Raw genomic sequence first — 57,671 nt, 5'->3', positions numbered from 1 at the left:
CCTTTTCGAAACACTTTGTCGGGACGTGGTTTCTGCGGGTGAAGAGGCCGCCGATCTCCAAGGGGCACTCGGCCGCGCCCTTCGGCGGGCCATGCGCTGGCACCATCTTTTGCGGGGCGGCAAGCAGGGAATGCCGCTGGAAGTGCAACGTGGCCTAGTCGGCGAACTTGCATTTCTGCGCGAGCTCGTCGCTATCATCGGTCCGAGCAAGGCCGTGGAAGCTTGGAAAGGGCCGGACGACAGCGCGAAGGACTTCGAGCTTCCCGGCATGTTCTTCGAAGTCAAGGCGCGGAGGAGCGCGGCCCATCCGAAGATCCGGATTTCGTCCGAGGCCCAACTGATGGACATCGTCGGAGCCCAGCTGTTCCTTCGCGTCCAGGATGTGGACACCGCACTGGATGCCGAGGGTGACAACCTGAAGGATCATGTGAACAGAACGGCGAAGCTGTTCGAAGATGATGTTGCAGTGCTGGACGTGTGGGAGCAGCGCATCGCCGAAAGCCCCTATGCGGAAGACGCCGTCGAACCGGAACGTCGCTGGCACCTTGGAGCGGCACGGCTGTTTCAGGTCGTCGAGGGCTTCCCGAGGATTGTCCCGCCCCTGCCAGCAGGGACCGAAGAACTGGCCTATTCGATACGCCTCGACGCCTGCACCGGCTTCGAGACCACAACAGATTTGAAGACATTGCTATTGGGGGAGACACGGGATGTCCGAGCTTGAGGAATTCCATCAGAGTCTGATCGCGGATATCCAGGGCAACGCCGATGCGATGGGCGCCTATGTCCAGGAAGCTTTCTTTGAAAAGGTTGGAGAGATCCTCAACGAAGCCGGCGAGATCGAGGAAGCCGACTACTGCCACTTCGCTGGCAAGCGGGGGAGGATCACATTGCAGGTCAGCGGATACAGCGGCGATCCACGTGACACCAACGGTGAGCTTGCACTGATCCTGACAGACTTCCAGATCACGCCGGAGGTGCGCAAAACTGATGGCAAGCACCTGCAAACGCAGTTTGCGAAGTTGGTGGAGTTCCTGAGAAATTCGCGGACGGAGCAATTCCTCGACGACCTGGAAGAAACCAGCAATGCCGCGCAACTTGTCGAGCTTATCCAGACCCGTTGGCCGGTTATCGAAAAGATCAAACTGATCTATGTCACCAATTCGGACAACCGGGCGAAGGCGGATGCCAAACCCGCAGGTGAAATTGGCGGAAAGACCGTCACCTACAGCTCGTGGGACCTGAAACGCCTTCAGGCATACCTCGAACAGGGCAGAGCCCGCGAAGATCTGACGATTGATTTCGCCGGAGAATTCGGTGGTGCAGTGCCGGTTCTCCGGGCGTCCGGGGCGGATACGGCACTCGAAAGCTATCTCGCGGTCATTCCGGGTGCGCAGCTTGCCCAGATTTACGATCGATGGGGTGCCCGTCTGCTGGAAGCCAACGTGAGGAGCTTCCTTCAGGCGCGCGGCAAGGTGAACAGAGGCATCAGGGACACCATCAAGGATGATCCCCAGATGTTTTTTGCCTATAATAACGGGCTTTCCGCCACAGCCGAAAACGTCATCTGTGAGAAGACCGAAGACGGTCTGGTGATTACCCGCGCCGAAAACCTTCAGATCGTAAATGGAGGTCAGACTACAGCCTCAATCCATGCTGCCCGCAAGCTGGCTGGCGAAGGTCTTAAAGACATCTATGTCCAGATGAAACTGAATGTCGTTCCTCCGACACTGGCACCGACGGTGGTCCCGCAGATCTCGGAATTCGCCAACAGCCAGAACAAGGTCAACGCCGCGGACTTCTTTGCCAACCATCCGTTCCACATTCGCATTGAAGAACTATCTCGGAAGATCCTCGCACCGGCCGGAGCAGATGGATACCGGGAGACCAAATGGTTCTACGAACGGGCGCGCGGTCAGTTCGCAGACGAACGCGCCAAGAAGACAACTGCTCAGAGGAACAAATGGGATGCCGAATTCCCGAAGTCGCAGTTCTTCACCAAGACCGACCTGGCCAAGTTCGAGAATTCATGGAGCGGGCGTCCTGAAGAGGTCTCGAAGGGGGCTCAGAAGAACTTCGCGGAATTCGCCAGGGTGATCCAGAAAGTCTGGGGCAAGAGTGGCGCCCGGGTGGACGAAGTCTGGTATCGTCAATTGATTGCGAAGGCCATCATCTTCCGCAGATTGGAAAAACTGGTTTCGGCCCAGGAATGGTATGAAGGCGGCTACCGGGCGAACATCGTCACCTATGCCATCGCCAAGGTCGCGCACGACGCCGAAGCCGAAGAGAAGCAAGTCGATCTCCAACGGGTCTGGCGCATGCAGACCGTCCCATCCCCCTTGGAAGAGGCGCTTCTGGTCGCCGCCGCCGAAGCGCAAAGCCTGATCACCAGCCCGCCGGAAGGCATCCGGAACATGAGCGAATGGGCCAAGAAGCAGGCCTGTTGGGAGCGTTTCAGGAAAACGAAGCTGGATTACCCGGAAGACTTCAAGGGAATGCTGATAGCTCCCGAGGAAGCGCGCAGTGAGGACGACGCGATCAAGGATGACGTCGAATTGACCAAGAGCGTCGAGGATCAAACTCGGGTGTTCGAACTCGGGCCGAAGTTCTGGGACGAAGCGCGAGAATGGGGTCGGAGCCACAAGCTTTTGTCTCCCATGGAATACCAGGTCTTGGGAATCTGCGCGAAAATTCCTGACCGTATTCCCACCGAGAACCAGACCGCAGTTGCAATCAAGGCGCTCGCCAAGCTGGAGAGCAACGGCTTCGGTATCACTGAAAAGGCGACGGCGGGCGAGTGATCGGCCTTCGTCGCATCGTTTTCACGACAGCAACCGCATGACGGCCGTTGCGATTTGATGTGCAAGGTAGGGTGGAACCGCGTTGCCGACCTGATGATACTGCTTCGTGCGTGGGCCGCAGAACCAGTAGTTGTCCGGGAACGTCTGCAAACGTGCTGCCTCGCGCACAGTCAGCGCGCGGCATTGCTTCGGATCCGGATGGATGAAGTAGTGTCCGTCCTTCGAGATGTGGCTGGTCACGGTCGTTGACGGCTTGCCTGCTGCCTGCGTTCGGAAACGGTCGGCGAAGTCTCCGGAGCTGCGATTTTTGTGTTTCGGCTGCAGAAACTCAGGGAACTCGATCAGCTTCGGGGCTTTCTTGAATACATGAGTGTAGGCGGCCGAATACATGTACCGCCCGAGGTCTTCCGGAATGTGGCCGCGGGTCTCGTGCTGGAGTGTTGTGCGCAACCGGTCGTCAGAGAACCAAGCTTGGAGATGATCCGGCATTTTTGACTTCTCACCCTTCCAACCACTGCTGCGATGGTGAGGCAGATCGTTGGCCGAGGCGATCGCGCGCGCGATTGCTTGTACATCGTCGGGGATTTCACTGGCATTCGCGATGGCGAGGGCCTGCTCACGGACAGCGTGGTGCCAACTGTAAACGCTGTCCTGTCGGCTCAAACCGCTTCTCAATTGCCACATGCCGGTGATGGCCTCACCGACCGTGACCGGCGGCTGGGGTTCCCCCAGGATCGGGCCATCCAAATCCAGACCTGCCGCGATGTCCTTGCGTATCCCGAGGATGATGACACGGTGGCGAGCCTGAGGAACACCATGGTCTTCGGCCCGGATAAGGAAGCTGCGCGCCTCAGCCCGGCTGCCATCTTCGGGTGTCGGTTGAGCCAGGGGGAGCAGTCGATACCCGTCCCCCGAAGCCTCGAGATCATCCAGAACCCTGCTGAAGATGCCCCCGCCATCGACCTTGCTCGATAGCATGCCTTTGACATTCTCCATGACAAAGGCCGCCGGATTCAGGCGATCCAGAATTCGCACGTATTCTCGATACAGGTAGTGCCGCTCATCCTGCTCCGGCACGTAATCAGCCTTGCCCTTGTTCCTTGAACGACCCGCGAGGGAATAGGCTTGGCAGGGCGGCCCCCCGATCAGGATCGTGTTTCCTCCGTGCGCTTCGCGGGTATGGTCGAGTTCGACAGCCAGCTCTTCGAACACGCCGTCCCCACCCAGAACCCGCTGCCTGGCCTCCTGTTCCGCCAACTTCCAGTTCGATGGATAGAGTTCCGACCAGTCAGGAAAAGGTGCGCCCTTGTTCAGCGCATTGTAGTATTCCTGAGGAAACTCGTCGAAGGACCGCAGGAAAGCGCGCAATCGCAGCGTCTGGATGGCGTGGTCATCCATTTCGACGGACAGATGGATCTTCATCCCTGCATCGGATGCACGACCAGCCCGCGAGAAGCCCTCACCGAGGCCACCGGGTCCCGCAAATAGATCAATGATGGCAAATTTCCGGGTCATGGCGATCCTTCCTGGACGCGCATCTCTACCAGGTTTTGCTATCAATGCCAGGTGGAAAATGGGGGCCAAATGGCTACATTTCCCTCATGACGGATGTGGTGGACAAGAAAACGCGATCACGAATGATGGCGGGGATCAGGGCAACGAACACGAAGCCGGAGATGCTTGTCCGCCGGGCATTGCATGCGCGAGGCTTCCGATTTCGCATTCATGACAAACGACTTCCTGGGCGACCAGATATCGTGTTGCCGAAATGGAAGGTTGCGATACAGGTTCATGGCTGTTTCTGGCATCGTCACTCCGGTTGTTCCAAGGCCACCAATCCGTCCACTAATGCCTCCTTTTGGGCGGAGAAGTTTCGGGCCAATGTTGAAAGAGACGCTGCTGCGGTCGAGAGGCTCTTGGAGGAGAGGTGGCGCATCCTCGTGGTCTGGGAGTGCTGTCTCGACAAGGCCGGACTGGCAAAGGCAATTGATATGATAGAGGATTTCATCAAGCTTGGCCCCAATCATCCTGTCCACTTCGCTGAAGTGGGCAAGCCAGATGTTGCAGTCGTCGAGGCGTAAAGTCGCTGCCGACCGTGGCCGCGCACTGGGAACACGGCGATGCAATGGGATGACCGTGCGCCAAGGTATTTCGATACGATAAATCCTTGCCCGTAAACCTTTTCCGTGGGATTGGTGATCGACGCTGCAAAAAGCACGTGACGAGCATTCTCGGTGTTCAGTCCCGGCATTTAGTGGATCGGGTTCAAGATGAAACTGTCTGGTTCTGAAGTCCAGATATTGCAGATGTATTCGTAGGGTGTAAGCCCGTTGAGGGTCTTGAGCCTGCGCGCGAAGTTGTGAGCTGCCATGAAGTCTGCGAGGTGCGTCCGCAGCTGACACGGGTGTCATAGGGCTCTGTTGCGCAAATCGCCTGATGGCCGAGGTTCCCGGCGCTTGAGCGCTTCATTGTAGGCTGGCCAGCTCCTGGTCCTGTAGGTCGGGGATGTGGGTCTGCTCATGCACCCGAGCTACCATGCTGGTTTCACGAGATGAATCCCTCACGGAATTTGCGCAACAAAGCCGATCGAAGCCACAAACAGGAAAGAGGACATTGGTGCAAACTCGGCGACGGCCCCCACCGCCGACTTCGGCCTACCCAGCCATGCCGCATGATATCCTGAATGACTGTTGAGTGGTAGCCGCACCGCAGCGTTGACCCTTCCGGTGCAGGTCCGGATTGGGCCGTTCACGTCGGTAGCATGCCTATCAGGCCCCGCATGGCACATGTTTCCATCTGCGCTTGCAGCGAATGGCGACTTCGCTTCCGATCCCGAAACGGCTATGGAGCGGCGTATCGCAACACGTGAGGCGTTTGATCACACAGGAGGTGTACTTGCTGCGGAAACTCGCCCTTGCAGTGGAGCCCGTTGACCGCGAGACGCTCCCGTCGCTGTTTTCGCGCATGGCAATCCTGAATGGAACCGACGCTGCCAACTTCGCCCTCGATCTCGGTACCACCTTTCGGCGTATCCTGGAGCAGGACGAAGAGGCTGTCGCGATTTTTGCAGAACGCGCAGGGCTGTCGGCCACGCAGCTCGCCGAAATGCTCTCCTGGACAGGTGAACGCATCGGAGACGTCCGGATGCGATTTCGGAAGGAAGTCTTTGTCTCGCGGGCCCTACGAAACCCGGTCATTCGGGGCTGTCCACACTGCGTGCGTGAGCAGGCAGCTGATCAGCCCCATCCATTGCGGCACATTGCCTTGCGAGGCGACTGGCTTTGCAGAGGTGTTGATATCTGCCACCAGCACCACCATCCGCTGGTTCCCTTGTGGTCCAGCGCGCGCCCCATCGAACGGGATGATATTGGAGCGAGATTGGCGGAAATCCTGCCAGGCCTGCGAGCAGGATCATTCGACTGCGCGCGCAGTGATCCTACCGACTATGACCTTTGGCTTGACAAGCGTTTATCGCAGGGTATCGCTGAGGACGACACATGGCTGGCCTCACAGCCGGTGTTTCCGGCGATCACGCTCTGCGAGTTCATCGGTGCAGCCTTGCTGCGCAAACAGGGCGAGGCCCCGGAAGATCGGCGCGCCAAGGCCATGGGCTTTGCCTATGTCTCGCAAGGCCCTGATGGGGCCCGAGCGGCTCTGGACATCCTCATGCGGTCACCGGACGGCGGCCACATCGTGACGCAGGGCGAATTGGGTCCGCTCTTCAAACATCTCAAGGGCATCTATCTTGATGACGATGCCTTTGCGGGGTTTCGAGGGATCCTTCGTGACTATCTTCTGGAGATCTGGCCCTTGGCGCCAGGTGATGACCTTCTCGGGCAGGCCGTGACAGAGCGGCGCCTCCACTCCCTCACGTCTGCATCCAAGGAAACCGGCATCGGCCCGGCTGTCCTGGATGATTTCTTGACAGAAGCAGGCGCGTTTGCGCCCGGTGACGCGCGTGCCGATGCACGCAAGACCTTTGATGCGAAGGCCTGGCAGCACGTCCTTGATGAAATCCCGACGCTGGTTGGTCCCATTGCGCTGCGACGGGCAATCGGCGCAACCTTGGCCGAATTGAACGGGTTGAAGGCAGACGGTGTCCTCGTCCAGAGGACCAAAGTTGCAACGATCAAATCGCCTTGGCGGATTGCGGATGGCCAAGCTCTTCTTGAGGAGTTGGAGGCCTACGCGCAGCCGGTGGCTCCAGAGGAGCCAGGGTGGGAGACGATCCAACTCGTTCACAAGCGTCTGGACCTCCCTGTTGGCGAGATCATTGCGGCCATCCGGACGGGGTCTCTGCGCCTTGGTCAGCGTCCTGATGTTTTCGGTTACCACGGGCTTGTGGTGGAAATCACTGAAGTTGCTGCGTTCAAGGCGAAGGTCGGGCCGAAGCGCAAGCCATCGACCAACCAGGGAGAGATGACCGGAGCGGCCTTCGCTCGGTCGGCGGGCATTCGGGGGAAAGGTCAATTCCTGGCTCTGATCGAAGGTGGTCACACGCCTGCGATGTTGGTTTTGAATCCCACGACCAGGCGTCGGGAAAGGCGCATGGGCCGCGACGACATCGCTGCGTTTGAGGCCAGCTACACGACACCATCGATGCTGTCGGCCGAAACCGGTGCGCATTTGAACACGATTCGGGCCGTTCTGCAGCGCGAGCGGGTCCAGCCGTTCCGACCGAATGGCCTGGATGTCGGACCGGTCTATCTTCGCAACGCTGTTGAGGCGGTTGTGGCACTCCTGAAATCTCAGGAAGGAAAGTGACCGCTAACCATGGGTTATGCTGAAATACCGTTCTATCCCAGTGTTCTAGAAGAAACCTTCGACACGGCACCCCCAGTCTCTTGACAGGGGGTGCGCATGAAAAACGCCAAATCGTGCAAGCTTATGGTGCATTTGCACCTGTGTCTGCGTGGCGACCCCGGAAGGACTCGAACCCTCAACCTGCCGATTAGAAGTCGGCTGCTCTATCCAGTTGAGCTACGGGGCCGCATGTGCCGCTTTTCAGCGATACGCCCCGGTTTGGCAAGTGCGTCCTTTCCGTCAGATGGCCTTGATCACTGCGATTACGAGGAAAATGAGTACGAGTGAAAACACAGAGATCCAAAGGGAGGGTTTTTGAAATTTTCCTTTGCGAGCGTAGCATTTTCCGCAGAAGTCCCCCAGAAAACGCATTTTGTGCCCGCAATCACTGCAGGTAAATATTCTAAGTGTCATACCCAGCTAAAGTCCCCTAGATGAGCGGCTAATTTTAGTCCTGTCGACTCGCTTCTTCGGCGGGTTCCACCCGCGTTCACTAGCGGGTAAGTGTTCGGTCGCGCAATATAAGACTTTTATGAACTCGAAACGTGAGCGGTTATGCCTCTGTTATCTGCGCGGATGAAACACATGATCAATTATGCGTCGTTTGCCGCCTGAAATCATCGTAAAATGCATGAAAATTTGGGAAGCCGCGTGGTTTTCATGCTGCCGCGACAGGAACAGATTGCAATCTGCACATTATTTACATGGGCAAACCCGCCAAGCGGGCGATTGGCGAAATGTCCTTTCCATTGTCGGTTGTAGGCGCAGCCAATTGTTCTCGATATATCTGGAATCTGCAATGTTTGGCAGGCCGCTGTTGGCGGATTTTTTCGCATTCGGGGCAGAAGGCCGAAAAAAGGTCGCTAAGCAGGCTACCAAAGAAGCCCTCTAAAACCATGCGGCCGGGTGGTTGCAACGTGCAGGTGCCGCCGGTCATCCGGCGTTGTTGCCCGCCGCGCCGCAAGGTGAAAAATTTCACCGTTCACTTACCGCCTAGATACCGTCAGGATACCGACGTACGAATTATGGGATTTCAATGGGTTGCGCGGGTCGTGACGGGAAATACCGACGCACCGCACCCGCGGCCCGACCTCCGCCCCGACCTTTGACCCGACCCGGTGCGAAATTCCGGTCTGTCCTGTGCGGCGAACGGCAGATGACGCCGCTGCGGTTTTCGCAGGGCGCCATCCTTTGGTCTTGTCGGGGGGGGCGGGTTTATTCGACCTCGGCCTTGATGGCCGACACTTCGGCGGCGCTCATCTGGCCAACGGTCTCGACCTCGCCGTCGTTGATTTCCCACAGGCGGAACGGCCCGGTGATATCGCCGTACTGGTCAAAGGTGACCGGGCCGATGACGCCTTCGTACTTGATGGGCTTGCCCGCCTTGATCAGGTCCAGCGCCTTCTTGAACTCGTCCGGCCCGGCATAGATCGGCTCACCGCCCTCGGCCACGACCGCATGGATCGCGTCGCGGATTGCCTCTGGCTCCTGCGATCCGGCCTCGGCCGCCGCAAGCGCCACGATGGCCCCCGCGTCGTAGGAACGGTCTGCCGCAGGCGCGTCCGGCGCGATCCCGCCCGAGAACTCTTTGAAACCGCTATAGAAATATTCGGTCGAGGCTGTTTCCGTGGTGCCCGAAGACGTGCCATAGGCGTCCTCAAGGTACTGCGGGCCGACCGCCTGGATGAATTCCTGCGCGTTCATCCCGTCGTTCAGCAGGAACTTCTGCGGCCCGCCGCTGGAAATCCACGCCCGCGCGATCGTCGCGCCGTCCACCGGATAGCTGATCAGGTACAGCGCGTCCGGGTCACCCTTCAGCGCCACTGTCGCCTCCGAGGCATAGCTCGACTGCTTTTCGTTGTACGGAGTTGTCGAGGTGATTTCGCCGCCGAGGGCCTCGTAGGACTTGGTGAACTCGCGCATCATGTTCAGGCCAAAGTCGTTGTTGACGTTGATGATGGCCAGCTTGGTCAGGCCCTGATCCATGGCGTATTTCGCCGCAGCCGTGCCTTGCAGCGCGTCCGAGGTGATGGTGCGGAAGAAATATCCGCCGGTCTTGCCGTCCTCGCCAAGCGCAGTCAGCGTCGGAGAGGACGAGGCGGGCGACACCTGTACCACCTTCGCCGGGGCCGTCACCGACGTCAGCATCGGGATCGAAACGGAGGAGATGATACCCCCGATCACCACCGGCACCTTGGCGATATTGACCAGCTGCGTCGCCTGATCCACGGCCACCGTGCCCTGGCTCTGGCTGTCGCGGATGTCGGCCTTGATGTCACAGCCGTCGATGCCCCCGGCGGTGTTGATGTCGTTGAACGCCATCTCGATCGCCTTCGCCCCGGCCTGGCCATAGGCCCCCGCAGGGCCCGTCAGCTCCAGCACCAGGCCGATGGTCACGTCGCAATCCTGCGCTGCCGCCAGTCCTGTCGTGGCGGCCAGCAGCGCTGTACTCAAAAGCAGTTTCTTCATCGTGTCTCTCCTGTTGATCTGCCTGTTCCGGCAGTGTTTTTTGGTCGTTCTTGTGGCCCCTGGGGCAGGGGGGGAGGAAAGGGCCTCAGGCCTCTTCCTTGTTCAGATTGTATTTCATGATGGCGCCGTGCCGCCCGGTTCGGTCGCGTTCCAGGGTATAGACGTCACCCTCCAGCGTGTGCCCCTGTGCCAGCACGGCGTCGATTTGCGCCAGGTCCCGGTCACTCAGCCGCAGCGCGCTGATCGCAAGGTTCGACGCCAGGTGTGCGCGGTTGCGCGCCCCCACGATCACCCCGGCCACCTGCGGGCGGCTCAACATCGCGGCACTGGCGACCGTGGCGATATCGCTGCCGTGGGCATCGGCAATCCCGCGCAACGTGCCCAGCAGCGCCTGGAACAGATCCCAGCCGCCCAGATCGTCGATGATCAGCTTGTACTTGATCAGCGACCGGTTCTCCATCTCGGCGCCCGGATCCGCGACGCCCAGCCAGCGGTCCGACAGGAACCCCCCCGCGACGGTGCCATAGCAGAGAAAGTTGACACCTGCCTCGGCGGCCAGATCGGCCATCCGTTTTTCCGGGCGACGATCCAGCAGGGAATATTGCACCTGCATCGTGCGGATCGGCACGCCTGCCGCCAGCATGGCCGCGACATGATCGGTGTCGAAATTGGTGCCGCTGACGAACTGGATGCGCCCCTCGATGCGGAATTCCTCCAACCAGCGGGCGGCCTGCAACCAGTCGCCGGCGCTGTAATCCCACCAGTGGAACTGCACCAGGTCCAGGCGTTCGACCCCCAGCCGCGCGCGGGAACGGTCGATGGTTTCCTGTAGCTGGTCACGCGTCAGCGTCGCCAGCTTGGCCAGGTCGGGCACGCATTTGGTATGCACACGCACCTCGGCCAGCGCCTCGGCCCCGCGCCGGTTCAGGTACTGGGCGCGGAACTGGCCGATCAGCTCCTCGACGCCGGTATAGATGTCGGCACAGTCAAATGTCGTGATCCCGGCATCGGCAAAGGCGATCATGTCCTCGACCGCCTCGGCCCGGTCCACTGCGCCATGGCCCCCGGCAAGCTGCCAGTTGCCGCGCAGCACACGGGAAATCTCATATCCCGGTGCCAGGGAAAATCGGTCGGGTCTGGGTAGGTCTGTCATGAAAGGGGTACTGCCGTTGTCTGAGAGTGCAGGAAAGTGCGTTTGCCCGTGCGCGTGATGCGGAACCGGGTCGTGCAATGCGGATCGGGGCAGGCGACCTCGGCGTCGGTGCTCATCCAGTCGTTCGGGTGGGTCGGGCGTTGCTTGGCGGGCAGCAGCGGCAGCAGCGCCGCCAGCGAATAGATCGAAAATCCCTGCCCGGGCGGCAGGTGCAGCATCTCGCCGCGCAGCTCGAAATAGTCGCCCACCTCTGCACCGCAATGGATCGCACCACCGTCGGGCGCGACCACCTCGATGCGCAGATCGAACAGGTCGAACGCTTCGTCCCGATCAGCCATGGCTTGCCACTCCCTTTGGTTCTGCCGCCTGCAACAGGTCCGCCCGGATCAGATTGAAGGATTGCGTAATGTCCTGGTGCAGCGCGTCAACCGCCGCCGCCGCATCGCGCCGATCCAGCGCCTCGACCAGGGACCAGTGATGATGCACCGCCGTCAGCCCGGGCGAGCGGCCATAGATCGTCGCCGCGGCACGCACGTAGGGCCCCGATTGCAACCAAAGGCTATGCGCCACCGGCAGCAGAACGGCTGAGCGCGCAGCGCCGTAGATGGCATAGTGGAAATCGTGGTTCAGCATCGAGGTCTGCACCGCCTGGTCCGGCCCAAGGGTGGCGAAGGCCGCCTCGCATCGCTCGGTCAGGTCGCGCAGCCCCGTGATGTCGGTTTGCGAAAGATGGGGCACTGCCATCCGCACCAGCTCGCCCTCGATCAGGCAGCGGGCGTGGGCAAGGTCGTCCAGCCGTTCCTGCGTGATCAGCGGCACCCGCACGGAGCGCGACGGCAACACCTCAAGCGCCTGTTCCGACACCAGCCGCGCCAGCGCCTCCCGGACTGGCATCAACGAGACATCCAGCGTATCGGCCAGCGATTGCATCCGCATCACCTGGCCTGCCTCAAAGACGCCATGGAACAGCGACCGGCGCAGCTCCTGATAGACGCGCTCTTGCAGGGATTCGCGGGCGACCTTTGTCAGGCCGGCCACCGCTGCCGGTTTGATGGCAGGGGGGTCTGTCGGGATCTGCCGGTCGGCCATTCAGCCCTCCGTTGGTGCTGGTCCTCAAATAGTGGTTGAATTTATTTTTTCTGTCAATAATCTTTGATCAAAGATATAAATCGGAACGGGGACGAAAACCGCCCGGATACCGTCAAGATACCGACGTTGCACAGCAGGGAAAAAACGTGATCGAAACTGAGCCTGAATCCCGGCCCGATCCGGTTCTTGAGGCCCGCGCGCTGCAAATGCAGTTCCAGGGGCTCAAGGCTGTTGATGGCATTTCCCTGGCTCTCGCGCCCGGTGAAATGCTGGGCCTGATCGGTCCGAACGGGGCTGGCAAGACCACGATGTTCAACATGTTGGCGGGGTCACTCTTGCCGACATCTGGTCATATTATCCTGAACGGCCAAGATGTTACACGGGACCGTCCAGAACAGCGCCTGGGGCGCGGGCTGGGCCGCACCTTTCAGATCCCGCGCCCGTTTGCGGAAATGACGGTGCTGGAAAATGTGCTGACCGGCGCGCGCGACCAAGCGGGAGAGCAGGTGTTCCACACGTGGTTCTCGCCCGGCCGCGTCGCCCGTGAGGAACGTCAAAGCGTTGAAAAGGCTCGGTATTTGCTTGATTTCCTTCTGCTGTCTCGGCTCGAGGGTGAACCCGCCCGCGTCCTGTCCGGCGGCCAGCGCAAGCTGCTCGAACTGGCCCGCCTGCTGATGGCTGACCCGTCTGTCTTGCTGCTGGATGAACCCGCCGCCGGGGTGAACCCCTCTCTGTTGGAAGTGATAATGGAGCGAATCCAAGCGCTTAATGGCCAAGGAAAGGCGATCCTGCTCATCGAGCACAACATGGATATGGTGGCACGCATGTGTTCGCGCGTTTTCGTGATGGCCGCGGGACGCGAACTGGCGCAGGGCGCGCCCTCGGACGTGATCCGCGATGCCCGCGTGATCCAGGCCTACCTGGGGGATGCCACGTGAGCAGTGCCGTCCTGAGTACCCAAGCGCTTATTTCCGGCTATGAGCCTGATATGCCTATCATAAATGGCGTTGATCTGACGGTTTCCGACGGGGAATTCGTTGTGCTTCTCGGCCCGAATGGCGCCGGGAAATCGACACTGGTCAAGACCATCGCCGGGTTGGTTCCCGTGCACTCGGGCCGGGTCACGCTGAAGGGCAATGACATCACCGAGGTGCCGCCCCATCGCAAGCTTGCGCATGGCCTGGCCTTTGTTCCGCAGACGGAAAACATCTTTGCAACCATGACGATACGCGAAAACCTGCAACTGGCCGCGCAGGTGTTGGACCGTCCCCGACGGGCGGCCCGGATCGACGCGCTGCTCGACATGTTCCCTGATCTTGGCAGCCGTCCGGGCGCGCGGGCAGGGGCCTTGTCAGGCGGCCAACGCCAGATGCTCGCCGTCGCCCGTGCGCTGATCATCGAACCCTCGGTCCTGATCCTCGATGAACCCTCCGCCGGCCTGTCCCCCAAGGTCGTGACAGAGGTTTTCGCGCAACTTCGACGGATCAACGCGGCAGGTGTAACCACTGTTCTCGTTGAACAAAACGTCAAGGCCGGCCTGCAAATCGCCACCCGGGGCGTCATCCTTGTCGAGGGGCGTATCGCCCATGACGCCCCCGCCGAGCAACTCCTCGGCGATCCTGTTGTCAGCCAGCTGTACCTCGGCGGCACACCGAAGGAGCTGGCATGACCCCCCAAGCCCTCATGGATGGTCTCATCGCCGGGTCGATGATCGGCCTCGGAGCGATCGGGATCACCCTGACCTATGCTATTTTGCGCTTTGCCAATTTCGCCCATGGTGAGCTGCTGAGTTGGGGTGCCTACCTTGCCATGACGGCCTCTGGCGTGATCGGGTTCGCCGTGCCGCAGTTGACCGTTCCCGTCGGTCCGTTCTCATTCGGTTGGTCGCTGCCGCTCGCGGGAATCCTCGCCATGGCCCTGACCGCGCTGCTGGCGCTCGTGGTCGACCGGGCATTGTTCGGGCGCCTGCGGGCACGCGGTTCGGCTGTCATCATCCTTGTCATGGCAAGCTTTGGTGCCGCCCTCGCCCTGCGAAATCTTCTTGAGTTTCTATATACTTCGCAGCCAGGATATTACACGCGCGCGCTTCAGATCTCCAAGCCGATCATAGACGGAATGCGCGCAACGCCGGATCAACTCCTGGTGCTGGCACTGGCCGCTGTCGCCGTCGTCGCCGTGCACCTGATGTTGACGCGCAGTGCCGCAGGCCGGTCCATGCGCGCAGTGGCCGAGAACCCGCACCTGTCCGCGATTACCGGCGTCGACGTGCGCGCGGTGATCCGTACCGTGTGGATTCTGGGGGCCGTTCTGGCCTGTCTTGCCGGGATCATGTCCGGCCTGCTGGTACAGATCCGTCCGCAGATGGGCCATGATCTGCTGCTGCCACTGTTCGCGGCCGCGATCCTCGGCGGAATAGGCTCGGTTCCGGGGGCGATGCTGGCCGGTCTGATCGTTGGCCTGGCCGAAGCGATGACCGTGCAGGTCATCGGGGCCGAGTGGCGCGCGGCGGTGTCCTTTGTCATCCTTGTGGCGGTCTTGCTGTTGCGCCCGCAAGGGCTGTTCGGGAGGGTCCGTTGATGCTCGATCTCGTTGCCTACGGGGCTTTTTTCCTCACCATCGCATTGACTTACGCGGTCATCTGCCTTGGGCTGAACGTCCAGTGGGGCCAAACCGGGTTGTTCAACGTCGGCGTGGCCGGGTTCGTCGCCGTGGGGGCTTATACCTCGGCCATCCTGACGACGCCGGCAACGGCCGACCGGTTCGGTGGCTTCGATCTGCCGATTGTGGTCGGCTGGCTGGGCGGTGGTCTGGCGTCTGCATTCGTGACATTCCTTCTCGGCGCGCTGACGTTGCGGCTCCGCTCGGATTACCTTGCCATTGCGACGTTTGGCGCGGCGGTGGTGATCCAGCTGTGCATGCTGAACCTCGTGCCGCTGACCGGCGGCCCGTTTGGTATCGGCTTTATCCCGCGCCCCTTTGGAGGTCTCGCCGGCGATGCGCTGGCTTTCGGCCTCGCGAACTTTGCCGTGCTAGCGGTGCTTGTGCTGGTGGTCTACATCGTGCTCGAACGTCTCGTCCGCTCACCCTGGGGTCGCGTCCTGCGCGCGATCCGCGAGGATGAGACGGCGGCGCGGGGCCTCGGCAAGAACCCCGTGCGCTACCGGTTGGAGGCTTTTGCCATCGGCGGCTTCGTCATGGGCCTGGGTGGCGCAGCACAGGCGCATTTCATCGGCTTCATCGCTCCCGACAACTATTTGCCCATCCTGACATTTCAGGTCTGGGCCATGCTGATCGTCGGCGGCTCGGGCAACATGCGCGGCGCGATTCTGGGCGCGGTACTGGTCTGGGGTATCTGGGCGATATCGGGCAGCGTGGTGTCGGCCGTATTTCCCGCTGACCAGCAGGCCCGCGCAGCCGCGCTGCAAATTGTTCTGATCGGTGTCGCGCTCTGCGTCGTGTTGCTGGTCCGCCCGCGTGGCATTCTGGGAGAGGTGCGCGTCGTCTCGCGCCACCTCCTGCGGGATGCCCGCCCCTCTGTTTCCGCGAAAGAAAGATCTGATAATGCCTGACGTTCCCGACCGCATCGACCTCACCGAAGGTCTGAACATCAGCCGCCTGGTCTGTGGCCTCTGGCAGGTCGCGGACCTGGAGCGGGGCGGCAAGACGCTCGACCCCGTGGATGCCGCGAACAGATTGCAAGCCTATGTCGACGCTGGTTTCGACACCTTCGACATGGCCGACCACTATGGCAGTGCCGAAGTGATAACAGGCGAGTTGACCAGCCGGGCAGGCGCCCACAGCCCGATCCGCGCCTTTACCAAGTGGTGCCCCGAACCCGGCCCGATGACGCCAGAGGTCGTGCGCGCCGGCATTCAGGATCGCCTGACCCGGCTTCGTACCGACCGTATCGACCTGCTGCAATTTCACTGGTGGAGCTTTGAGGACCCGCGATGGCTGGACGCGCTGACCGAGATCGAGAAACTGCGTCAGGAAGGGTTGATCGGCGCGATCGGCGTCACGAACTTCGACGCGGCGCACCTCGATCTGGCGCTATCCGAGGGGGTTCGCATCGTGTCGAACCAGGTCAGCTTTTCTCTGGTGGATCGCCGCGCCGCGGGCCTGCTGAGCGAAGTTTGCGCGCGCCGGGGGGTCAAGCTGCTGGCCTATGGCACGCTGTGTGGGGGCTTCCTGTCATCACGCTGGCTGGGCCAGCCGGAACCCGAAGAGATCGCGGACTGGAGCCGCTCAAAATACAAGCGGTTCATCGACACGATCGGCGGGTGGGAGGTGTTTCAGGGAATCCTGCGGGCTGCGGACGCAATCGCGAAACGCCACGGCGTGTCGTTGTCGAACGTCGCTAGCCGCTGGGTGCTGGAACATGACGCGGTTGCCGCAACGATTATCGGCGCACGCATTACCGAGAGCGAGCATCGGGGTGACAATCTCAACGTTTTCAACTTTGGTCTGACCGATCAGGATCATGCTGATCTGAATGCCGCCTTTGCCGGGACACAGCCGATTCCCGGCGATTGCGGAGACGAGTACCGAAAGCCGCCTTTCCTGACCGCGACGGGGGATCTGTCGGATCACCTGGACCGGATCCCACCCGTGCATGAGCCGCAGCCAATGCCCGAACGGCCTGACCGCCTGCGCGTATCCTCTGGCAGCAAGTGGGAACCCCTTGCCGGGTACAGCCGTGCCGTGCGCAAGGGCAAGCGCATCCTTGTCAGCGGGACAACGGCGACACATGGCCAGGACCACATCGTTGCCCGTGGCGATGCTGCCGGGCAGACGACCTACGTGCTGGACAAGATCCTGGCCGCCATCACGGCCCTTGGCGGGCGGGCCGAGGATGTCATCCGCACACGGATCTACCTTGCAGATATCGACGACACGATGGCGGTGTCCGCCATCCATGGGCGCTATTTTGGTGAGATCCGACCGGCCAACACTCTGCTGGAAATCTCGCGCCTGGCGGGCGACTACCTGGTCGAGATCGAGGCGGAAGCCGAGCTCGACTGACGTTTTGCGGCCGCCGCGCGGTAGATCCCGCGCGGCGGCCAGGGACGGGTCAGACGGCCTCGGGCAGGTTGCGCAGGTGCTCCTCCACGGCGAGGTTCGCCATCGCCAGCGCCGCGTCACGACTTTTGGCAGCAGCGATGAAACAGCCGTTGTGGCAGAAAGTTGCCCCCTCGACTCCAGACACGCGCTCCAGATCCTCGCCGGTCAGGCCGGCCCAGGCACGCGGCAGATCGGCGCGCAGCTCAAACCCTTCGTCGTTCAGGCGGATGCCGCCAAGCGTCCAGTCCTTGCCACGCGGCGTGACGACGAACAGCAGGTGATCCGCGCCCGCCTTTATCACGGCAGGACGGAAGGGCATGCCCATCGGTAGCTCAAGGATGCGTCCTTCTCCTGCGGCCGCGATGGCCTGTTGCGCCAGTCCTTCGGCGCGCAGTTTCGCGGCGCTGCGTGCAATCCGCGCCTCAACAAAGCTGCGCGCAATGGCCAGCGCGCCGTGAAAGGCGCGGTCCTCCGCCCCGGGGTCGGTGTCGTCAAAGACGGGCTTCAGCGTTTCGAGCAGGCCGGGCAGGGTCATTCCGGAAAGGGGCCCGGCGACCGAGGGGCTGAGTGCTCCGTTGTCGACAAGGTCGATGGGCAGCACGAAACCGCGATCAAAAGAGGCATGTACGGTTTCGACGTGCGCGTCCGGAACGCCCGACGCGCGAAGGTAGTCATGGCCAAAGTGTTTCCATATCAGACCGAATGAACTGAAAGGTTGGTCATCGTCCCGTTTCGGCGCGTTTCGCTGGTGGTGATCGAAAATCCGCGCGTCGGCATCGTAGTGGCCGCCGACGTCGTAGATCACGCGATCCGGCCCTGCGGTGATCCATTCCGGCGCCCGGCTGCGCACAATCTTCGCGTCGGGAAACAGCCGCGTTAGCACGACGCTGGACAACAGTTCATCCGCGTGGAAGCCGCCGTTGTGGGTAACAAGAAATTCAGTGCTCATGCGCTTATGCCTTCGGTTTCGGGCGGACGTCTCGCCGGTTCGGTCGCAGATAGAGGGCTTCGCCCCCAAAGATCAACCGCAGCGCGCCGGTTTAGCTGAACGTGACGCACCCAAGGCGGGCGGTGATGCAATCGGACGAGGGGCAGCAAATTTCCAATTCGGACGCAACCGTGCGACACTGTCGTGGAAAGGAGACCATCAAATGTTCGACTTCGAGATTTCCGACAAGCTGCTCATGCGCGACGCCTCCTACGTGAACGGCGCCTGGGTGACTGGCGATGCCGGCGACAGCCTTGCCGTGACCGACCCGGCAACAGGGGCGTCCATCGGCCAGATTGCCTGTCTGTCCGCCAGTCAATCCGCCGAGGCCGTGGGGCACGCCGATACCGCTTTTGCCAGTTGGTCGCGCACCCTGCCACAAGACCGCAGCGCGATCCTGCGTCGCTGGTTCGACCTGATCATGGAAGCAAAGGAAGATCTGGCCCGGATCATGGTGCTGGAGCAGGGCAAGCCACTGTCCGAGGCACGCGGTGAAATCGACTATGCCGCGTCCTTTGTCGAATTCTACGCCGAGGAGGCCAAGCGCCCGAATGTCGAAGGGGTCACCTCGCATCTGCCGGATGCCGAGGTTGAGTTGTGGTTGGAACCGGTCGGTGTCGTCGCGCTGATCACGCCATGGAATTTTCCCGCCGCGATGTTGACGCGCAAGGCCGCAGCGGCGATCGCAGCGGGATGTACGGTGGTGGCGCATCCCTCTGCCGAAACGCCTTATTCCGCGCTCGCCCTGGCCGAACTGGGCGAACGCGCTGGCCTGCCCGCCGGTGTTTTCAACGTGGTGACCGGCATCGCGCCCACGATTGTCGAACCCTGGACGACGGATGCCCGCGTGCGCGCCTTGTCCTTTACCGGATCGACCGAAGTTGGACGGTTGCTGTACCGTCAGTCCGCTGACACGGTGAAACGGCTGGTGCTTGAGCTGGGGGGACACGCGCCGGTGATCGTCTTCAAGGATGCTGATCTGGATCACGCGGTTCAGGAAACCATGAAGGCCAAGTTCGCCACGTCCGGTCAGGATTGCCTCGGTGCCAACAGGATTTACGTCGAGCGCGAGATCTATGATGCTTTCTGCGAACGCTTTACCCAAATGACCAAGGCGCTTAGCGTTGGCCGTGGTCTTGATGACCCCGACATCGGCCCACTGATGAACGAACGCGCCGTCGCCAAACAGGAAGAGCACGTCAGTGACGCGCTGGACAAGGGCGCAAAACTTGCCTGCGGTGGCACACGCCTGCCCGACGGACCGCTGTTCTATGCGCCGACTGTGCTGACGGATGTCCCCGATGACGCGATGATCATGCAGGAAGAGACCTTCGGCCCGGTGGCGGCCCTGACGCCCTTCGAAACCGAAGATGAGGTCGTGGCGCGCGCGAATGCCTCGGAATACGGGCTTGTCGCCTACGTCCACAGCTTGAATCCCCGCCGGATCTACCGGGTCTCCCGCTCGTTGAGCTTTGGGATGGTCGCGGTCAACCGTACGAAGGTCACGGGCGCGCCGATTCCATTTGGCGGGATGAAACAGTCCGGACTAGGGCGCGAAGGTGCGCGTCGCGGGATGGAGGAGTTCATGGAAATGAAATACCTTTGCCGCGACTGGCACTAGGCCGTCACGTTGGTCGCCTTCGGGCGGCCATACTTCATCATCATTTTTGGGGTGGGGAGAGAAACATCAACCACTTCGGTGGTTGGAAGTCCCTTTCAGCCTGAGCTGAAAGGGAAGATGCGAGGCGAACCGCAGTCCGCCTCGCATCCGAAACTTATGCGAGTGCCAGGTTGATGGCGGACTCACGGCCGTCACGGCCAGCTTCGACGTCGAACGTCACTTTCTGGTCGTCGGCCAGGCCGCTCAGGCCCGAACGCTCAACGGCGGAGATGTGGACGAAAACGTCCTTGCCGCCGGTCTCGGGTGCGATAAAGCCGAAGCCTTTAGTAGTGTTGAACCATTTCACGGTGCCAGTAGCCATATCCGTGGTCTCCTATTATCAAATTCTGCCCGCGGTGTGCGGCAGTTCGGCGTTATCAGTCTGGATCGATCAACTGAGAGCCGTATGAGCGGAGCAGAGGTTCGAAATAGAAAAAGGCAGCACGCACTGAATACAGGTCGTTCCGCTTCAATACAAGGAAAGTTTCGGAGCCAGAGCACAAACAGTATCGAGGCATCTGCTCTTTGGCGTACCGAAACAGAATAATCCACTGATATAAAATGAAAAATCCTTGACGCCTGCGTGTTGTGACGGGGCGTCTCGCTGCAACGGCGGCCCGTGTGTTCTGACACTTTGGGCCTGAAAGCCACGCCCGCGCCGCGCGCGTATGGTGCTGAATTCGCCCGAGTCGCGCGGAGTATGCGCCGCTGGCCGCGCCGCGTCGTAGCTTGTCGTGCACTGCCGTCGGGGCCCGCGCATGTGGGGCAACACGAAGCCGAAACGAATGGACTTTTTTGCGCACAAGAGAGGTGTTAACAGCGATGCACTAACTGCATTGAATGAGGAGGTTACTCAATGGATCGTCGTTCCTTCATACGTACAAGTGCCGTCGGCGCTGGTGCTGCCATGCTTGCAGCGCCCGCTGTGGCGCAGGGCAACATTACCTGGCGTATGGTTACTACCTGGCCGAAGAATTTCCCGGGGCTGGGCGTCGGTGCGCAGCGCCTTGCGGATCGTATCACGGCTGCCAGCGGCGGTCGGTTGACCGTTCAGGTCTATTCGGCTGGCGAACTGGTTCCGCCGCTGCAAAGCTTGGACGCCGTGATCGACGGTACCGCCGAGATGAGCCACGGTGCCGCCTATTACTGGCAGAACAAGTCTCCGGCGCTGTCGTTCTTCACTGGCGTGCCCTATGGCATGACCTCGCGCGAGCTGACGGCCTGGATGCGCTACATGGGCGGTCAGGAAATCTGGGACGAGATCTATGATCAGTTCGGCGTTCAGGGCTTTTTGTCCGGCGACACCGGCACGCAGGCTGGCGGCTGGTTCAAGAACGAACTGACCGGCGTCGACTCGGTCAAGGGTCTGCGCTTCCGTACACCCGGCCTGGGTGGTCGCGTTTGGGAAAAACTGGGCGCAACGGTCACCAACATGGCCGCTGGCGAAATTTTCCAGGCGTTGCAATCAGGGACCTTGGATGCGGCCGAATTCGTGGGCCCGTACAACGACCTCGCGCTTGGATTTTACCAGGTCTGCAAGAACTACTATTTCCCCAGCTTCGTCGAGCCGGGCCTGGCGACCGAGCTTGTCGTAGACAAGAAGAAATACCAGGCGCTGCCAGACGACCTTCAGGCAATCATCCGCGATGTCAGCCAGGCGGAATATGACCAGGTCGCGTCGGATTTCTATGCCAACGATCCGCGCGCCTTGCAAACTCTTGTCAACGATCACGGCGTCAACATCCGCCAGTTCCCCGAAGAGATCCTGAAGACCGGCGCAACCGCAGCTGCCGAAATCATGACCTCGCTGCGTGAATCCGACGATCCGCTGGTCAAGAAAACCGCCGAGAGCTTTATCGATGCGTTCCGCATCGTGCGGACGCGTTCCAAGACGACCGATGGTGCCTACGTTACCGCGCGCGAAACATACTTCGAGATCTGATTTTCCAGACCCCTCACATGCAAAAGCCCGGACATCACGTCCGGGCTTTTCTTGTTTCAGGGGGTGTTCGCCGCCGGTCAGCCGGCGATCAACCTGGGCAACCAGGTCACGATGCCCGGAAACGCGAACAGGATGGCAATGGCCACGATCTGCAACAGGACGAAGGGCAGGATGCCCTTGTAGATGGCCGATGTCGGCAGATCCGCCGGGGCGACGCCGCGCAGATAGAACAGGGCAAACCCGAACGGCGGCGTCAGGAAGGATGTTTGCAGGTTCACCCCGACCAGCACGCCCAGCCAGACCGGATCGACATCGAGGGCCAGCAACACCGGGGCGGTGATGGGAATGACGATGAAGATGATCTCGAACGTGTCGAGGATAAAGCCGAGCAGGAACATGATGGCCATGACGACAGCGACGGCCCCGATCCGGCCCCCCGGCAGGTTCGACAGGAATTCATGCACCAGGTTGTCACCCCCCATCAGGCGGAAAACGACCGAAAACACTGAGGCGCCCAGCAGGATGACAAAGACCATCGACGTGATTGTCGCCGTGCTGACAACCGTCTGGTGCAGGATCGAAAAGGACAGTCGCCAGCGTAGTGCAGCCAGTATCATCGCCCCGACGGCCCCGACCGAGGCCGCTTCGGTTGGCGTTGCGATGCCCCCGAGAATCGACCCGAGCACAGCAAGGATCAGCAGCAGGGGCGGCACCAGCGCGACCATGAATTCGCGCAGCAGGTATTTCTTTTCCTCGGGGGGCACCGGGGTTGCAGGGCAGGATTCCGGGTCTGTAATGGCCTTGAAAACGACATACGCCAGGTAGACCCCGACGAGCAGCAGGCCAGGCAGCAGCGCCCCGGCGAACAGGTCTCCGACAGAGACGGGCACGGGGGCAAAGTTGCCCTTGGCCATTTGCACCTGAGAATTGATGCCCGACAGCATGTCGCCCATGAAGATCAGCACGGTCGACGGCGGGATGATCTGACCCAGGGTGCCGGATGCACAGATGACGCCTGTCGCAAGCTTGGGGTCATACCCGGCCCGCAGCATCGCAGGCAGAGAGATAAGGCCCATCGTGACAACCGTCGCGCCGACGACCCCGGTCGAGGCCGCCAGCATCGCCCCGACCAGGATCACCGAAATACCCAGGCCGCCGCGCAGGTTGCCGAACAGCTTGCCCATCGTCAGCAGCAATTGCTCGGCGATCTGCGATCGCTCCAGCATCACGCCCATGAAGATGAACAGAGGTACGGCGACCAGCACCTCGTTCGTCATGAAGCCGATATAGCGGTTGGGGAGGGAGCCGAAGTTCGACGGGTCGAAGACACCAAAGAACATGCCGACCGCGCCGAAACCAAGGCTGACACCCGCCAGCGTGAAAGCGACCGGAAAGCCCAGCAGCAGAAATCCGATGATGCCAAAGAACATCAGCCCGGCGAGAAGCTCGCCAATCAATACCGGCTCCATCAGTGGACCCCTTCAATGGCTTCGGCCGCGGCGTCCGCGGGTTTGACAGGATAAGCCATCGACGGCGGTACGAGGTCGACGCGCCCGCCCAGAACCAGGATCGAACGGCACAACATCGCGATGCCCTGTAGCGCCAGCAAGACGGCAAAGGCGATGATGAACGACTTGAGAATGTAGAGACCGGCCATGCCGCCCACGTTGGCTGACCCCTCAAAGTAGGACCACGACCGCAGCACGAACGGCAGCGAATAGGCGTAGACGATCCAGGTGAAGGGCAGCAAGAAGAACACGACGCCGACCAGGTCGACCAGAGCGCGCGTCCGTATGCGTGCGGGGCGGTAAAATATGTCGACCCTGACGTGATCATCCTTGAGCAGGGCAAATCCGGCCACGGCCGTGAACATTGCGCCGTTCAGCCAGATGTAGAGGTCCTGTAGCCAGACAAAGCTGGTTGCAAACAGGTACCGCAGCACCACGACCACAAAGCAGACCAATACGATCCCGAGGGACAGCCAGGAAAATATCTGGCCGATCAACCAGTTCATTCGGCTGATCAGTGCCGCCGTCCCGCTCAGAAATCTCATCATAGGTATCGTCCCCCTCGTGGTTCCCCGAGCTACGATGAAACACAGGGGCGTTTCAATAGGCGCGGGCGGTGCCACAGGACAATTTGCAGGGGGTTTTGGCCGTTTTGCCGACCATGCAGGGGCGTCAGGCGGGCAAAACCGCGCTGCGGGGCGGTCTCTGATGTCAGAGGCGGGAAGTGGGGCTACATCTCGTGCAGCAGTTCCGGCCCGATCATGTCCAGACTGGAACAGCCGCACAGCGCCATCGCGATCTCCAGCTCGTCACGCAACAGGCGTAGAATATGCGCGACCCCCTGTGCGCCGCGTACTGAAAGAGCTTCGACGATGGGGCGACCGATCAGCACTGCGGTGGCGCCCAGAGCGCGGGCCTTGATGATATCGGTCCCTCTGGTGATGCCGCCATCCATCAGAACGGGTACCGCACCCTGCACCGCGTCGACGACCGCAGGCAACTGAACCAGCGTAGGCACCGAAGTGTCCAGCACCCGCCCGCCGTGGTTCGACACGATCAGCGCGTCTGCGCCGGCAGAAACCGCGCGACGGGCATCATCCGGGTGCAGCACGCCCTTCAGGATCAGGTGCAGACCTGTTTGCCGTCTCAGCCATTCGATATCCGCCCAGCCGGGGGCGTTGGCCATGAAATGGTCAAACACGGCGTTGCCGCCCTCTGGCAGGGGTGGCGGGGGCGGCAGCCCCTGCAGGTTCACGGGGGCGATACCATCCGGCAGTTCGTAGCCGACCCGCATTTCCCTGTTGCGCACACCGCTGATCGGCGCATCCACGGTCACCACGATCGCCTCGTAACCGGCGGCCTCTGCCCGTCGCACCAGCGTCAGGGTCGCGTCACGGGTCGGCTGCATGTAGATCTGAAACCATCGGCAGGTGGTACCGGCGCGCGCCACATCTTCCATCGGTTCCGACGCCTGACAGCTAAGCACCATCAGGGCCTCCAATGCGGCGGCGGCCGTGGCCGTACCGCTTTCGCCATGGGGGTGGGCCATGCGCTGATAGGCGACAGGGGCCAGCAGAATAGGGTGCGTCAATTCGCGACCCAGCAAGCTGAGCCGGGTCGACCCACCCGTCATCCCCGTCAGGATGCGCGGCACCAGCGCGTATCGGTCATAGGCAGCCCGGTTTTGGGCCAGGGTAACCTCATCACCCGCACCCCCCATGAAATAAGCCGCAGCCACCGGCGTCATCGCCTGTCTGGCCGCCGCCGCGTAATCCCCCAGAGAGGACAGTATCGGGTCAGAATTCTCCACGCTGTGCCGCGTTCCTGTCTGGCTGAAGTCATTGATGTCGTTGATGTGATGCCCTTTTCCGGTGGGAATCTCAAGTATCATGCACGGGCACTGGCGCCGCTCGACGAAAATCGGCGAATGACACCTTCTCTTGCATCGAGGGGCTTGATTGGCGTACCTCAGATCTGCTGATGCCGACACAACGAACGTATGAAGGTGCAATGTCCAAACCAACGACACGGGATCTGGCTGCCGCTGCGGGGGTCAGCCTGGCAACGGTCGACCGGGTTCTGAACGGACGCGATGGCGTGCGCCAAAAGACCGTCGACAAGGTCAACGACGCGATCCGCGACATCGGCTTTGTGCGCGATCAGACGGCGGCGACGCTGGCGCGGAAACGGTTCTACGATTTTGTCTTCGTGCTGCCGGACCGTCAGGACGAATTCCTGTCGCTGATCGTGGAAGCGGTGGACGAGGCCAGCAGCGCGCTGAGGCATGAGCGGGTGAGCGCGCGTACCGTGCGCGTTGCGGCAAATGATCCGCTCAGTGTTGTGCAGACACTTGAGGGACTTGCCCGGGACAAGGTGGATGGTGTCGCCGTCATGGCGCCCGAAACGCCGCAAACCCGTGACGCCATCCAGCGGGTGAAGGACCGGGGGATTTCGGTCGTGACTTTTGTCGCGGACCAGCCCAATGCAGCGCGCGACCGCTATATCGGGATCAACGATGCGGATGCGGGCCGTACGGCGGCGACGTTGATAGGCAGGTTCTGTCGGGCATCGCCGGGTGCGGTGCTGGTCGTGGCCGAGACGATCCAGTCGCGCGACAGCTTGGACAGGCGGCATGGCTTTGACGAGGTGCTGCAAGCGGATTTCCCGCATCTCCACGCTTCTCCGACGATCGAAACCTATGCCGATCCTCTCAGAACCGAACGTGTTCTTGGCAATGCACTTGCCGCCACGCCGGATTTGCGGGCCATCTACCTGATGAGTTCGGCCTCTGCCGCCGCTCTCGGTTGTCTGAAATCGCATGGTATAGACCGTGAATGCGTGGTCATCGCGCACGAACTGACGGCGCTGACACGGCAAGGCCTGATCACCGGACAGCTTGGCGCGGTCATCACACAGGACATCGGCCACCTGGTTCGCAGCGCTCTGCGTGTCCTGCGGGCCAAGGCGGAAAACGCCCCCATGGTCGAGTCGCAAGAGAGGATCCGTATCGAGATCCTTCTGCAGGCGAATCTGCCGCGCATCGATACGGCACCGGAGACAAATTAAGTTTCTCTCAAATTCAGTGATTTGGCCTTGCCAGCATGGGGGCGCGACAAATTTTTCTTTACGTGAGGTACGCACCTCAAATAGCGTGAAGGGAGGGAGCGGTCGGTGAGTGGCCGGGGAGATCTGGGAGGATCCAATGAAAACGTCACACTATCTGTTGGCCACGGCTGTGACAGCCTTGGCCGGCCTTGGCGCAACCAGCGCCGCGGCCGAAGACCTTACACTCTGCTGGGCGGCGTGGGATCCGGCAAATGCGCTGGTGCAACTCAGCAAGGATTACGAGGCGCAGTCGGGCAACACGATGAACTTCGAATTCGTGCCCTGGCCCAATTTTGCCGACCGGATGCTGAACGAACTGAACTCGGGCGGTCAATTGTGCGACCTGATGATCGGCGACAGCCAGTGGATCGGTGGGGCCGCCGAAAACGGCCATTACCTGAAGATGAATGATTTCTTCGACGCCAATGGCATCAAGATGTCCGACTTCATCGACGCGACGGTCACCGGCTATTCCGAATGGCCCAAGAACACGCCGAACTACTGGGCGTTGCCGGCTTTTGGCGATGTTGTCGGCTGGACCTACCGCAAGGACTGGTTCGAGAAGCCAGAGATTCAGGCCGAATTCAAGGAGAAATACGGCCGTGACCTTGCTGTGCCTGAAACGTTCGACGCGTTGAAGGACATCGCCGAGTTCTTCCAAGGGCGCGAGATTGACGGCAATACGGTCTACGGCGCTTCGATCTATACCGAGCGCGGGTCCGAAGGCATCACCATGGGCGCGATGGATGTGCTCTACAGCTATGGGTTTCTGTATGAAAACCCCGACCAGCCCTATGAGATGGAAGGGTTCGTCAATTCAGCCGGCGCTGTTGCAGGTCTGGAATACTACAAGGCGCTTTACGATTGCTGCACGCCTCCGGGGTCGTCCAACGGCTACATGAGCGAGGGGATCGATGCCTTCAAATCGGGGCAGGTGGCGATGCAGATGAACTTTGCCTTCACCTGGCCGGGGTTCGAGAGTGACGCGAATGTCGGCGGGGGCAAGACGGGCTATTTCGTCAATCCGAAAGGCCCGGATGGTCAGCAATTCGCGCAGCTGGGCGGGCAGGGAATTTCGGTCGTGTCCTATTCCAGCAAACAGGATGCCGCGCTCGACTATATCAAATGGTTCGCCCAGCCCGAGGTGCAGGCGAAATGGTGGTCGATGGGCGGCTATTCCTGCCTGAAGGCGGTAACGCTGGACCCGAATTTCCCCGAGAGCCAGCCCTACGCCCAGACTTTCCTGGACTCGATGGCGGTGGTGAAGGATTTCTGGGCCGAACCCAGCTATGCCACGCTATTGCAGGACACGCAGCGCCGCTTTCACGACTATGTCGTCGCAGGCAACGGCACGGCGCAAGACGCGTTGGATGGCCTGGTCAGGGACTGGACCGAAACCTTCGAGGATGACGGCAAGCTGTAACGCAGTTTTCAGATCCGGGCGGGGCATACTCCGCCTTGCCCGGATTGCGGAACGCCCGTCACATCACGAACGAAAGCACCATCATGACAGATGAAACGACCAGCCGTGTCCCTGCGTCGGCTCCGGTCAGGCTTGGCCGAAAGATCAAAGGTTTGTCGGATCGCTCCGTCGCCTGGTTGTTTATCGCCCCGACGATCTTCCTGTTGCTGGCGATCAACATCTTTCCACTGATCTGGACCATCCGCCTGAGCCTGACAAATTTTCGCGCCAACCGTACCAGCGCCGACATCGAATGGGTGGGCCTGCGCAACTACCGCCGCATCCTGACCGATCCCGACATCTGGAATTCGATGCAGGCGACGGCGCATTTCCTGATCTGGACGCTGGTTCTCCAGGTCCTGATCGGTTTCACGCTGGCCTATCTGATCAACAAGAAATTCCGCGGCAATGACATGTGGACGACCATTATCGTTCTGCCGATGATGCTGTCGCCCGCCGTGGTCGGCAATTTCTGGACCTTCCTCTATCAACCTCAGATCGGCCTGTTCAACTATGTCGTCGGCTTTCTGACCGGCGCCGACCCGTCGTCGTTTTCCATGATCGGGGATGTCGCTCTTGCCCCCTGGGCCATCGTGATCGTCGACACATGGATGTGGACGCCCTTCGTGATGTTGATCTGCCTTGCCGGCCTGCGCTCCATCCCCGAGTCGATCTACGAGGCTGCGGAATGCGACCGTGCCAGCAAATGGCGGCAATTCTGGACCATCACAATTCCCATGGCGCTGCCCTTCCTGATGCTGGCGGTGCTGTTCCGCGGCATCGAGAATTTCAAGATGTTCGACCTGGTGGTGCAACTGACCGGCGGCGGTCCCGGCAGCATCACCGAACTCACCTCGATCAACCTCAAGCGCGAGGCGTTCGAGAAATGGCGCACGGGCTATGCCAGCGCCTATGCGGTGATCCTCTTCGTCACCGTCTTCGGCCTCGCCTCGATCTACGTCAAGGCGCTGAACAAGGTTAAGGAAAGATGAGCTATTCCGTCACCGACCCGTCGCCCCGCCAGAAATGGACCGCCGGAACGCTGGTCATCCTTTACGCGGTGATCACCCTGCTGCCGCTGCTGTGGATCATCGCGACCGGCTTCAAATCGCCCTCGGATGCGATCGCCTATCCGCCGAAGGTGATCTTTGACCCGACGCTGGAAGGCTACGTCAACCTATTCACCACACGCACCCGCATGTCGCCCGATGCGCTGAGCGCACTTGGCGAACCGGCCACCTGGTACGACCGCATCGTGCGCCAGTACGACATGGTGATTTCCGGCCCCAGCCGATACGGAGAACGCTTCCTGAACTCGGTCATCATCGGCTTCGGGTCGACCTTCCTGTCGGTTTTCCTTGGCACGCTGGCGGCTTACGCGTTTTCCCGCTTCAAGGTGCCGCTGAAGGACGATCTGATGTTCTTCATCCTGTCGACCCGGATGATGCCCCCCATCGCCGTTGCCATCCCGATCTTCCTGATGTTCCGCCAACTGGGCCTGTCGGATACGCACCTCGGGATGATTCTGCTCTATACGGGCGTGAACCTGTCGCTGTCGGTCTGGCTGCTGAAGGGCTTCATCGACGAAATCCCGGTCGAATATGAAGAGGCGGCGTTGATCGACGGCTACACGCGGTTTCAGGCCTTCACCAAGGTCGTGCTGCCGCAGGCCGCTACCGGCATCGCCTCGACCGCGATCTTCTGCCTGATCTTTTCCTGGAACGAATATGCCTTCGCGGTGTTGCTGACCTCTGGCACCGCGCAGACCGCGCCGCCCTTCATCCCCACGATCATCGGGGTGGGCAAGGACTGGCCCGCCGTCGCCGCCGGGGCCACGCTGTTCCTTGTTCCGGTCATGGTCTTCACCATCCTGCTGCGCAAACACCTGCTGCGCGGGATCACCTTCGGAGCCGTCCGCAAATGAGCCGCAAACGCCTGTTCCGCCGGGGCCCGTGGGAAATGCTGGCCACGATCCTGATCTGTCTCGGGGTCGTGATGATGATGCAGCCCTTCGTGCTGGGCCTCTACACCTGGTCCTTTCTTGTCACGCTGACCGGTACGGTGATGTTCATCGTCGTCAGCCATTTCCCGGACTGACCCATGGCCCAGATCCTGATTGAAAACGTCCGCAAGGAATTCGGCAGTTTCACCGCCGTGCAAAGCTCGTCCTTTACGGTCGAGGACGGCGAATTCTTCATGCTGCTCGGCCCCTCGGGCTGCGGCAAGACGACCACCCTGCGGATGATCGCGGGGTTGGAACTGCCCACCTCCGGGCAGATCCGTATCGGCGGCGAAGACGTCAGCCAGAAACCCGCCAGCCAGCGCGACATCGCCTTCGTCTTCCAGATGTTCGCGCTCTATCCGCATATGAACGTGCGCCAGAATATCCGTTATCCGCTGATTTCGCAGGGGATGAAGCGCAGGGAGGCGAATGCCCGGGTTGAGGAGGTGGCGCGCATTCTCGGCATCACCGATATACTCAACCGTCCCGTCGGCGGCCTGTCGGGTGGCGACCGTCAGCGCATCGCCCTGGGCCGCGCCATCGTGCGCGATCCGAAATGTTTCCTGATGGATGAGCCCCTTGGCGCGCTGGACGCCGAGTTTCGCGAACATATGAGCCATGAGCTGCGCGCCCTGCATGACCGTATGGGCGCGACGACGATCTATGTGACCCATGACCAGCTCGAGGCGATGCAGATGGGCGACAAGATCGTCGTGATGAACCACGGTGTTGTCGAACAGTTCGGTGTGCCGCAGCAGATCTACGATTGGCCCGCGACCATGTTCGTGGCCGATTTCATCGGTTCTCCGCCGATGAACTTTCTGCGCTTTCATGCCAGCCTCAGCCATGGCGACACCCATGTCGGCCTGGGCGATCACCGCTGCGAGATCCCGCAGACACGGCAAGGTGCGAATGGCGATCTGGTCTTTGGCATCCGCCCCGAACACATTCGCATCCGTACCGAAGGCGGCTACCGGGCCCGCGTCACCGCCACCGAATACCTCGGCACCACGCAGATCGTCATGCTGGACACCGCTCATGGCACGCTGAAAGCGCGCGCGCCCTCGGGCGATCCGGTCCAGACGGGCACGACGCTGGGGCTTGATTTCGACCCCCGCGCGGTGACGCTGTTCGATGCGAAATCCACCCGCGCGCTGCTGTCGGCAGGAAATGAGGAGGTGCTGTCCCATGGCTGAGGTCACGCTGCACAAGATCACCAAGACCTATGGCGACACCACCGCCCTGTCAGATGTATCCCTGACCATCCCCGACGGGGCCTTCGTCGTGCTGCTCGGCCCCACCGGTGCGGGCAAGACGACGACCCTGCGCATGGTGGCCGGGCTGGACCGGCCCGACCGGGGCGACGTGATGATCCACGGCCGTTCCATGCAGGGGCGTACACCCGCGCAGCGCGACGTGGCGATGGTGTTTCAGCAATATTCGCTCTACCCGCATCTGAGCGTGCGCGAAAACCTTGAATTCCCTTTGAAATCTCCGATCCTGCGCACCCCGCGCGATGTCATTGCCCGCAAGGTGGCCGAGGTCGCCGAGGTGCTGCAAATTACCCACAAGCTTGACAACAAGGCGACGGCGCTGTCGGGAGGCGAGATGCAGCGTGTCTCGATCGGGCGGGCCCTTGTGCGCGATCCGGCGATCTACCTGATGGATGAACCGCTGTCCTCGCTGGATGCGAAATTGCGCAGCGACCTGCGGATCGAGCTGAAGCGGATCCAGTCCTCGATGGGCGCGACGCTGCTCTACGTGACCCATGATCAGGTCGAGGCGATGACCATGGCCACCCATGTCGGGGTGCTGGATCAAGGCCATATGGTGCAGTTCGGCACCCCACGCGAGATCTATGAAAACCCGGTCAGCCTCTATGCCGCCAGCCGCCTTGGCACGCCCAAGATCAACGTGCTGCCTGCGGATCTGTTCGGCGGCAGCCCGACCGGGGCGGCCTCAATCGGCCTGCGCCCTGAACATATCGCGCTTGGCGATGGCCTGCCCGCCAGCGTGCAGCGCGTCGAACATCTGGGCGATCAGACCCGGCTGCACCTGTCGGTTGCGGGCCACGACATCCTGACGCTTGCCGATCCCCATACGCCGCTGACCAGTGGCGACACCGTGTCCATTCAGCCCCGCGACGCGCTCTATTTCGACGCCGCCGGTGCGCGTATCTGAGGAGAGCGCGATGACCCAGTTCATCAACACCAAGGAAACCCTTGTCACCGACGCCATCGACGGGCTGATCCGCGCCTCGGGCGGGGCGCTGGCACGGCTGGATGGCTATCCCCATATCCGCGTCGTGCTGCGCACCGACTGGGACCGCAGCCGCGTCGCGCTGGTGTCGGGGGGCGGGTCAGGCCACGAACCGGCGCATGCGGGCTTTGTCGGGCAGGGTATGCTGACGGCGGCGGTCTGTGGCGATGTCTTTGCGTCGCCCTCGGTCGAGGCGGTTCTGGCGGGTATCCTGGCGGTCACCGGCCCGGCGGGTTGCCTGCTGATCGTCAAGAACTACACCGGCGACCGGCTGAACTTTGGTCTGGCGGCGGAACGCGCCCGCGCCTTTGGACTGAACGTGGAGATGGTTGTCGTCGATGACGACGTTGCCCTGCCGCATCTGCCGCAGCCGCGCGGCATTGCCGGGACGCTGTTCGTGCACAAGATCGCGGGGGCGATTGCCGAGGAGGGGGGGACGCTGGATGCGGTCGCCGCTGCGGCACGTGAGGTGATCGGGGGGGCGGTCTCGATTGGCATGTCGTTGGGCACCTGCACGGTTCCCGGTTCGCCCAAGAGCGAGCGTTTTGCAGCGGGTGAGGTTGAGCTGGGCCTGGGAATCCACGGTGAAAGCGGTGCGGAGCGGATGCCGTTTTCGAGCGCGCGTGCGGCCATTGAAACGATGGTCGCGCGTCTGTCGACTGCCGGTCCGGCAGGGCCGAAGGTAGCGCTGATCAACAACCTCGGGGCAACGACGCCACTGGAAATGTCGGTGCTGGCGGCGGAGTTGCTGGCCTCGGATCTCGGGGCCGACATCCGGTGCGTGATCGGCCCGGCGCCGCTTATGACCTCGCTCGACATGCACGGGTTCTCGGTTTCGCTGCTGCCGCTGAGCGCGGAAACCGAAGCGCATCTGCGCGCCCCCGTCGCGCCCCACGCCTGGGCGCCGCTGGTCGATGTGGTGCCGGTTTCGGTGGTGGCGATGCCGGACGGATTGACGCCCTTGCGGCCCAAACCGTCGGCTGATGCGGTGACGGGTGCCTTTCTTGCGCGCTGCTGTGACGTCCTGATTTCCGTGGAAGATCAATTGAATGCGCTGGATGCCCAATCGGGCGATGGCGATACCGGGTCGACATTGGCGGGGGCCGCGCGGGCGTTGAAGGCGGCAATTCCCGATCTGCCCCTGGCGGATCTGACGCAGCTGTATCGTGCCATCGGCAACGAGCTGAGTCAGACGATGGGCGGCTCGTCCGGGGTGCTGCTGGCGATCTATTTCTCGGCCGTCGGCGATGCGGCGGCCAGTGGCCACGGCATGACCCGCGCGTTCGAGGCGGGGCTGGCGCGGGTGATGGAAGTCGGCGGCGCAACCCCGGGAGACCGCACGATGATCGATGCCCTGGCCCCTGCTTTGGCGGCGCTGGGCGATGGGGTTGCGGCGGCGGCAAAGGCGGCGCGCGCCGGGGCGGATGCAACGGCGACGATGGGAAAGGCCGGGGCAGGGCGGGCCAGCTATATCTCGGCAGAGCGGCTGATCGGGCACAACGATCCGGGCGCGGAAGCGGTGGCGCGCCTGTTCGAGCATCTGGCGGAAAATCCAGCTGAGACGCGCGAGCAGGCGGGGTGACGACCTGCGCCCGGGGCGGAGCCTGGGCCCCCAAAAACGGTGAAATTGCGACGTCCGTACAGACAGCCGTATCCTGTCGGTATCACGTCGGTATTTTTACCGCCCCAGATCCGGCGGGGGTCGCGGCACCAGGGCTGGCCCGTTGAGAGAAGCGCCTGAGACAGGCGACTGAGACAGGTGACTGAGACGGGCGGCCGGGCGGGGCTGGCGCCGAGGCCGGACAGATCATACGACCAGCGCCCCCGTCAGGTCTGGGGGCGTGACGGGCACCCCCGCGCAGAGCGAGGGTCGAAGGTAGGGTGCCTGTTGGCGCTGCGGCTGTGACCCGGGTCATAGCCAGCCAGCCCCCTAGCCCCAGGGGCCGCGCTTGGGAGTGCGCCGGGGCTTGTGCGCGTCAGGATGGGGCGCGTCAGGGTGGGGCGCGTCGGGATGGGGCCGGGCGTGTGCCGCCGGGCGTTTCGCGCCCCAGGGTGCCGAGCCGGAGGGCGGCGTTGCGCGGGGCGAGGCGGCCCCCAACCCGCGTGCCATCTCTCCCCCCATCTGGCGCGCCATTTCGCGCAGGGCCGCGACCCGGTTTTCGGTCGCCGGGTGGGTCGAGAACAATTTGTCCCGTCCGTTGCCATGCAGGGGGTTGATGATGAACATATGCGCCGTGGCGGGGTGCGCCTCGGCGGCGGGGTTGTCGACACGGGCGGCGCCCATGGCGATGCGTTCCAGCGCCGTGGCCAGCCAGAGAGGGTTGCCGCAGATCGCCGCGCCTTCCTTGTCGGCGGCATATTCGCGGGTGCGGCTGACGGCCATCTGCACCAGGGCGGCGGCCATCGGGGCAAAGATCATCATCGCGATGGTGCCGATCAACCCGAGGCGTTCACGGCTGCCGCCAAAGAACAGGGCAAAGTTGGCCAGCATCGAGATGGCACCCGCGAAGGTCGCGGTCACGGTCATGATGGCGGTGTCGTGATGTTTGATATGCGCCAGTTCATGCGCGACGACGCCAGCCAGTTCTTCGCGCGACAGGGCCTGCAGCAGGCCGGTCGACACGGCGACGGCGGCATTGGCGGGGTTGCGACCGGTCGCAAAGGCATTGGGCTGGGCCGAGTCGATGATGTAGACGGCGGGCGTCGGAATGCCGGCGTTCTGCGCAAGGCCCGCCACCAGCGCCGTCAGGCCGTGCCGGTCGTTCGCCCCGACCGCGTGGGCGTTGTGCATCCGCAGCACCATCTTGTCGGAATTCCACCAGGTAAAGACGTTCATGCACGCCGCGACGACCAGCGCGATGATCATGCCGCCGCTGCCCCCCAGCAGATAGCCGAGGCCCATGAACAGTGCTGTCATTGCGGCCATCAGGGCGGCCGTCTTGAAATATCCCATTGTCCTGTCTCCGGGTCAGCCCGCGCCGCTGCGCGATTGGTATGGATATATGTCGGGCGCGACGGCGTGCAATGTGTGGGCGATCACTTGCCCATCACCGGGCGGGTCTGGTGGGTGGGGCTGCCCGCGTGCTAGCAGGGGCAGCGGCCCCCTTTGCAAACTGGTTCGGAGCCTGACGTGCGTGAAGATTTCAACCTGCCGGCCCCGAAACCCGGTGCCGACTACCTGATCACCGTGCTGCGCCCCGAGGCGCCGCCGCCGCCCGAGGGGTATCCGGTGCTCTATGCGCTGGACGGCAGGGCGGTGGTGGAACAGCTGCCCGAAGGCGCGATGGCCCGGCCCGGTGCGCCCGTGATCGTCGCCATCGGCTATGACACCGAGCGCCGCTTTGCCTCGGCCGAGCGGGCGCGCGATTACACGCCGCCCGATCCCGATGGCCGCGCCGTGTACGACACGCATGGGCGCCCTGCGGGGGGCGCGGCGGTGTTTCATGATCTGATCACCGGCGTGATCCTGCCCCGTGCCGAGGCGCTGGTTCCGGTCGATCCGGCGCGGCGCACGCTTTGGGGGCACAGCTTTGGCGGCTTGTTCGTGCTGCGCAGCGCCCTTCAGCCCGAGGGGGCGTGGTTCAGCCACTTTGTGTCCGCCAGCCCGTCGCTGTGGTGGGATGACATGCGCTATCGCTTTGCGGTCCATGCCGCGCTGGCCTTGGGCGCGCGTCCATCCGCCCCACTGGATCTGCACCTTGGCGGGGCCGAGCGTGAGCGCGCCAGCCTGCCACCGGGCGAGGACGTCAAACCCTTCATCCGGATGCGCGCCGCCCTGCCGCCCGACTCTCATGCCGAGCTGGCGGCGGATCTGGCGCGGGCGGGCAATCCGGGCGGGCTGACGGTGTTTCCCGGCCTCAGCCATGGCGAGGCCTTTGGCGCGTCGCTGCGCGAGACGCTGCGGGGGTTTGCGGGAACCGGCGGATAGCGGGCGGGGCCCGGGGGCAGAAGCTGCGGGTCGGGTGGTGTCGTGTGGTCGCGCATGGGGCGGCCTTGCGGCGGGTTGCGGGGGATGTCCGGGCGACCTCATCATCACGTGAACGCGGAGGCGGCACGGTAATAGTTGACTGTCTTGCTCGGGATTATTATGCCTGCGGCTGTTCGTCCTGCGGACGCCATGTTTGCACCGCCGTTCCTCGGCCAGGGGCAGGCAGGGCGACAGGAGGGGCGGGGACGGCCTTGGCCCCCGCGCGGGCGCGTCAAACGCCCGACCAGCCACAGCATCGCTGCAGCAAACAAGGATCGGACCATTTGATCGGAGGCCGCCACAGGGCAGGCCTTCTCAGCAGCGAAAGGTTGATTTCATGAGGATTTCCGCAGGTATGGCGCAGGCACGTCCGCAGGTCGGGCCGCAGGTTGGGCCACAGGTCGGGCCGCGGGGAGGCTGGCTGATCGCCGCCGCCCTGGTCGGTCTGATGGCCGTCGCCGGGACCGCCGCACAGGCGCAGACGGCGTTCAGCGAACTGGGCAGCTTTCACGGGAGGCTGGGGGCCAGCGGCCCCGACCGCGGCCCGATCGTGCCCGGCGGCGAAGCACGGATCACCGGGTCCGGCCTTGCCCCCGGTCAGCAGGTCGTGCTGCGCCAGAGCGGCGTTGCGCTGAATGACGGGGCGCCGCTGACGGCGGACGACAAGGGCGCCTTCAGCACCACGGTTCAGATCCCCGACACGGCGCAGACGGGCACCTATCCCGTCGTGGCCGAACTTCAGAACCCGCCCTATGCGACGACCTTCGACGTCAAGGTTTCGCCCAACCTGGGGGAAATGGGGGCAGAGGCCTATGATATCCTCAGCCAGAAGCTGGCGGCGGGACTGTACCAGGTGGCCGAATCCAATACGCTGGGCGCGGTCTTCGTGACCTCGGCCGTTGGGCGCCCGCCAGTCGAGACCAGCCAGCTGATCAAGCTGGACGCCGCGACGCTTGAGCAACTGGCGAGCGTGACACCTGCGGCAGACGACGCCGGGGGCGGTGTCTTTGCCGTCTACGGCGTCGGTGTCGAAGAGGATCTGGGCCAGGTCTGGGTGACCAACACGCGCCAGAACACCGTCGCGGTCTATTCCGCGGACGACCTTTCGCTGATCAAGCAGTTCGACGCCGGCCTGGTGCCGCATCCCCGCGATGTCGTGCTGCTGGATGGCAAGGCCTATGTTTCGGCCACGTTCGTGCCCGAGGTGCATGTGTTCGACGCCAAGACGCTGGAACCTGCCGGTGTGATCGAGCTGAAATCCGGTCAGCGCCGGGGTGAATTCGGCACGGGCGGGCTGGCGCTGGATGCGGCGGGCAATGCGCTGTTCGTGTCCAGTCTGGGCAGCAACGAGGTTGCGCGGGTCGATCTGGCCAGTGGTGAACAGACGGCGGTATTTGACGTGCCGGGATCCGACAGCACCATCGGCGTGGCCTATGATGCGGAGCGCAAGCAGATCTATACCGCAGGTCAGGGCAGCGACAACGTGACGATCCTGAACGCCGATACGGGCGAGGTGATCAAGCAGGTTTCGGTCGGGGCCAACCCGCTGAACCTCGTGATCGATCCCGACACCGGCAACGTCTATGTCGCCGTGCGTGCGTCGGACAGCGTCGCGGTGATGAGCCCGGACGGCGACCTGATCGCCAACCTTCCCATCGGGTCCTTTCCCAACCACCTGACGCTGGACGGCGAGGGCGGCGTGCTGGTCGTCAACAAGGCCAAGGGGCAGGATGACGCCAAGGGCGACATGATCACGCGGATCACGCCGAAAATGTAACGAATGGTCGGCTGCGGCGCGGTATGCGTCGCGGCCGTCCTCCTCCTCCCCCCCTTTTTTCGCGCGGGCGACACTGCGGCAATCGCCGGTCTTGCGGCGGACCAGACGCCAGAGGCCGCCGCCAAAGCCTGACACCTGATACCGGACCCTGACGGAGACGCGCCATATGAAACCCCTCTCTCAGACATGGCCGCAGGACCGGGCCGAGCGTTACCGCGCACGCGGCTATTGGCAGGGCGAGACGTTTCCGGCCTTGCTGCGCGCTCGCGCCGCCGATCACCCCGACCGGACCGCGCTGGTCTGGCGCGATCAGCGGATCACCTACCTTGAACTGAACGACCAGGCGCGCCGCTTTGGCGCGGGTCTGCTGGACCTTGGGCTGACGCCCGGTGACCGGGTGCTGGTGCAACTGGGCAATACGCCCGACTTTTTCCGCGCGGCCTTCGGCCTGTTCGCCGCCGGGCTGATCCCCGTCTATGCGCTGCCGGCGCATCGCCGCACCGAGGTCGAGCATCTGCTGACCCGGTCCGAGGCGCGCGCGATGATCATTCCCGACAAGGCAGACGGCTTTGACTATCGCGGGCTTGCCGATGAGCTGGCCGGGGCCGTGCCCACCCTGCGCCACGTGATCGTCGCGGGCGAGGCGGGGCCGACCCATCACGCGATGATCGGCATTGCGGCAGACCCCGCGCGTCTGCCCGCCGATCCCGATCCGCAGGCGGTGGCATTTTCGCAGATCAGTGGCGGGTCGACGGGGTTGTCCAAGCTGATCCCGCGCACCCATGACGACTATATCTACAGCTTGCGTGAAAGCGCGCGCATCTGCGGGCTGGGGCCCGAGTCCGTCTATATGGCCGTGCTGCCGGTGGCGCATAATTTCACCATGTCCAGCCCGGGCACGTTCGGCGCATTCTATGCCGGTGCCACCGTGGTTCTGTGCCCGTCGCCCGTGCCTGATGCGGCCTTTCCGCTGATCGCCAAGGAAGGCGTCACGATCACCGCGCTGGTGCCGCCGCTGGCGCTGCTGTGGCTGGATGCGGCGCAGAAGATGCAGCCGGATCTGTCGTCGTTGCAGGTGTTGCAGGTTGGCGGGGCCAAGTTCCTGCCCGAATCCGCCCGCCGGGTGCGCCCGGTGCTGGGCTGCACGCTGCAACAGGTCTTTGGCATGGCCGAGGGGCTGGTGAACTATACCCGCCTTGATGACGATGAAGAGGTCATCGTGACGACGCAGGGCCGCCCGATCAGCCCGGATGATGAGATACTGGTGCTGGACGACGATGGCCAGCCGGTGCCCGATGGCGTGCCGGGCCACCTGCTGACGCGCGGGCCTTACACGATTTCCGCCTATCACGACGAACCTGCCGCCAATGCCCGCAGTTTCGAGGATGGATATTACCGCACCGGCGATATCGTGGCGCGCCAGCCCTCGGGGCATCTGGTGGTGCAGGGGCGCGCCGGCGATCACATCAACCGCGCCGGCGAAAAGATCTCGGCCGAGGAGGTGGAGGATCACCTGCTGGCGCATCCCGACGTCTTTGATGCCGTGGTGGTGTCTATCCCCGATGCCCATCTGGGCGAACGCATCTGTGCCTTCGTCAAGCCGCGCGATGGCGCCGCACCGCGCCCGCTGGACATTCGCAAGTTCATGCGCGCCCGCCAGATCGCGGCGTTCAAGATCCCGGACGAGATACGGCTGATCGACAGTTTCGGCACCACCGCCGTCGGCAAGATTTCCCGCCGCCACCTGCGCCAGCAGTTGCGCACCGAGGTGCTGGCGGATGAAGCGAAAAGCACAAGCGAAACGGAAACCACATGAGCCAAATGATCCAAGTCCTGACCAAGGACCAGATGCGCGCGGATATCGCCGCCCAGATCGGCCTGGCCCCAGAGGAGATCGAGGCGGACGAAAGCCTGGTGGATCAGGGGCTGGATTCGATGCAGGTGATGACGTTGCTGATGCAGTGGGGCGAGGTCATTCAGGGCCTCGATTTCGCGCGTTTCATGGAGGCCGAGACGTTGGACGACTGGTGGCTGATCGCAGAACAGGCGCAATCGGCGTGACACATCTGCCCCCTGTCCCGGCGCACGCGCAGCCGCTGAGCGAGGCCCAGAAGGGCATCTGGTACGCGCAGCGCCGCGACATGGGCAGCCCGGTGTTCATGACCGGGCAGGCGCTGACGATGCGTGGCCCGCTGGATGTCGCTGCGCTGCGGGCCGCCGTGGCGCAGGTCGGGGCCGAGGCCGAGTGCCTGTCGCTGCGCTTTGCCGAGGGACAGGACGGACCCGTACAGTGGCTGGCAGCGGGCGGTGCCCCGGCGCTGGTGGTGCGCGATCTGTCGGGCGAGGCAGACCCCGAAGCAGCGGCCGCCGCCGCCATCGAGGCCGAGGCGAAGGGCCCCGTCGATCTGACACATGGTCCGGTCGCGGGCTTTACCCTGTGGGTGCTGGCGCCCGGGCATCATATCCTGAGCGAGCGTATTCATCATCTTGCCGCCGACGGCTATGCCATGGTGCTGATCACCAACCGCCTGGCCGAGCTGTATTCCGCGACCTGCACGGGGCGCGCGGCGGCGCCGGGTTTTCCGCCCTACGCGCAGTCGCTGGAGGCCGAGGCGACATACCTTGCCAGCCCGAAACGCGACAAGGACCGCGCCTATTGGCACGAGACGCTGGCAACCCTCGGCACGATCGAGGGGATGGCGGCGGGCGAGCCGGTCAGCGACCGCTGGTTCCACCGCGCCGAAGTGCCGATGAGCGCCGCCGCGCGGGACCGGCTGCATGGGCTGGCGGCAGAGGTCGGGCTGAACTGGGCCGATGTGCTGAGCGCGCTGGCGGGGGCCTACGTGGCCCGCTGCCTGCCCGTCGCGCCGGGCGAAGAGGACCTGCCGCGCGAGGTCGTTCTGGGGATGCCGCTGATGAACCGCATGGGCAGCAAGGCCGCGCGGGTGCCCTGTACGCTGGTCAACGTGCTGCCGCTGCGGCTGGTGGTGCACGAGGATCTGCCGCTGGCCGAGTGGCTGGTGCAGGCGGCGCAGGGCATGGCGGCGATGCGCCGCCACGGCAAGTATCGCGGAGAGGCGCTGCGGCGGGAAATGCACCGGATCGGTGCGGGCAAGCGCCTGCACGGGCCGCTGGTCAACGTGCTGCCGTTCGATGCGACACCGCAGATGGCGGGGCTTGAGACGCAGTTGCAGATCCTTGGTGCGGGGTCGGTCGACGACATTACCTTTTGTTTCCGGGGCGATGGTCGCGCGGGGCTGTTGGTGCAGGCCGATTGCAACCCGGCGCTCTATGACCTTGCGACGACGCAGGCCCATGCGACGCGGCTGGCCACCTTTATCGAGGCCGCGCTGGACGCCGCGACGCTGGCAGAGGTGGCGACGCTGACGCAGGCCGAGACGGCGCAGCATCTTTTTGCGCGCAACGCCACCGACCATCCGGTGCCGGAAACCACGCTGGTCGCGCTGACCCGCGCGCAGGTGCAGGCCACGCCGGAGGCCGAGGCGCTGGTCTTTGGCACCGAACGTCTGAGCTATGCCGCGCTGGACCAGCGCAGCGATGCCCTTGCGCGGCATCTGGCGGGGCAGGGGATCGGGCCGGGCGACGTGGTGGCGGTGGCGCTGCCGCGGTCGGTCGCGCTGATCGTGGCGCTACAGGGCGTGATCCGCGCCGGGGCGGCCTATGTCCCGCTCGACCCCGAGGATGCCTCGGGGCGGCGGGCCGACATGCTGGCGCGGGCCAACCCCAAGGTGATCCTGGCCGAGGCCGATTTCGACGCGGCGGGCCACACCGCAGGCATCCTGCCGCCCGCGGATTGGGGCACCGGCCCGCAGGCCGCGCCGACGGCCCCCGGCCCGCATGATCCGGCCTACGTGCTGTTCACGTCGGGGTCGACCGGCAGGCCAAAGGGGGTGGTGATCGAACATGACGCCATCGTCAATCGCCTGCTGTGGATGCAGGACGAATACGGATTTGGCCCCGGTGACCGCATCCTGCAAAAAACCCCGGCGACCTTTGATGTTTCGGTCTGGGAGTTCTTTCTGCCGTTCCTGTGCGGGGCCACGCTGGTCGTCGCGCCGCCCGGCGCGCATCGCGACCCGTCGGCGCTGGCCGGGCTGATCCGCGACCATGCCATCACGACATTGCATTTCGTGCCCTCCATGCTGGCGCTGTTTCTGGCCGCGCCTGCGTCCCACGGCCTTCGTATCGCGCGCGTTTTCGCCAGCGGAGAGGCGCTGCCGGCGCACTTGGCCGCGCAGTTCCACGCCCGGATCAAGGGCCGTCTGCACAACCTCTATGGCCCGACCGAGGCGGCCGTCGACGTGACCTATCGCGAGGCACGGGCGGACGAACCCGGAGCCTCGGTTCCCATTGGGGTGCCTGTCTGGAACACGCGCACCTACCTGCTGGACCCGCGCGGGCGGCCCGTGCCCGATGGCGTGGCGGGGCGGCTGTACCTTGGCGGGCGTCAACTGGCGCGCGGGTACCTCGGCCAGCCCGACCTGACGGAGGAGCGTTTCCCCCCCGACCCCTTTGTGCCCGGCGCACGGATGTATGACACCGGCGACCTGGCCTTTGCCAGCGCAGATGGCACGCTGACCTATATCGGGCGCGCCGATCATCAGGTAAAGATCCGTGGCGTGCGCATCGAGCTGGGCGAGATCGAGGCGGTGCTGGAGGGCACGGGCCTGGTCGCGCAGGCCGCCGTTCTGGCCCCTGCCGATCACCTCGGTCAGGCGCAACTGGTGGCCTATGTGGTGCCCCGCGCGGGCGTCGAGGTCACCGCGATCCGAGAGGCCCTTTCCGCCCGCCTGCCCGCGATGATGATGCCCGCCGCCATCGTGCCGCTGGACGCCTTTCCGCTGAACCCGAGTGGCAAGCTGGACCGCAAGGCGCTGCCCGCGCCGCAACTGGATGCCTCGGCCCCCGCGCGCGCCCTGCGCGACGGGATCGAGACGGTGCTGGGCGCGGCCTATGCCGAGGTGCTGGGCCTGCCCGAACCTGCCGGACCCGAGACGGATTTCTTTGCCGCCGGTGGCGACAGCCTGAAGGCCGTGCGCCTGACGCTGCTGCTGGAGGAGGAATTGGGCCGCGATCCAGGTCTGGGCACCCTGTTCGAGGTGCCGGTGCTGGCCGATCTGGCCCGCCGACTGGAGGCTGAGGCGCAGCATGACGACGGGCTTGGCCCGGTGGTGCACCTGTCACCGCGCAAGGGCGGCGCACCACGCCGCCTGTTCGCGATCCACCCCGCAGGCGGTATCGCATGGTGCTATCGTGGCCTCGCGCGGGCCCTGGACGGGGCCGAGGTGGTCGGTGTGCAATCGCCCCTGCTGGACCCCGACGCGCCCGAGCCCGACAGCCTGTCGGCGCTGGCGCGCGATTACTGCGACCGGATCGAGGCGCTGATGCCCGAGGGGCCGATCAACCTGCTGGGCTGGTCACTGGGCGGGATCATCGCCCATGCCATCGCAGCCGAGGCAGAGGCGCGCGGGCGCGCGGTCGGCCAGCTGGTGCTGCTGGATGCCTATCCGTCGGAATGCTGGCGCAACGAGCCTGAGCCGGACGAAGGCGCGGCGATCCGCGCCCTGCTGGCCATCGCCGGGCATGACCCCGATGCCTATCCGCATCTGGTGACCCGCGCCGATATCCTGGGGTTCCTGCGCGAAACCGGGCATCCGCTGGGGCAATTGCCCGAGGCGGTGCAACACGGCGTCGTGCGGTCGGTCCAGCAGACCAACCGTCTGGTGCGGACCCATGTCGAGCGTCGGGTTGACGCGCCGCTGCTGCATGTCCATGCCCGGCTGGATCACGCCGGAACCGGACGCCATCCACAGCTGTGGTCCCCCTATGCCGGTGGTGTGCGGGTGCTTGAGCTGGATTGCCGCCACGCCGATGTGGTGTCGGACGCCAACTGCACGCTGGTTGCGCAGGCGCTACGCGCGATGCCTGATCAGGACGCGAAGGGTCATAATACGAAGGCTCAGAATACGGGCGATGGCGCGACAGCGGGGGTGGATGGGGCGCACCGGCGGGCGCGTCTTGCCCATCAGCGCTAGGTCATTTGTGCGGCTCACGGCAATTGCTTTGACGTCTGCGCGGGAAATCATGACATACAGGCGATAGCATCCGGATCCGCCCGGTCACGAAAAGTTTTGCCGCGTTGCGGCGGAAATCGTCGGCAGGGCGGTATAAGGAAAAAGCCCGGGGCTGTCGCCAGATCCCGACGTGCAGGTATTCGGAGTAAGCAATTTGGCCGATGAGTTCATTTCCCCTGTCCCGCCCGAGGGGGCGTCTGTGCGCCCCTCTGTGCACCCGTCTGTGTTCCCGTGCGGGCGGGCCGCCGCATGGTTGCCGTCGCGTGCCGTGATCGCGGTGCTGACTTTGGCAATGTCGATGGCAATGGCGGTGTCGCAGCCGCAGGGTGTGCTGGCACAGGGCCGTCCCGCAGCAGGGCCGACCGAGGTGGGCGTGGTCGCGCTGACATCGCAGGACGTGCCCTATACGGTGACGCTGCCGGGCCGCGCGGTGGCGCATGACCAGACCGAGGTCCGCCCGCGCGTCGAAGGGGTGATCGAGGAGGTGACCTATACATCCGGCGCGACCGTGGCGGCGGGCGACCTGCTGTTCCGGCTGGACACCGACACCTACACGGCGGCGCTGGATGCCGCGAAGGCGTCGAAGGCCAGCGCCGAATCCACGCTGGCGGCGGCGACATCGACCGTCACCCGCTATCGCAAGCTGAACGGCGTCGGCATCACGCAATCCGACCTCGATACCGCCGAGGCATCGCTGGCGCAGGCGCAGGCCACGCTGGCCGCCTCCGAAGCGGCGCTGAAGACCGCGCAGCTGAACCTTGACCGGACCGAAATCCGCAGCCCGATCAACGGCATCGTCGACCTGCCGCAGTTTTCCGTTGGCGCGCTGGTCACCGCCAATCAGAGCGATGCGCTGACCACCGTGACGGCCATCGATCCGATCTATGTCGATGTTCAGGAAAGTTCGGCCCGGATGCTGCGCGTGCGTGACCGGATCGCCACCGGCACGCTGAAGCCCATCGACCCGCTGGGCATCGTGCTGACGCTGGAAACCGGCGCGACGTACCAGGGCGCCGGCACGCTGGTCAGCCCCCGGACCGAGGTGTCCACGACAACCGGCAGCGTCGATTTTCGCATCCAGTTCGACAACCCCGACCGGCTGATCCTGCCGGGGCAATTCCTGCGCGTGGCGCTGACGCTGGGCACCACCCAGGCCATCCTGGTGCCGCAACGTGCCACCTCGCGCAGTTCGGATGGGTCGCTGACCGCCTTTGTCGTCAGCGACGGCAAGGCGAAACAGGTGACCCTGACCTCAAGCGGGACCTATCGGAACGCCTGGATCGTGACCGACGGGGTGACGACGGAGGACATGCTGATCGTCGACGGGTTGCGCAACCTCAGGGCCGGGGCCGAGATCACCACCGTCCCCGTGACGATCAATGACGACGGCCTGGTGGAGGACATGCCGGGCGAGGCGTCGGCCCCTGCCCAGGGCACCGGAGAGTAGCGGCGCATGGTCAATTTCTTTATTCACCGCCCGGTTTTCGCCTGGGTGCTGGCCATCGTCACGATGCTGGCGGGCGCCTTTGCCTTTACCCGGCTGCCGGTGTCGCAATATCCCGACATCGCCCCGACCACGATCCGCATTTCGGCCAGCTATTCGGGGGCGACGGCGGATGCGGTGCAGAATTCGGTCACCACGGTGATCGAGGATTCGCTGACAGCCATCGACGGGTTGCTCTATTCCAACTCGACTTCGCGGCAGGGGCGGTCGTCGATCACGCTGACCTTCGACGAAAGCGTCGATCCGATCGATGCCCAGAACGAGGTGCAGTCCAAGGTCAGCCAGGTCGAAAGCCAGTTGCCCGACAAGGTGCAATCCTCGGGGGTGACAATCTCGCGCTCGTCCGATTCCATCCTGATGGTCGGCGCGCTGGTGTCGACCGACGCGACCTATTCCACGGTGCAACTGGGCGATATCCTGGACAACATGGTCAAAGGCCCGGTGCAGCGGACCGATGGCGTGGGCAGCATCAACGTGTTCGGGTCGGGCTATGCGATGCGCATCTGGCTCGATCCGCTGTCACTGGCGCAATACCAACTGACGCCAACGGATGTGACGACGGCGGTGACCGCGCAGAACACCACCGTTTCCGTCGGCTCTCTCGGGGATCTGCCGACGACGCAGGGGCAGCAGTTCACCGCGACGATCACCGCGCAAAGCCAGCTGACCTCGGCCGAGGCGTTCGAGAGTATCCTGCTGAAAACCGAAGAGGACGGCAGCGCCGTCTACCTCGGCGATGTGGCGCGCGTCGAAATCGGCCAGGAAAGCTATGGCACCAGTTCGTTCTTTGACGGCGAGAATGCCGCCGGTTTCGGGGTGAACCTGGCCACCGGCGCGAATGCCGTCGACACGGCGGCGGCGGTGCGTGCGACGCTGGATGGTCTGCTGGCGGCCCTGCCCGAAGGGGTCGAGGTGCATTATGCCTACGACACCTCGCCCTTTGTCGAACTGTCGATCGAAAAGGTCTATCACACGCTGGCCGAGGCGGTCGTGCTGGTGCTGCTGGTGATCCTGATCTTCCTGCAGAAATGGCGCGCGACGCTGATCCCGATCATCGCCGTGCCGGTGGTGCTGATGGGCACCTTCGCGGTGCTGGGCGCGGCGGGCTATTCGATCAACACGCTGACCATGTTCGCCATGGTTCTGGCCATCGGTCTGCTGGTCGATGACGCCATCGTCGTGGTCGAGAACGTCGAGCGCGTGATGGAGGAAGACGGCATCGGCCCGCTGGAGGCGACCGAGAAATCCATGGGCCAGATCACCGGCGCGCTGATCGGCATCGCGCTGGTGCTGTCGGCGGTGTTCCTGCCGATGGCGTTCTTTGGCGGTTCGACCGGGGTGATCTACCGGCAGTTCTCGATCACCATCATCACCGCCATGGTGCTGTCGGCGCTGGTCGCGCTGATCCTGTCACCGGCGCTTTGCGCGACGATGCTGAAAAAGCCCGGCCATGGCGGCGGCATTGCCCCGGCGCGCTGGTTCAACCGGAATTTCGAACGGATCACCAATGGCTATGCCGGCGGGGTGCGGCGTCTGCTGCGCGTGCCTTTCATCATGGTGCTGCTGCTGGCGGGGATCACCTTTGGCGCGGCCACGATCTATAACCGCATCCCGTCGTCCTTTCTGCCGGCCGAGGATCAGGGCGTGATGATGGTGATCGTCAGCCTGACCGAAGGCTCGACCACCGCCCAGACGCAGGCCGTGGTGAACCAGATCGACGATTACCTGCGCACCGAGGAACGCGATACGGTCGAGAGCACCTTTGCCTCGCTCGGTTTCGGGTTTGGCGGCAGTGGCCAGAACGCCGCCATGCTGTTCGTCAAGTTGAAGGATTTCGAGGACCGCAGCGGCGACGGCCTGTCAGCGGGGGATGTCGTCGGGCGGGGCAATGCGCGTTTTGGCGCGCTGCGGGCGGGGCGGGTGACCTTTATCCAGCCGCCCTCGATCCCCGGCCTTGGCAATACCTCGGGCTTTTCGATGTACCTTGTCGATCAGGCGGGCAATGGCACCGAGGCGATGATCGCGGCCTCGGCCCAGCTCGAGTCGCTGGCAAATGCCGATGGGCGCGCCACCGGCCTGCGGATTTCGGGGGACGAGGACGAGGCGGTGTTGCGCATCAATATCGACCAGCAGAAGGCCGAGAGCCTGGGGCTGACCCTGTCATCGCTGAATTCGATGATGTCGATCATCTTTTCCGGCTCCTCGGTCAACGATTTCAACATGAACGGCAACCTGCGCCCGGTCATGGTGCAGGCCGATGCCGCCTTTCGGATGCAGCCCGAAGATATCGAGAGCTGGTATGCCCGCAACGACAGCGGCGAAATGGTGCCCTTTTCCGCCTTCATGACGACCGAGTGGGTCTCGGCCTCGCCCTCGCTGTCGCGCTACAACGGGACCTCGGCGATGAGCGTTTCCGGGTCGCCCGCCGCGGGGGTTTCCTCGGGCGAGGCGATGGACGCGATGGAGGAACTGACGGCGCAACTGCCGGGCGGCTACGGCGTGGCCTGGACCGGGTTGTCGTACCAGGAACGCCAGTCGGGCAGCCAGGCGCCCTATCTTTACGCGCTGTCGGTGATGGTGGTCTTTCTGTCCCTCGCCGCGCTGTACGAAAGCTGGTCGATCCCGTTTTCCGTCATGCTGGCGGTGCCGGTCGGCATCCTGGGGGCGCTGGTCGCGGCCTGGGTCACGGGCGGGTCGAACGACGTCTACTTCAAGGTCGGCCTGCTGACGACCATCGGGCTGGCGGCCAAGAACGCCATCCTGATCGTCGAATTCGCCAAGGATCTGGAGGCGCAGGGCAAGGGGCTGGTCGAAGCCACGGTCGAGGCGGCGCGGATGCGGCTGCGCCCGATCCTGATGACCTCGTTTGCGTTCATGCTGGGGGTCGTGCCGCTGGCGATTGCCAATGGGGCCGGGGCCGCCGCGCAGAACGCCATCGGCGTCGGGGTGTTGGGAGGCATGATCGCCGCGACCTTTATCGGCGTGTTCATGGTGCCCAGTTTCTACGTCGTGGTGCGCCGTCTGACGGACAAGTCCGCGCGCAGGCAAAAGGCGTGAGACGGGCCTCTCAAGGGCCGAGTGAAGCGTAAGGGCCGGGTGTAAATGAAAGGCGGCGGGGTGCGGATCCCGCCGCCCTTTTTGTCTGTGCACTTACCCCTCACAAGCAGTCACGCCCGAGAAACAGTCGCGCCTCAGAAATCGAACAGCTCCTTCAGCAGGGACGATTTCTTCTTTCGCTTGTCATAGCGCGGATCATAGGGGCGGTCGTCCGTGCGATAGCCTTCGCGCCCGAACCCGCCGCGCGGGTCGCGATTGGGGGCGGCGCGGACCGGCGGGTAGCCCAGCACGTCATCGGCGGACCGGTCGATGATCTTGTCCAGCTCTCCCCGGTCCAGCCAGATGCCACGGCATTTCGGGCAATAGTCGATCTCGACCCCCTGCCGCTCGGTCATCGTCAGATCGCTTCCATCCACAGGGCATTTCATCGCCTTACCTCCTCATTGCGGTTCGGCTGAGATGGGAATGCGTCGGGGCCGCATCAACAAAACTCTTCGTGATGAATTAACCAAGCGACTGAAAAGCATGGTTAATTACGAAAATTGGAATGACCGGACCGCCCGAACGCGGTATATATCTGGTTACGCCCCGCACCCGACAGACCCGGGTGCAGCGGTGGCGCGGCAGAAGGCCGCCCTTTCTTTCACATGAGTACGACGGTGTGGGCCGCAGGCGCGTCCCATTCATTGATCGTCCCTGCATCCTCTCATCCTCGGCTCGCCCGCAGGACAGGAGATCCAGGATGCGCCTTCTCGTTACAGATACCACATGGAACATTGCCGGTCTGGCCCATGCGATGGGTCAGCAAGGCTATTACATCACCGACGCTGCCAACGGTGGCGAAGTGCTGGAATACCTTGCCTCGGCTGAACAGAACGCCGTGATCATCGACCCGGATCTGCCGGACATGGCGGCGGGCGACCTGATCGGGCGGCTGCGCAACCAGTATCCGCGCCTTGTGATCTGCGTCGTATCGCGCAGCGTGACCGAGGCGGATCGCACGCGGTTCCTCATTCGGGGCGCGGACGACGTGATCGAATGGCCCTGCAAACCCGCCGAAATCGCGGCACGGCTGCGCGCCTATATCCGCCGGGCAGCGGGATTTGCCCAACCCGTTCTGGAAACGGGCGCGCTCAGCGTCGATATCGACGCGCGCAAGGTGCACTACGACGACATGCCGATCCACCTGACCCGGCTGGAATACGAGCTGATCGAGATGCTGGTCCTGCGTGCCGGGGCGATGGTCACGCGCGAACAGGTGATGATGCAGCTTTATGCCTGGCAGGACGAGCCTGATCCCAAGATTGTCGACGTCTATATCTGCCGTATCCGGGCCAAGCTGGCCGCGATCGGCGCGGGCAGCGACGTGATCGTCACGACCTTTGGCCAGGGCATTCGGATGCCTGCGCTGACCCCGCCGCGCCGGGCCACCCCGTCGCGTGCCGTCGCCGCCTGATCGCGCGCAGGGCCTGCAAGGCGGTCGGCGGGCGCACAGTGCCTGCCTGCTGCCCGTCCCGCTTAGCCAATCGTTAACCAATTTCCCCACAGCATCGGGCGGATGCCGGTCCGCAGGGGGCCGGAAGGTGTGCCAGCGGCCGACCGCGAGCGGAGAGGGGAAACAGGATGGTGCGAGGGGGGCGCTTGCGCGATCGCGGCTGCCCTTGGTTGCCGCGCACGAACCCGGCCGGAGCGTGGAGCATGGCACCGCTGGGACCAGCGCCTCTCTTCGCGGGGAAGGGGCCGCGCCTGTCGCGAAAAGCGCATGGGCAGGGTGCCTTCGCCCGACTGGCGCTGCGCCTTTCCAGACGACTGGCGGCAGGCCTTGCCATCGCCCTTGTTCTGTCCCTTGCCACGGGTCTGGCCACCGGGGCCGCGCAGGCCGGGGCGTGGCCACGCGGCAAGGGCAAGCACTTTGCGGCGGCGGCGCTGCGGTTTCACAGTGCGACGGGCGCCGATTGGTCGAAATCCCTGACCTACTACCATGAATACGGCCTGAGCGATCAGATCAACATCGGCGTCGATGTCGGCGGCGCGATCTCGGGCTTTGACAAGCTGATCCTTTTCGCGACCGTGCCGCTGCCGCAGATACTGGGGGTGAACATCGCCTCGGAACTGGGGGTCGGCCTTGTCGCGGGCGAGGCGGTCGTGCGCCCGGGCGTGTCCCTTGGGCGGGGGTTGTCCCGGCCCGAGGGCTGGATCACGCTTGAGGGTGCAGCGGAATATTTCAGCCAGAGCGATGCCGTCGACTGGAAGGTCGACACGACCTTCGGGCTGACGCTTGGCGCGCGGTCGAAAACCTATGTCCAGCTGCAAACCGGGCATCAGCACGGCGATGCCCCCTTTGCGCGGCTCGCGGCCTCGTTCGCGTGGCAGATCAAGCCGCGGCTGACGCTGGATGTCGGGGCCTCGACCAGCGTGATGAACAGCGAACGCTATCGTCTGAAATTCGGCGTCTGGCGCGAATTCTGAGGCGTGCGTCACCCCCGGGCGTGCGGCGCGGCGTCAGGGGCGGGGCCCGGGGGCCGGGTGCAGACAATCCCCCGGGCGGTGGGGGTCAGAACGCCCAGCCGACCGACAGGCCGAGGAAGGGGATCACGTCATAATCATCCAGGTCGCGGTTGGTCTTGGCCACTTCGTCGGCCACGTCGCTCTGACCCTGGGGAGAGAGCTGTTCGGCGCCGCTGATCGACATCTCGTAGCTGGCAAAGCGCGCGCCAATTTCAAACGATGCGGTCATGCCCCCTTTGTTTTTCTGGCGAAATCCCATCGAAAGCTGGGGCGCGACGGTTTTCTTCTGCTTCAGAGACACGCCGAAATCGCCGGTATAGGTCGACCCGTTCGCGGTGATCTCGTCCGTGCTGCCGTTCGCCTCGTATCCGCCGAAGGCGACGCCGCCGGACAGGAAGAACCCCGTGCCCATCGGAAAGAAATTCGCCGCCAGCGCCGCCGACAGCGCCTTCAGCTCTCCGTCAACGGAATTGTCGTCGAACTCGAATGTATCGCTGAACGCACCGTAATAGATCGGGGCACGCAGGCTGACGCGATCGTTCAGGGCATAGACCGGCTGGACAAACACCCCGAGGGTGGACAGGCCCGCATCCAGCGTCAGCGCGGCGTCTTGTGCCTGTGCTGCCGTCGCGCCAATCAGGGTTGCCAGCGTGGCCGCACAAATCGTCGTTTTCATGAAATACCTCTTATGCGTATGGCTTTGCGGGGGAAATTGCCCGCTACGCAAAAAGGCTGCCCGCCGCGATCCGGGGCGCACAACCCCGTGAACGGCCAGGGCGACGGTATCCCGGGGCGCTGTGGCCGAAAGGGCACCCGTCTGGGTTGAATCGAGGCAGGGCCGTCGTGGATGCTGAAAGCTTGGACGTTCAGAGGGCGGCAAACGCCGGAGAGGGGGGGCAGGCGCGCGGCGCTGCGCGGGGCTAGACCGCCAGCCCCGGCATCTTGAGCATACGCACGGCGTCGATCTTCCAGCCCTCCGGCGTCTGGATCATCGCGTATTCCAGCAGGTGCAGGCGACCATCGGTGTCTTCGATCTCGACCTTCTGATAGGTCCGCCCGCCACGTTCGTCCTGCCCGGCAAAGCGATGGCTGCGCGAATGGTGCACCATCGGATAACCATCGCGCACCATGGCGCCAAAGTTGTCCACCGTTCCGAATACGCCCTGGATCGTCGGGCTGGCATAGCCCCAGGCGCGGTCGAAGTCTTCGGCGTCGAAGGCCTGCAACTGTTGCGAAATAACGGCTTCGGGACCGTTCAGGGGGGCCGGCTGCGCGCGCGCCGACGGCGGCATCAGAAGAGAGACGGCAAAGACCAGCAGGGCCAGAATGACCGCGACGAATGACAGGTGTTTCATGCTGCGCACCTCCTGCTGTACCGCGGCACCGGCTGGCCCCCCTTGCCCGAGAGTCCGTGCGTGGTATCTAGAGTTACGCGCGCCCCGGTCCAGAAGTTTCACGTCGCGCAAAATAAGGCTGGCAACAAAAAGGGGCGCCCCGCAGGACGCCCCCGTTTCGCGTGATGCGCGATCGCGCTAGAGGAACTTGCCGGCCAGCGCGTCGTCGATCAGATCGGCCGTTTCGGCCACGCCATACAGCGCGATGAACCCGCCAAAGCGCGGCCCCTGGCTGGCCCCCAGCAATACTTCGTAGAGGGCGGTGAACCAGGCGCGCAGCGGCTCGAACCGCTCCTTGCCGACGGCATAGACCTCGGTTTGCAGGGCTTCGTCGTCCAGCGGGCCATCCCAGGCGCGCAGGATGTCGCGCAGTTCGATCAGCGCCTCGCGTTCCAGATCGGTCGGCGCACGGAAGGTCTTTTCCGGCTTCACGAAGTCATTGTAGTAGCGCACGGCGAACCCGGCGGCCTGATCCATCTGCGGATTGGTTTCGGCGGAGGCATCGGGGGCATAGCGGCGGATGAACCCCCAGAGCGTTTCCTTGTCCTCGGCCCCGGACACCGAGGCGAGGTTCAGCAACATCGAAAAGGGTACCACCATGTCGCTTTGCGGCACGTCGCCTGCGTGGATATGCCAGACCGGGTTGGCCAGACGCGCCTTGGCATCCTGCCCGGCATAGGCGCGCAGCTGCTGGTGGTATTCGTCCATCGCCTTGGGGATCACGTCGAAATACATCCGTTTCGCCGTCTTCGGTTTCTGGAACATGAAATACGACAGGCTTTCGGTGCTGGCATAGGTCAGCCACTGGTCGATCGAGATGCCGTTGCCGGAGGATTTCGAGATCTTCTGCCCCTTGTCGTCCAGGAACAGTTCATAGGTGAAATGCTCGGGCTTGCGGCCGCCCAGGATCTCGCAGATGCGGTCGTAGATCGGGGTGTTGGTGGAATGGTCCTTGCCGTACATCTCGAAATCGACGTCCAGCGCGGCCCAGCGAGCGCCAAAATCGGGTTTCCACTGCAATTTCACGTGGCCTCCGGTGACGGGCAGGGTCCATTCGCGGCCCTCTTCGTCGTCGAAGGTCACGGTGTAATTTTCGCGGTCGACCTTTTTCATCGGCACATACAGCACGCGGCCGGTTTCGGGATGGATCGGCAGAAAGATCGAATAGGTCTGCTGGCGTTCTTCGCGCAAGGATTTCAGCATGACCTTCATCACGTCGTCGTATTTCTCGACGGCGCGTTTCAGCACCTCGTCGAACTGGCCCGTGGCATAGAATTCGGTCGCGGAATAGAAATCGTACTCGAACCCGAAGGTATCCAGAAACCGCCGCAGCATGGCGTTGTTATGGTCACCGAAACTGTCGAACTGTTCGAACGGGTCGGGCACACTGGTCAGCGGGCGGTGCAGATTTTCTTTCAGCAGGTCCTGGTTGGGGACGTTGCCGGGCACCTTGCGCATCCCGTCCATATCGTCGGAAAAACAGATCAGGCGGGTCGGGATATCCGAAATCACCTCAAAGGCGCGGCGGATCATCGTGGTGCGCAGCACTTCGCCAAAGGTGCCGATATGGGGCAGGCCGCTGGGGCCATAGCCGGTTTCGAACAGAACAAAGCCCTTTTCGGGGGCGGCCTTTTCATACCGCTTGGCCAGACGGCGGGCCTCTTCGAAAGGCCAGGCCTTCGATTCAAGTGCAGCGTCGCGCAGGTCTGACATGGTTCACTCCATCGGTTCTGATGCCCTGGGTCGGGCTATTCGCCTTGTGGGACTGGCGCTTCCTATTGCCCGCACCCCGATAGGTCAATATTCTGCCCCCAAGCCGACGCAAACGCTTTCAAATGATACAAGGCCGCATTCCATGACTTCAGACACCCCCCATTCGCTTTCGCCACAGGATTGCCTTGTCCTGCTGATGATCGCGGTCTCCGTCTCGGACGAAACGGTGCGGACATCCGAACTGATCAAGATCGAGAACCAGGTCAACACGCTGCCGATCTTTGCCGATTACGACGATTCCCGCATCACCCAGATGTCGTCGATCGTGTTCGATCTGTTTGCCGAGGAAGACGGGCTGGACGCCCTGTTCGGCCTGATGCGCGAACATCTGCCCGAACGGCTGTTCGAAACCGCCTATGCGCTGGCCTGCGATGTCGCCGCCGCCGATGGCACCCTGCGCGAACCCGAACTGCGCCTGCTTGAGGAGATCCGCTATGAACTGGCGCTCGACCGGCTGCATGCCGCCGCCATCGAACGTGGCGCGCGCGCCCGGCACCTGACGCAATAGGCGCATTCCGGCGCGCAGGCGGGCGGCGGCGCGGGCCGGCTCTGGCACGATCAGCCGGTGCCGTAGACCCCGCCCCAGCGTTCGATCAGATCCTGTTGCAGGTTGCGCGCGCGCGCCAGCCAGGTGCGCCCGCCGGGCGGGCGTTCGCGTTGTTCCATCGGCAGCGTCTTGCGGATCTCGACATCGCCGGACAGGATGGCAAAGGCCATGTCGGTGCCGTCCGGCCCCACGACATACCCGGCCAGCCCCGAGACAAAGTTCAGCGTGCCGGTCTTGGCGTGCACCGACATCGGGCGATTGGCATCGATCACCTTGCCGCCCTTGCGCAGGTTGATGTCCTTGAGCAGCGGGCGCAGGCTGTCCTGTGCCTGACGCGACGCCAGCATCTTCACCAGGTCGGCGGTCGAAATCCGCGAATCGTCCTCCAACCCCGAATGGTCGACCATCGACACCTCTTTCAGGCCGTATTGCTGCTGTGCCCACTGGCTCATCGCCTGCGCCGAGTCGCGCAGCGATCCGGGCGCGACACCGCGCGCGACCGAGGCCGTCAGCCCGATGATCTCGGCTGTCAGGTTGGTCGAATAATACAGCATCGCCTTGATCACGGCATGCAAGGGGCGGCTCTGGTAACTGGCCAGCTGAAACGCGTCGGCGGGCAGGTCGCGCATTTCCTTCGGGGTGTCCAGCACGATGCCGTAGGACCGCGCCAGCGTCTGGAATACCTCGGCGGTATAGGCGGCGGGGCGGCGGACCGGCAACCAGCGCGCGCCGTCGCGCGATCCCAACGCGGATTCGGCCACCGACCATTCATCGCGGTCGTTGCGGTCGGCATAGGTAAAGACCGGTCCGGCCCTGTCGGCCAGCGTCATGCTGGCGATGGCCACGTCGGGGCGGTATTTCCCGGCCCGCGCATCCATGGTCAGGGCCCATTTCCCCGCCACCTTCTTCCATTCGAAATGCACGCGGTTGTAATTCAGGTTCAGCCCCGAAATACCGGGGTTGTAGGCGACATGGGGTGGCTGTTCGATGTCGATCAGGCGGGCCTCGGGCAGGGAGTGGCCGTAGTAGTAGAAATTCCCCGTCACCTCGGTGACGCCTGCGGCCTTCAGCCCGCCGGCCAGGTCGCCCAGGTTGTCGGTGTCGAAATCAGGATCGCCGCCGCCCGCCAGGATCAGGTCCCCCATCAGCTTGCCGCCCTCCAGCGGCCCGGTGCCCAGCAGGCGGGTGGTAAAGCGATAGTCCGGCCCCAGCGTGTCCAGCGCATAAAGCGTGGTCAGGGTCTTGGCGACGCTGGCGGGGGGCAGCGGCTGATGCGCCTCGTGCCCCTCCAGGATATGACCGTCCTCCAGCGACGCCAGCGCAAAGGCGCTGTGACCGCTGATCTTGTTGCGCTCCAGCAGCATGTTGATGGTGGGGTAGCCGCCGTTCTCGATCCGCTCCATCAGGCCTTCGGGGCGGTGGCGCGGACGCAGCGAATCCAGTGGTCCATCGGCCAGGGCGGGGCGTGCGGCGGGCAAGGCGGCGCTGCTGAACAGGCCAGCCAGCATCATCCGTCGGGAAATCTGTAATGTCATGGGCCCCAGCCTAATTCTGCGCGACAGCCCTGCCAAGGCAGGCGGTCAGAGTAAAGGGGGCGACGCGGCGGAACCTCAATCACTTTGTCGCCAGTCGCCGCGCTGGCGGATCACCGAGGACGAGATTTCCGTCATCGGCACGTTGACAAAGCACCACGCGGGCGCGGTGCTGCGCCCCAACAGGCGGCTTTCGCGGCCCTTCAGGCGATGGCTGCGAAAAATCCTCGCGGCGCGGGAATTGCGCGCGCCCAGCCGTTCGCCGGGGCGCGCCAGCACGCCAATGGGATAGTTTTCCATGATCCAGCGCCATTCCTGCCACTTGTCGAACTGTACCAGGTTGTCGGCCCCCATCAGCCACACGAAGGTCACACCGGGATACATCCGGCGCAGCGCCCGCAGGGTTTCGGCGGTATAGCGCGTGTTGGTGCGGGCCTCGATGCCGGTGATGCAGACACGCGGATGCTGTACCAGCGCCCGGCTGGCGGCCAGGCGGGTTTCCAGCGGCGCAGGGCCATGGGACTTGAGCGGATTGCCGGGGCTGACCAGCCACCAGACGGAGTCCAGCCCGAACCGCTTCAACGCCTCGCGGGTGATATGGGCATGGCCTTCGTGCGGCGGATCGAATGACCCGCCCAGCAGGCCGATACGCTGACCGGCCCTGGCATATGGACGGCGTTGAACCACGTCGTCATGTCCCTCTCTGGCGGCGGTGCGGCCCGGCGCGGGCGGCACGCCAATTTCGGCATTCGGCGGAGGTTGTGACGCACGCGGCGGGAAAGTCAAACATTTACAAGCCCGATGCGGGGATGCCACGGCACGCAGGGGGCCCGCACCGCCCGCGCCCCGGGCCGGTACGCGCCGCCACTCAGGGCAAGGCGGAGCTGGCGGAACAGGAGCGGGGGCAAGGCGGAGCGGGGGCAAGGCGGAGCAGGGGCAAGGCGGAACCGGCGAAGCAAGTGCGGGGGCAAGAGTGACCTGCCCGCGACGATCATCGCGGGCAGACGGGTCTACTTGATCGGGTTCGGTCGCGGCAACGTCCCCGAGGCCGGGCCGGACATTGTGCCCGACAGCGGGCGCGCGGCGGTCGCAGTGTCGGAATGGGGCGCCTGGCCTGGCCCCTGGGGCGACGTGGTGGGGCCGTCCGGGCCTGTCTGTCGCGCGGCATGGTCAGCCGTGCCGCTGGCGTCGCCCGCCGGCCGGGCACGGCGCCGCCCG

Annotated in this window: 48 protein-coding genes, 1 tRNA gene and 1 pseudogene (1 of these 50 running past the window's edge); 29 read left to right on the top strand and 21 right to left on the bottom strand. The window is 63.6% G+C overall.

The annotated features are described in order from the left end of the window. On the top strand, positions 1-721 hold the 3' portion of the coding sequence (locus DL237_RS11440; protein WP_199672070.1) for a PD-(D/E)XK motif protein. Its footprint begins 257 nt before the window's first position; the window shows 721 of its 978 coding nt (coding positions 258-978); the start codon falls outside the window, past its left edge; the stop codon is at positions 719-721. Continuing rightward, entirely contained in the window at positions 708-2,798 is a 2,091-nt protein-coding gene (locus DL237_RS11435; protein WP_119399205.1) for an AIPR family protein, read from the top strand. Before DL237_RS11440 ends, DL237_RS11435 begins: the two co-directional genes overlap by 14 nt. 21 nt (positions 2,799-2,819) lie before the next feature. On the opposite strand, the gene DL237_RS11430 is transcribed toward DL237_RS11435, so the two are convergent. Continuing rightward, on the bottom strand, positions 2,820-4,313 hold the full coding sequence (locus tag DL237_RS11430) for a DNA cytosine methyltransferase (protein WP_119399204.1): 1,494 nt from the start codon (positions 4,311-4,313) through the stop codon (positions 2,820-2,822). 98 nt (positions 4,314-4,411) lie between these two features. Between DL237_RS11430 and DL237_RS11425 the strand changes: the two genes are divergently transcribed. Further along, complete coding sequence (locus DL237_RS11425) at positions 4,412-4,879, top strand: very short patch repair endonuclease (protein ID WP_325048634.1); 468 nt, start codon at positions 4,412-4,414, stop codon at positions 4,877-4,879. Between the two features lie 170 nt (positions 4,880-5,049). Here DL237_RS11425 and DL237_RS11420 read toward each other — a convergent pair. After that, positions 5,050-5,196: pseudogene (locus DL237_RS11420) on the bottom strand (IS481 family transposase); the annotation flags it as partial. 497 nt (positions 5,197-5,693) lie between these two features. On the opposite strand from DL237_RS11420, the gene DL237_RS11415 reads away from it, so the two are divergent. Continuing rightward, a complete protein-coding gene (locus tag DL237_RS11415; protein ID WP_158585627.1) occupies positions 5,694-7,562 on the top strand; it encodes a TniQ family protein in 1,869 nt (622 codons plus the stop codon). 149 nt (positions 7,563-7,711) lie between these two features. On the opposite strand, the gene DL237_RS11410 is transcribed toward DL237_RS11415, so the two are convergent. The 6 genes from DL237_RS11410 to DL237_RS11390 all read right to left on the bottom strand — a co-directional run bounded on the left by DL237_RS11410 (position 7,712) and on the right by DL237_RS11390 (position 12,312). Next, a tRNA-Arg gene (locus DL237_RS11410) sits at positions 7,712-7,788 on the bottom strand. A 513-nt stretch (positions 7,789-8,301) separates the two neighbouring features. Next, the gene (locus tag DL237_RS20480) at positions 8,302-8,580 is read right to left on the bottom strand and encodes a hypothetical protein (protein WP_147405342.1); all 279 of its coding nucleotides are present in this window, start codon (positions 8,578-8,580) and stop codon (positions 8,302-8,304) included. A gap of 236 nt (positions 8,581-8,816) precedes the next feature. After that, entirely contained in the window at positions 8,817-10,070 is a 1,254-nt protein-coding gene (locus DL237_RS11405; RefSeq protein WP_119399201.1) for an ABC transporter substrate-binding protein, read from the bottom strand. 85 nt (positions 10,071-10,155) lie between these two features. Next, a complete protein-coding gene (locus tag DL237_RS11400) occupies positions 10,156-11,223 on the bottom strand; it encodes an aldo/keto reductase (protein WP_119399200.1) in 1,068 nt (355 codons plus the stop codon). Further along, the gene (locus tag DL237_RS11395) at positions 11,220-11,561 is read right to left on the bottom strand and encodes a TIGR04076 family protein (RefSeq protein ID WP_119399199.1); all 342 of its coding nucleotides are present in this window, start codon (positions 11,559-11,561) and stop codon (positions 11,220-11,222) included. Before DL237_RS11395 ends, DL237_RS11400 begins: the two co-directional genes overlap by 4 nt. Continuing rightward, positions 11,554-12,312: a GntR family transcriptional regulator gene (locus tag DL237_RS11390; protein ID WP_119399198.1), complete on the bottom strand. Its 759-nt coding sequence runs from the start codon at positions 12,310-12,312 to the stop codon at positions 11,554-11,556. The genes DL237_RS11395 and DL237_RS11390 overlap by 8 nt, the downstream gene beginning before the upstream one ends. Before the next feature lie 146 nt (positions 12,313-12,458). Here DL237_RS11390 and DL237_RS11385 point away from each other — a divergent pair, with 146 nt between their 5' ends. The 5 genes from DL237_RS11385 to DL237_RS11365 are packed head-to-tail and all read left to right on the top strand — an operon-like array spanning position 12,459 to position 17,334. Further along, complete coding sequence (locus DL237_RS11385) at positions 12,459-13,250, top strand: ABC transporter ATP-binding protein (RefSeq protein ID WP_233544965.1); 792 nt, start codon at positions 12,459-12,461, stop codon at positions 13,248-13,250. A 50-nt stretch (positions 13,251-13,300) separates the two neighbouring features. Next, the gene (locus tag DL237_RS11380) at positions 13,301-13,981 is read left to right on the top strand and encodes an ABC transporter ATP-binding protein (RefSeq protein ID WP_233544964.1); all 681 of its coding nucleotides are present in this window, start codon (positions 13,301-13,303) and stop codon (positions 13,979-13,981) included. Next, a complete protein-coding gene (locus DL237_RS11375; RefSeq protein ID WP_119399196.1) occupies positions 13,978-14,889 on the top strand; it encodes a branched-chain amino acid ABC transporter permease in 912 nt (303 codons plus the stop codon). Before DL237_RS11380 ends, DL237_RS11375 begins: the two co-directional genes overlap by 4 nt. Further along, complete coding sequence (locus tag DL237_RS11370; RefSeq protein WP_233544963.1) at positions 14,889-15,881, top strand: branched-chain amino acid ABC transporter permease; 993 nt, start codon at positions 14,889-14,891, stop codon at positions 15,879-15,881. Before DL237_RS11375 ends, DL237_RS11370 begins: the two co-directional genes overlap by 1 nt. Continuing rightward, entirely contained in the window at positions 15,874-17,334 is a 1,461-nt protein-coding gene (locus DL237_RS11365; RefSeq protein WP_119399194.1) for an aldo/keto reductase, read from the top strand. Before DL237_RS11370 ends, DL237_RS11365 begins: the two co-directional genes overlap by 8 nt. Before the next feature lie 49 nt (positions 17,335-17,383). Here DL237_RS11365 and DL237_RS11360 read toward each other — a convergent pair whose 3' ends face one another. Continuing rightward, positions 17,384-18,322, bottom strand: coding sequence for an MYG1 family protein (locus DL237_RS11360; protein WP_119399193.1), 939 nt, complete (start codon positions 18,320-18,322; stop codon positions 17,384-17,386). A gap of 202 nt (positions 18,323-18,524) precedes the next feature. On the opposite strand from DL237_RS11360, the gene DL237_RS11355 reads away from it, so the two are divergent. Beyond that, positions 18,525-19,982, top strand: a complete 1,458-nt coding sequence (locus DL237_RS11355; RefSeq protein ID WP_119399192.1) for an NAD-dependent succinate-semialdehyde dehydrogenase — start codon at positions 18,525-18,527, stop codon at positions 19,980-19,982. 154 nt (positions 19,983-20,136) lie between these two features. Here the strand turns inward: DL237_RS11355 and DL237_RS11350 are convergent, their stop codons facing one another. After that, positions 20,137-20,343, bottom strand: coding sequence for a cold-shock protein (locus DL237_RS11350; RefSeq protein WP_119399191.1), 207 nt, complete (start codon positions 20,341-20,343; stop codon positions 20,137-20,139). Between the two features lie 534 nt (positions 20,344-20,877). On the opposite strand from DL237_RS11350, the gene DL237_RS11345 reads away from it, so the two are divergent. Beyond that, on the top strand, positions 20,878-21,963 hold the full coding sequence (locus DL237_RS11345) for a TRAP transporter substrate-binding protein (protein ID WP_119399190.1): 1,086 nt from the start codon (positions 20,878-20,880) through the stop codon (positions 21,961-21,963). Positions 21,964-22,040: 77 nt separating this feature from the next. Here the strand turns inward: DL237_RS11345 and DL237_RS11340 are convergent, their stop codons facing one another. The 3 genes from DL237_RS11340 to DL237_RS11330 form a co-directional block, all read right to left on the bottom strand. Beyond that, positions 22,041-23,432 (bottom strand): TRAP transporter large permease, encoded by a 1,392-nt coding sequence (locus tag DL237_RS11340; protein WP_119399189.1) that lies wholly within the window; start codon positions 23,430-23,432, stop codon positions 22,041-22,043. Continuing rightward, positions 23,432-24,016 carry a TRAP transporter small permease subunit gene (locus DL237_RS11335; protein WP_119399321.1) on the bottom strand — a complete coding sequence of 195 codons (585 nt, stop codon included), beginning with the start codon at positions 24,014-24,016 and terminating at the stop codon, positions 23,432-23,434. The genes DL237_RS11340 and DL237_RS11335 overlap by 1 nt, the downstream gene beginning before the upstream one ends. Positions 24,017-24,201: 185 nt before the next feature. Further along, a complete protein-coding gene (locus tag DL237_RS11330; protein ID WP_233544962.1) occupies positions 24,202-25,281 on the bottom strand; it encodes an alpha-hydroxy acid oxidase in 1,080 nt (359 codons plus the stop codon). A gap of 200 nt (positions 25,282-25,481) precedes the next feature. Here DL237_RS11330 and DL237_RS11325 point away from each other — a divergent pair, with 200 nt between their 5' ends. The 8 genes from DL237_RS11325 to DL237_RS11295 all read left to right on the top strand — a co-directional run bounded on the left by DL237_RS11325 (position 25,482) and on the right by DL237_RS11295 (position 33,881). Next, positions 25,482-26,537 (top strand): LacI family DNA-binding transcriptional regulator, encoded by a 1,056-nt coding sequence (locus DL237_RS11325; RefSeq protein ID WP_233544961.1) that lies wholly within the window; start codon positions 25,482-25,484, stop codon positions 26,535-26,537. A gap of 136 nt (positions 26,538-26,673) precedes the next feature. Continuing rightward, positions 26,674-27,999 carry an ABC transporter substrate-binding protein gene (locus DL237_RS11320; protein ID WP_119399186.1) on the top strand — a complete coding sequence of 442 codons (1,326 nt, stop codon included), beginning with the start codon at positions 26,674-26,676 and terminating at the stop codon, positions 27,997-27,999. Positions 28,000-28,082: 83 nt separating this feature from the next. Beyond that, positions 28,083-29,030 carry a carbohydrate ABC transporter permease gene (locus tag DL237_RS11315; RefSeq protein ID WP_119399185.1) on the top strand — a complete coding sequence of 316 codons (948 nt, stop codon included), beginning with the start codon at positions 28,083-28,085 and terminating at the stop codon, positions 29,028-29,030. Next, on the top strand, positions 29,027-29,962 hold the full coding sequence (locus tag DL237_RS11310) for a carbohydrate ABC transporter permease (protein ID WP_119399184.1): 936 nt from the start codon (positions 29,027-29,029) through the stop codon (positions 29,960-29,962). The genes DL237_RS11315 and DL237_RS11310 overlap by 4 nt, the downstream gene beginning before the upstream one ends. Then, positions 29,959-30,135, top strand: coding sequence for a hypothetical protein (locus tag DL237_RS20730; RefSeq protein ID WP_199672065.1), 177 nt, complete (start codon positions 29,959-29,961; stop codon positions 30,133-30,135). The genes DL237_RS11310 and DL237_RS20730 overlap by 4 nt, the downstream gene beginning before the upstream one ends. Positions 30,136-30,138: 3 nt before the next feature. Further along, entirely contained in the window at positions 30,139-31,236 is a 1,098-nt protein-coding gene (locus DL237_RS11305; RefSeq protein ID WP_119399183.1) for an ABC transporter ATP-binding protein, read from the top strand. Continuing rightward, on the top strand, positions 31,229-32,221 hold the full coding sequence (locus tag DL237_RS11300) for an ABC transporter ATP-binding protein (protein ID WP_119399182.1): 993 nt from the start codon (positions 31,229-31,231) through the stop codon (positions 32,219-32,221). The genes DL237_RS11305 and DL237_RS11300 overlap by 8 nt, the downstream gene beginning before the upstream one ends. A gap of 10 nt (positions 32,222-32,231) precedes the next feature. Beyond that, a complete protein-coding gene (locus DL237_RS11295; RefSeq protein WP_119399181.1) occupies positions 32,232-33,881 on the top strand; it encodes a dihydroxyacetone kinase subunit DhaK in 1,650 nt (549 codons plus the stop codon). A 348-nt stretch (positions 33,882-34,229) separates the two neighbouring features. Here DL237_RS11295 and htpX read toward each other — a convergent pair whose 3' ends face one another. Further along, on the bottom strand, positions 34,230-35,252 hold the full coding sequence (htpX, locus tag DL237_RS11290) for a zinc metalloprotease HtpX (RefSeq protein WP_119399180.1): 1,023 nt from the start codon (positions 35,250-35,252) through the stop codon (positions 34,230-34,232). A 177-nt stretch (positions 35,253-35,429) separates the two neighbouring features. Between htpX and DL237_RS11285 the strand changes: the two genes are divergently transcribed. From DL237_RS11285 to DL237_RS11255, 7 genes are all read left to right on the top strand, one after another. Then, positions 35,430-36,227, top strand: coding sequence for an alpha/beta hydrolase (locus DL237_RS11285; protein WP_158585626.1), 798 nt, complete (start codon positions 35,430-35,432; stop codon positions 36,225-36,227). A gap of 394 nt (positions 36,228-36,621) precedes the next feature. Further along, complete coding sequence (locus tag DL237_RS11280) at positions 36,622-38,043, top strand: YncE family protein (protein ID WP_158585625.1); 1,422 nt, start codon at positions 36,622-36,624, stop codon at positions 38,041-38,043. Positions 38,044-38,209: 166 nt separating this feature from the next. Beyond that, positions 38,210-39,859: a (2,3-dihydroxybenzoyl)adenylate synthase gene (locus DL237_RS11275; RefSeq protein WP_119399177.1), complete on the top strand. Its 1,650-nt coding sequence runs from the start codon at positions 38,210-38,212 to the stop codon at positions 39,857-39,859. Beyond that, positions 39,856-40,104 carry a phosphopantetheine-binding protein gene (locus tag DL237_RS11270; RefSeq protein ID WP_119399176.1) on the top strand — a complete coding sequence of 83 codons (249 nt, stop codon included), beginning with the start codon at positions 39,856-39,858 and terminating at the stop codon, positions 40,102-40,104. Before DL237_RS11275 ends, DL237_RS11270 begins: the two co-directional genes overlap by 4 nt. Then, positions 40,101-44,099, top strand: a complete 3,999-nt coding sequence (locus tag DL237_RS11265) for a non-ribosomal peptide synthetase (RefSeq protein ID WP_233544960.1) — start codon at positions 40,101-40,103, stop codon at positions 44,097-44,099. Before DL237_RS11270 ends, DL237_RS11265 begins: the two co-directional genes overlap by 4 nt. A 292-nt stretch (positions 44,100-44,391) precedes the next feature. Further along, positions 44,392-45,585 carry an efflux RND transporter periplasmic adaptor subunit gene (locus tag DL237_RS11260; protein ID WP_233544959.1) on the top strand — a complete coding sequence of 398 codons (1,194 nt, stop codon included), beginning with the start codon at positions 44,392-44,394 and terminating at the stop codon, positions 45,583-45,585. A gap of 6 nt (positions 45,586-45,591) precedes the next feature. Then, entirely contained in the window at positions 45,592-48,699 is a 3,108-nt protein-coding gene (locus DL237_RS11255) for an efflux RND transporter permease subunit (RefSeq protein ID WP_119399174.1), read from the top strand. Between the two features lie 134 nt (positions 48,700-48,833). On the opposite strand, the gene DL237_RS11250 is transcribed toward DL237_RS11255, so the two are convergent. Next, entirely contained in the window at positions 48,834-49,127 is a 294-nt protein-coding gene (locus DL237_RS11250; RefSeq protein WP_119399173.1) for a TFIIB-type zinc ribbon-containing protein, read from the bottom strand. A 314-nt stretch (positions 49,128-49,441) separates the two neighbouring features. Here DL237_RS11250 and DL237_RS11245 point away from each other — a divergent pair, with 314 nt between their 5' ends. Then, a complete protein-coding gene (locus tag DL237_RS11245) occupies positions 49,442-50,155 on the top strand; it encodes a response regulator transcription factor (protein WP_158585624.1) in 714 nt (237 codons plus the stop codon). Between the two features lie 242 nt (positions 50,156-50,397). Then, positions 50,398-51,168, top strand: coding sequence for a hypothetical protein (locus tag DL237_RS11240; protein ID WP_119399171.1), 771 nt, complete (start codon positions 50,398-50,400; stop codon positions 51,166-51,168). An 85-nt stretch (positions 51,169-51,253) separates the two neighbouring features. On the opposite strand, the gene DL237_RS11235 is transcribed toward DL237_RS11240, so the two are convergent. The 3 genes from DL237_RS11235 to DL237_RS11225 form a co-directional block, all read right to left on the bottom strand. After that, positions 51,254-51,883 (bottom strand): hypothetical protein, encoded by a 630-nt coding sequence (locus DL237_RS11235; protein WP_119399170.1) that lies wholly within the window; start codon positions 51,881-51,883, stop codon positions 51,254-51,256. Between the two features lie 244 nt (positions 51,884-52,127). Beyond that, positions 52,128-52,562 (bottom strand): DUF4864 domain-containing protein, encoded by a 435-nt coding sequence (locus tag DL237_RS11230; protein WP_119399169.1) that lies wholly within the window; start codon positions 52,560-52,562, stop codon positions 52,128-52,130. A 177-nt stretch (positions 52,563-52,739) separates the two neighbouring features. Beyond that, positions 52,740-54,314, bottom strand: coding sequence for a lysine--tRNA ligase (locus DL237_RS11225; protein ID WP_119399168.1), 1,575 nt, complete (start codon positions 54,312-54,314; stop codon positions 52,740-52,742). A 142-nt stretch (positions 54,315-54,456) separates the two neighbouring features. Here DL237_RS11225 and DL237_RS11220 point away from each other — a divergent pair, with 142 nt between their 5' ends. Then, positions 54,457-54,882, top strand: a complete 426-nt coding sequence (locus DL237_RS11220) for a tellurite resistance TerB family protein (protein ID WP_119399167.1) — start codon at positions 54,457-54,459, stop codon at positions 54,880-54,882. 50 nt (positions 54,883-54,932) lie between these two features. Here the strand turns inward: DL237_RS11220 and dacB are convergent, their stop codons facing one another. The 3 genes from dacB to DL237_RS20860 form a co-directional block, all read right to left on the bottom strand. Next, the gene (dacB, locus tag DL237_RS11215) at positions 54,933-56,456 is read right to left on the bottom strand and encodes a D-alanyl-D-alanine carboxypeptidase/D-alanyl-D-alanine endopeptidase (protein WP_119399166.1); all 1,524 of its coding nucleotides are present in this window, start codon (positions 56,454-56,456) and stop codon (positions 54,933-54,935) included. 75 nt (positions 56,457-56,531) lie between these two features. Further along, on the bottom strand, positions 56,532-57,140 hold the full coding sequence (locus tag DL237_RS11210; protein ID WP_119399165.1) for a nicotinate-nucleotide adenylyltransferase: 609 nt from the start codon (positions 57,138-57,140) through the stop codon (positions 56,532-56,534). A 323-nt stretch (positions 57,141-57,463) separates the two neighbouring features. Continuing rightward, positions 57,464-57,671 (bottom strand): hypothetical protein (locus tag DL237_RS20860; RefSeq protein ID WP_233544958.1); only part of this gene is annotated, 208 nt, incomplete at its 5' end.

The sequence above is a fragment of the Pseudooceanicola sediminis genome (genome assembly GCF_003575965.1).
GTDB classification, from domain to species: Bacteria; Pseudomonadota; Alphaproteobacteria; order Rhodobacterales; family Rhodobacteraceae; genus Pseudooceanicola; species Pseudooceanicola sediminis.
This window is presented reverse-complemented; position numbering and strand designations above follow the sequence as displayed.

Coding starts and splice junctions, on each gene's coding strand:
- DL237_RS11435 (WP_119399205.1), top strand. CDS start 708: ATGTCCGAGCTTGAGGAATTCCATCAGAGTCTGATCGCGGATATCCAG.
- DL237_RS11430 (WP_119399204.1), bottom strand. CDS start 4,313: ATGACCCGGAAATTTGCCATCATTGATCTATTTGCGGGACCCGGTGGC.
- DL237_RS11405 (WP_119399201.1), bottom strand. CDS start 10,070: ATGAAGAAACTGCTTTTGAGTACAGCGCTGCTGGCCGCCACGACAGGA.
- DL237_RS11400 (WP_119399200.1), bottom strand. CDS start 11,223: ATGACAGACCTACCCAGACCCGACCGATTTTCCCTGGCACCGGGATAT.
- DL237_RS11395 (WP_119399199.1), bottom strand. CDS start 11,561: ATGGCTGATCGGGACGAAGCGTTCGACCTGTTCGATCTGCGCATCGAG.
- DL237_RS11390 (WP_119399198.1), bottom strand. CDS start 12,312: ATGGCCGACCGGCAGATCCCGACAGACCCCCCTGCCATCAAACCGGCA.
- DL237_RS11380 (WP_233544964.1), top strand. CDS start 13,301: ATGCCTATCATAAATGGCGTTGATCTGACGGTTTCCGACGGGGAATTC.
- DL237_RS11375 (WP_119399196.1), top strand. CDS start 13,978: ATGACCCCCCAAGCCCTCATGGATGGTCTCATCGCCGGGTCGATGATC.
- DL237_RS11370 (WP_233544963.1), top strand. CDS start 14,889: ATGCTCGATCTCGTTGCCTACGGGGCTTTTTTCCTCACCATCGCATTG.
- DL237_RS11365 (WP_119399194.1), top strand. CDS start 15,874: ATGCCTGACGTTCCCGACCGCATCGACCTCACCGAAGGTCTGAACATC.
- DL237_RS11360 (WP_119399193.1), bottom strand. CDS start 18,322: ATGAGCACTGAATTTCTTGTTACCCACAACGGCGGCTTCCACGCGGAT.
- DL237_RS11355 (WP_119399192.1), top strand. CDS start 18,525: ATGTTCGACTTCGAGATTTCCGACAAGCTGCTCATGCGCGACGCCTCC.
- DL237_RS11350 (WP_119399191.1), bottom strand. CDS start 20,343: ATGGCTACTGGCACCGTGAAATGGTTCAACACTACTAAAGGCTTCGGC.
- DL237_RS11345 (WP_119399190.1), top strand. CDS start 20,878: ATGGATCGTCGTTCCTTCATACGTACAAGTGCCGTCGGCGCTGGTGCT.
- DL237_RS11340 (WP_119399189.1), bottom strand. CDS start 23,432: ATGGAGCCGGTATTGATTGGCGAGCTTCTCGCCGGGCTGATGTTCTTT.
- DL237_RS11335 (WP_119399321.1), bottom strand. CDS start 24,016: ATGAGATTTCTGAGCGGGACGGCGGCACTGATCAGCCGAATGAACTGG.
- DL237_RS11325 (WP_233544961.1), top strand. CDS start 25,482: ATGTCCAAACCAACGACACGGGATCTGGCTGCCGCTGCGGGGGTCAGC.
- DL237_RS11320 (WP_119399186.1), top strand. CDS start 26,674: ATGAAAACGTCACACTATCTGTTGGCCACGGCTGTGACAGCCTTGGCC.
- DL237_RS11315 (WP_119399185.1), top strand. CDS start 28,083: ATGACAGATGAAACGACCAGCCGTGTCCCTGCGTCGGCTCCGGTCAGG.
- DL237_RS11310 (WP_119399184.1), top strand. CDS start 29,027: ATGAGCTATTCCGTCACCGACCCGTCGCCCCGCCAGAAATGGACCGCC.
- DL237_RS20730 (WP_199672065.1), top strand. CDS start 29,959: ATGAGCCGCAAACGCCTGTTCCGCCGGGGCCCGTGGGAAATGCTGGCC.
- DL237_RS11305 (WP_119399183.1), top strand. CDS start 30,139: ATGGCCCAGATCCTGATTGAAAACGTCCGCAAGGAATTCGGCAGTTTC.
- DL237_RS11300 (WP_119399182.1), top strand. CDS start 31,229: ATGGCTGAGGTCACGCTGCACAAGATCACCAAGACCTATGGCGACACC.
- DL237_RS11295 (WP_119399181.1), top strand. CDS start 32,232: ATGACCCAGTTCATCAACACCAAGGAAACCCTTGTCACCGACGCCATC.
- htpX (WP_119399180.1), bottom strand. CDS start 35,252: ATGGGATATTTCAAGACGGCCGCCCTGATGGCCGCAATGACAGCACTG.
- DL237_RS11280 (WP_158585625.1), top strand. CDS start 36,622: ATGGCGCAGGCACGTCCGCAGGTCGGGCCGCAGGTTGGGCCACAGGTC.
- DL237_RS11275 (WP_119399177.1), top strand. CDS start 38,210: ATGAAACCCCTCTCTCAGACATGGCCGCAGGACCGGGCCGAGCGTTAC.
- DL237_RS11270 (WP_119399176.1), top strand. CDS start 39,856: ATGAGCCAAATGATCCAAGTCCTGACCAAGGACCAGATGCGCGCGGAT.
- DL237_RS11255 (WP_119399174.1), top strand. CDS start 45,592: ATGGTCAATTTCTTTATTCACCGCCCGGTTTTCGCCTGGGTGCTGGCC.
- DL237_RS11250 (WP_119399173.1), bottom strand. CDS start 49,127: ATGAAATGCCCTGTGGATGGAAGCGATCTGACGATGACCGAGCGGCAG.
- DL237_RS11245 (WP_158585624.1), top strand. CDS start 49,442: ATGCGCCTTCTCGTTACAGATACCACATGGAACATTGCCGGTCTGGCC.
- DL237_RS11240 (WP_119399171.1), top strand. CDS start 50,398: ATGGCACCGCTGGGACCAGCGCCTCTCTTCGCGGGGAAGGGGCCGCGC.
- DL237_RS11235 (WP_119399170.1), bottom strand. CDS start 51,883: ATGAAAACGACGATTTGTGCGGCCACGCTGGCAACCCTGATTGGCGCG.
- DL237_RS11230 (WP_119399169.1), bottom strand. CDS start 52,562: ATGAAACACCTGTCATTCGTCGCGGTCATTCTGGCCCTGCTGGTCTTT.
- DL237_RS11225 (WP_119399168.1), bottom strand. CDS start 54,314: ATGTCAGACCTGCGCGACGCTGCACTTGAATCGAAGGCCTGGCCTTTC.
- DL237_RS11220 (WP_119399167.1), top strand. CDS start 54,457: ATGACTTCAGACACCCCCCATTCGCTTTCGCCACAGGATTGCCTTGTC.
- dacB (WP_119399166.1), bottom strand. CDS start 56,456: ATGACATTACAGATTTCCCGACGGATGATGCTGGCTGGCCTGTTCAGC.